Raw genomic sequence first — 57,262 nt, forward strand, 5'->3', positions numbered from 1 at the left:
CGCCTCGTCCAGGATCTGCTTCACGTCCTTGCCTTGCGGGCTGAAGGCATTGCCCGACACTTCGTCGGCCACGGTGATCAGCTTGCGCAGCACGCCCCGATCGCGCACGATTTCGGCATAACGGCGGATATTGGCCGCCGACGGCGTGTTCTGCGCCATGGCGTTCAGGTAGGCCATGCCGCCCACCTCTTCCGCCTTGCCCAGCATGCTCAAGGCTTCGAAGACGGTCACCACGTCGGCCGGCTTGCCCGAGTTGATCAGTCGGATCATCTGTTCGAAGATGATGCGGTGGTCGTAGCGGTAGAAGTCTTCCGCATTCATGAAGTCCGCAATACGGTCCCACGCCGCGTTGTCACGCAACAAACCACCGATGACAGATTGCTCTGCCTCGATCGAGTGCGGCGGGATGCGAAGGGAATCGACTTGTGGGTCGGACTGGGGTGCGGCGTTCATGGCGCGCATTATACCTGCTTCGGCAACGCCGTAAGAATCCCTGAAAATAAAAAAAGCCGGGCGAACCCGGCTTTTTTGCTGTATTTACGACGCTGATTAAGCAGCTTCGCCGACAACAGCCACGGTCACTTCTGCCACCACGTCGGTGTGCAGAGCAACTGCGACCGGGAACTCGCCGGTGGTCTTCAGAGGACCGGTTGGCAGGCGCACAGCGGATTTTTCCACTGCGAAGCCGGCTTTGGTCAGGGCTTCTGCGATGTCGAAGTTGGTCACGGAACCGAACAGACGGCCGTCGACGCCGGCTTTCTGCGATACGGTCACGGTCATGCCGTTCAGCTTTTCGCCTTGGGCTTGGGCAGCGGCCAGCTTGGCGGCAGCAGCTTTTTCCAGTTCGGCGCGCTTGGCTTCGAATTCAGCAACAGCAGCAGCGGTAGCGCGGCGTGCCAGTTTCTGAGGGATCAGGAAGTTACGGGCGTAGCCGTCTTTCACTTTCACCACGTCGCCCAGGTTGCCGACGTTGATAACTTTTTCCAGCAGGATGATTTGCATAGTGTTCTCCAGGTACTTAGATCTGAGCCGCTGATTAAGCGTGGTGCAGATCGGTGTATGGCAGCAGGGCCAGGTAGCGGGCGCGCTTGATCGCGGTGTCAACTTGACGCTGGTAGTGCGCCTTGGTGCCGGTCAGGCGTGCTGGCATGATCTTGCCGTTTTCCTGGATGAAATCTTTCAGGGTGTCTACGTCTTTGTAGTCCACTTGCTCAACGCCAGCGGCGGTGAAGCGGCAGAACTTCTTGCGCTTGAACAGAGGGTTTTGTTGCTTGCGCTTTTCTTTCAGCTTGAGCTTGTTTTTGTCGAACTTTTTACCGAATGCCATTTTAGGCTCCTGTATTTAAAAATTGCGCTGCTTAGACAGCACGAAAATCAATGATGTGAAACACCAGGGTTCTGCTATTGCGGTTCTTCTTGGCCAGGAAACCGGTGAACTCGTACAAGCCTCCAAGGGGCGCCTGACTGAATCGTTTTGACAACTCGCCCGCCGCAACGGCAGGGATCTCAAACTCGGTCAGTCGGGCAATGCCAGCCTCTGTCTGCTGCGAACTGTGCTGCAAGCTTGCATTCACAATCGGCAGGCCGGCCGGGGTGTAACGAATTTCATCCCGTTCGACAATCAGGGCGGTAACCCGGAGCTGGTTGTACAGACCGTCTCCTGTCAGGAATCAGGCCGCTGCAGGCGCTGCTGGGGCTTCGGCGCGATGGCTCTTGGCCGCGTCTTCACGCTGGACCGACTTCATCATCGGGGAAGGAGCGGTTTCCGCTTTCTTCATCTTGACGGTCAGGTGACGCAGCACGGCATCATTGAATTTGAATGCGGTTTCCAGCTCAACCAGGGTCTCGTTGTCGCATTCGATGTTCAGGCAGATGTAGTGTGCCTTGGCCAGTTTCTGGATCGAGTAAGCCATTTGACGGCGGCCCCAATCTTCAACACGGTGCACGTTACCGCCGCGCGAGGTCACGCTGGTCTTGTAACGTTCGATCATCGCGGGCACTTGCTCGCTTTGGTCCGGGTGGACGATAAATACGATTTCGTAGTGACGCATTAATAACTCCCTTAAGGACTGTGAATATAGCCCACCCCGGCGTCAAGACGGGTGTGGGAAGAGGTAAGCCCGCAAGCATAGCAGACTTTGCCGGCCGGCTCAAGCATTTCCCGGCTGCGGCGGCAGCGGATAACGTTTCCCATACAGCAACATCGCGGCTTATCCACCACACGCTCGTGCCTGCTGCACCAGCGGCCGGCGGCGCCAGCGCGCAAACAGCCCGGGGGAAAACATGTCCGCATAGGCCAGGCCGGCCGCGATGCGCAGCCCGACCGAGGTGCCCTCGCCCGCCGTCGACGCGATGGTCAACGCGGCGCCGACCGAACCGGCCCGCTCCCGCATCCCCGCCAGGCCATAATGCCCCACGCGCTCGCGGGCTCCGCCACAGCCATCATCGCTGATCGTGATGACGACGCTGTCGCGGCCATAGTCGAGCGTGAGTTCGACCCGGGTGGCGCCGGCATGCCGCGCGCAATTGAACAGCGCTTCACGCGCAATCGCATACAGCTCATCGCGTACCTGCGGCTTCAACTCACGCGGCCGCCCCTGCACCGCCACCGTCAAGCGCTCATGCAGCAGCACGCCGCCATAATCGCGCAGCGCCTGGCCCAACTCACGCGGCTCCGCCGCAGTTCTCAGGTCGAGGATACAGTCCCGCCCTTCGACCATTAACTGGTCGGCCAGCTTCAAGGTTTGCTCGATCTTTTCGCGCTCACGGTCTTGCGGGAGACTGCGCGCCTGCATGTCGAAAAACATGATCAGGCTCTGCACGCTCTGCAGCAAGGTATCGTGCAAGCCGCGTGCGATGCGCGCACGCTCCGCCAGGCGGGCGTGCATCAGGCCATTCATGCGCCGCGTGATCTGCCGCAGGCGCAAGCGGTACAGCAGGTACAGGGCCAGCGCGCCAAGCATCGCAAGCAATGCGGCGAACCAGCCGGTTTGCACAAAGCGCGGTGGAATCGTTATCGTTGCCTGCGCACCGTCCCGGTTCCACACGCCGTCCTCATTCGCCGCGATCACCTGGAAGCGGTAGGTTCCCGGCCCCAGATTGTTGAACACGGCATTGCGCCGGTTGCCGGCATCGTGCCATCTGGTGTCCAGGCCATGCAGCCTGTACTGGAAATGCATCCGTTCCGGCATGAGCAAGCCCAGGGCAGTGTAGTTAATCTCCAGCTCGCCTGTCCCGACCGGCAGCGCAATCTGTGCGCCGTCATAGCGCTTTCCCGCAGCGCGCAGCGAGACAATTTGCACCGGCGGTGCCAATGGATTGCGCGGAATGCGGCGCGGATCGATGCTGGAAACCTGGCTCGGGGTGGTAAACCATAGCCGCCCATCGGTTCCCTGGACCAGGCTGGGAAGCGGTCCCACCTGTTCTGCACCACCTCGGCTGCCGGGGCCGTCGAAACGCTCGAACGCGACCGGGCTGCCAGGTTCGGCCAGCAAGCGCTGCACTTCCTGCGCGCCGATGCGTGCCACCCCGTCGGCACCGTGCAGCCACAGTTCACCATCGGGCGTGCGCGCCATGCCCGACACGCCGCGCGCTGGCACCGCCACGTCGAGCCAGCGATTGCCGTCCAGATAGGCGAGGCCGAACTCGCCGCCGGCCCAGATCCGCGCCCCGTCTGTCAGCAGCGACTGGACATGCCCCAGCTTCAGGCCGTCGGCTTGGCCATACAGGCGCACGCGATCGCCATCCACGCAGGCAACGGCACCGCCGACATACCCGATCCAAATCCTGCCATCCGCATCGCGGGCAAGCGCCAGCGCCCGTGCCGTTGGCAATCCCGGCAGGCCGCCGCCGCGCTGCCACTGCTCACCATCAACCCTGAACAAGCCGTGCTTTTGCATGGAAACCCACATCCGCCCATCGCGCCCAGTCTGCATGGCCAGAACGCGCGATCCCTTCAGCAGTGGCGGAAGCGGTAAGCCAATCCACTTGCCGCCCGGGGTGCGGCGCCAGCGGTGGGTGTGGTCGCCGACCCAGAGCGTGCCGTCTGGCGCGCGATGTGAGGCCCCGAGCGGCATCGGCCCGGCCACTTCCCGCAAGCCATCCTTGTCGGCGCTACGCAATGGCCCCAGCTGGTCGCCGATGAACACGCGACCGCCTGTATCGGCGATCACACCAGGCCGACTCAACGCTACGCTGCTCACCAGGGGGCGCAGCTGGTTGCGCCGCAGGCGGTCAATACCGGTCGAGCTGCCGATCCAGATATTCCCTTCGCGGTCCTGGAACCACATCTGCGGCAGCCAGCCAGGCAGGCCATTTTGTCGGCCAAGCTGCTGCGCCGCCGGCGGCTGGTCCAACGCCGGCGCTGGCCAGGCGAGATAAGGCGCCACGCGCCGCTCGAGCGCGTGCAGCTTCAGCACCCACATGACCCCGTCGCGGTCGAAATGGATGCCGGTGCCGCCTGGCACAGGCTGGGGCCGCGCGCTTGCACTGGGTCGCGACATGTATAGCCTGTAGTGTTTATCGACGCCATCTGAGGCCCAGATGGTGCCATCCGGCGCCTCGTCCATCGCTGCCATTGGCATACTGGGCCAGGCCGGCTGGTAGCGCTGTGCGCCAGGCTTGCGATAGTAGGCGCCGCCCGCGGTGGCGACCCACTGGATGCCGCTGCGCGAAAACAGAACTTTATATATCAGCCCCTGCGGCAAGCCACTGCTGCTGACCGTAGTGAAGCGCTCAGCCCCGGGAGCCAAGTGTCCCAAGCCCTGCGAAGTCGACACCCAGATCGCGCCGTCCGGGCCGCGCGCAATGCTCATCACCGCGCCATTCGGCAAGCCGGCCCCAGGTTTGTGCAGCGTCACACGCTGGTTCTTGACATGGCTCACTCCGCCGAACCGGTGCCCGACCCACAGTCCACCGTCCGGCGTGCCCAGCAAGCCCAGTACGCTGGTCGATTGCAGGCGCTGGCCACGCACTTGGTCAACGCGCTCGAAACGCACGCCGTCAAAGCGGTACAAGCCGGAAGGCGACGCCAGCCACAGCCAGCCGTCCGCAGTCTGGGCGAACTGGACAACATCGTTTGGGGCACCGTCTTGCGCTCCCCATTGCGTATGGCTGTAGTCCGCCAGCAGCGGGGGCAAGGTTGGGCTGGCAAAAGCGGGAAAACACAGCAAGGCGGCGAAGCAAGAACCTGCAGCAGCACGGCATCGGCCGGCGAAAAAAGTGTTCAGGAACGCGGGCAAAAAAACTCCGGGAAAACAGGATGGCGGGATGGGGCAGCAGTTTAACGCAGCAGGCGCGCCGCCACGCCCGCTGCGCGCCTGCTCAAGCGACGGGCGCCTGCTCCCGGCCCGCAGTTGGCGCAGGCGGCTCGCTGCGATGCGGGGCAAGAATCCCGACCAGGAAGCCCAGGCCTGCCGCTAGCCAGATGAGCGAAGCAACGACGTCGAACGTCCAGGCTCGGTCGGGAAATCTGTACAGGAAAGGCAGCACCGGCACGCCACGCAGCAAACACAGCGCGGCGAGCGCCCCTTGCACCATCTGCGCGAACGGCAACCAGCGCAGCTTGCCGGCTCCGGCCAGGGCATACAAGGCGCACACCAGCATCAGCACGCCGATACCGGCGGCGCCTGCTGGCGCCAGCAGGCCCCCCGCCTGGGCTGAAGCCACGACTTTGGGCGGCGCCTGCAGCAAGGCATACCACTGCGCTCCCAGCAAAGGCGCCGCGAAATGGATCGCAGCACCGAACAAAGAAATCCCCGCCGCCAGCAAGAAAGCAAACCGTCCCATCCTGCCCTCCAAGTGCTTGTCGAATCGACATTAAGCCGAATATTTTCTGCCATTGCAACAAATTTGCTTGCAATTCCTTTCATACTGTACAAAAATACAGACTGTCTATATCCACAGTCCACAATAGTGACCATAGCGCCATGATCAAGCTCACAGCACGACAAGAACAGATCCTCAACCTGATCAAGGATGCGATCGACAGCACCGGCTTCCCGCCAACCCGCGCAGAAATCGCGGCGGAGCTTGGCTTCAAATCCGCCAACGCCGCGGAAGAACACCTGAAAGCCTTGCAACGCAAGGGCGCAATTGAAATCACCGCCGGCACCTCGCGCGGCATCCGCCTGACCGGCAACTTCGGCGGCGCCGCCACCGGCACGGCAGCGCCACGCCAGGCGTCGCGCGCCAGTGTCGAATTCGACGACATGCCTGCCGTACCTGCGGGCATGCTGGTCTCCCTGCCCCTGATCGGCCGCGTCGCCGCCGGCTCGCCTATCCTGGCACAGGAAAACCTGGAGACGACGTACAGCGTCGACCCCAAGCTGTTTTCGGCCAAGCCCGACTTCCTGCTGAAAGTGCGCGGCGAGTCGATGCGCGACATCGGCATCATGGATGGCGATCTGCTGGCCGTGAAAAAGACCGATAGCGCCCGCAACGGCCAGGTCGTCGTGGCCCGTATCGGCAACGACGTCACGGTCAAGACTTATCGCAAGACGGGCAGCAAGATCGAACTGCTGCCGGAAAATCCGGACTTCAAAATCATCACCGTCAGCCCGGAAGACGACTTCGCGCTGGAAGGACTGGCAGTAGGTCTGATGCGGACCTGGCACTGATGTTCAAGCTGTATGGCAGTGCCGAATCGGGCCACACCTTCAAGGTGCGGCTGATGCTCGAAGTAGCAGCGCTGCCATATGAATACGAAGAAGTCGACCTGCGCTTCGAACGCGCGGCGCGTCCCGAACCATTCCGCACACTGGCGCGCTACGGCGAGGTTCCGTTGCTGGTGCACGACAGCCAACCCTACGTACAATCCAACGCCATCCTGCTATTCCTGGCGCAACACAGCCAAGCCTTCGGCGGCGAAACGCCCGAACGCCTGGCACGCTGCCGCGAATGGCTGTTCTGGGAAGCCAACCGCATCGGCACCTCGCTGCCCCACTTGCGCTACGGCCAGCGCTTTGACCCGCTAGGCTACCCGCCCGGCGTGCTCGATTGGATGCGCGCGCGCTTTGACGCCGACATCGCGCGCCTGGACGAAGAGCTTTCCGACAGCCGCCAATTCCTGCTGGGCGCCGAGCCCACGATCGCCGACTTCTCCATCTGCGGCTATATGTTCTGGCCCGAGCAAGCCCACGTCGGCTACCCTGCCCACGTGGCGGGCTGGTTAGGACGCATCCGGGCCCTTCCCGGCTGGCGCCATCCTTATGACATGCCCGGCGCCGTGCCGTTTTAAGCCAGCCTGCTCCCCGATTCCTGCCGTCTGTCGCACCCAAGTGCTATCGCACGCCCCCCGGCTTATCCTTCCTGCATCGAAAAAAAGAAGAGGAGATAACATGCACGTCCGCCGTTTCAGCTCCATCCTGTGCGCCTTCGCACTATCGTTTTCCAGCGCGTACGCCGCCGCCCCGCAACAACAGTTCGCCAACATGGGCGACCTGCAGCTCGAAAACAAAGCCACCATCAGCGATTGCGCCATCGGCTATCGCACTTTTGGCACCCTGAATACCTGCAGGCGGCCGCTACGCAAAGAACCCGCCGCTGCCGATGTACAACCTGCTGTTCGCCATGAACTTCGACAGCCCGGCGCACCGCAGCGCGCGCACAGCGCCGAAGGATTTCGAAAAGTTCTTCCGCGAGAGCCAGTCCTCCGATCCTGACGGCATGGACGCCAACAACTCCCTGTGGCAGATCCGCGCAGTGCTGGGGCACGATATCGCCCAAGGCGGCAAGCTGGAAGAAACCGCGCCCCGCATCAAGGCGCGCGTGGCCGCTATCAACGCAGCACAGGACCACCTGGTCAATCCGGCACCGGCGATTGCCTTCGCCAAGCTGCGCAAGGAGGAAGCCACGGTGCTCGACACCGACTGCGGCCACGCCGCCCTGCGCTGCGCCATGCCCGCCATGAAGGCAGTTGTGGAAAAAGCGCTACGCTAAGCGTGCAGCCTGTACCGCCAATCCTGCAGTTCGTCGCAGCCACCGTCCCCGGGTGGCTGCGCTAACCTAAAGTCACACACAAAACACACACCACAACCGGGGAGATCTTGATGTTCAAGCCATTCTGCGTCGCAGCCGCGATGCTGGCAGCGCAATCCGCGTTCGCCTTCGATCAGCAGACCAACCACTACCGCCTCAGCATCGACAAGGAAGCCAGGCGCGCCCATATCGAAGCCGACGTCTGGGTCGAAGGCCGCGAGCTGGCACTATTCAACTGCATGCCGATACCGCAACTCAAAAATGGCCAGGCCGACCTGATCGAAAAGTTGCAGGTAAGCGATATGGCCGGCAATGCCGTCGTATTGAACGACAAGGGTGAAGGCGAATACGACGTCGACGGCGACCGCCGCCTGCGCCTGTCCTACGACATCCGCCTGGAGCACGACAAATATCAATGGCCGGGCGGGAATGAAGAAGTGTCCTACCACACCGATGAAGGCCTGATGTCGGTCGGCTATCCCCTGTTCATCGTCCCCGGCGTAAAAATGCTCGGGCAGACCGAAGTCACCTTCGACCTGCCGATGGGATGGAAAGCCAACACGCCGTGGCGCAGCACCGGCAAGCCTGGCGTCTTCGTTGTCGACACGCGGCGCGAGCTGGTAAACAACGCCCTCTTTTTCGGCACGGCACGTTCGGAAACGTTCAAGGCCGGCGGCGTCGAGATGACGCTGGTGATGGGCAAGCAATACTGGAAACGGCGCGACGCTTTCGTATCGATGATCGACAAGCAGATGAACAGCTACCAAAAACTATATGGCCGCGGCCCGGTAGCCGACCGCTTCCTGGTCGTGATCAACCAGGGCGACAGCGGCGACGGCGGAGCGTTTGCAGGCTCCTTCAGCCAATACCTGAAAGATGACGGCAGCGAAGTCTCGCGCCCGATCTGGGGCAAGGTGATGGCGCACGAGCTGGCCCATTTCTGGAATGGACACTCGCTTGTGCCCAGGAACGAAAGCGAAGAATGGTTCAAGGAAGGCGTGAACGACTACGTCACCGTGACCACCATGGCGCGCAACAAGCTGATGGACCGGACCATGCTGATCCAGCAATTGGAGAACCTCGCGCGCGGCCAGAATGTCGCACGCAAGGTACAGGGCCTGACCGTCACCGTGCGCGAAGCGGTAAAAGACAAGCACCGCAACTGGCTGCTGGTCTACGGCGGCGGCACGATAGCCGGCCTGGCGATGGACGTGGAACTGCGCAAGGCCAGCAAGGGCAAGGTGAGCCTCGACACGCTGCTCAACGAGATGTACAAGGAATTTGGCCACAAGGGCAAGACATACAGCCAGGCCGACATCGTCCGCATCGGAAAAGCGATCAGCGGCATCGACCTCGACCCGCTGCTGAACAACATCGTCGCCACCAGCAAAGCGCCCGACCTCGCCCCGCTGTTCAAGGACATCGGCCTGCGCCTCGAGCAGTTCGGCATGCTGGAAACCTACCTGCTGCGCGACCCTGCCGCGACAGCCGAACAGCAGGCCCGCTTCGCCGCCATCTTCGGCATCCCCCACTGATACGGCCGAGGCCGTGTCACACCATGGGGTCACACCCCATGGTGTGACACGGGCTGAACGGTATCAGTCGAGGGCGTTCCGGAAGTCGGCGATCAGGTCGGCAGTGTCTTCGATGCCGACGGAGACGCGGATCAGACTGTCGGCAATGCCCATCGAGGCGCGGCGCTCGGGACCCATTTCGTAGAAGATGGTGTGCGAGACGGGGATCACCAAGGTGCGCGTGTCGCCCAGGTTGGAAGTCGGGATCGCCAGCTTCAGCTTGTTCAGGTAGTCGAAGCAGTCTATGCCGTCCTTCAGCTCAAAGCTCAGCAACGAGCCGAAGTCCTTGAACAATTCGGCTGCGATGCCATGCTGGGGGTGCGATTTCAGCCCCGGGTAATACACCGCTGCCACGCGTTCGTCGGCTTCCAGCATCTCGGCCAGGGCGCGCGCATTGGCCGAAGTACGGTCCATGCGCAGCGCCAGCGTTTCGGCGCCAACGGCGATGTGGTGCGCGGCTTCCGGCGCCAGCGAAGCGCCGAAATCGCGCAGCGCCTTGGCACGGATCTGCACCAGGCCCCATTGCACCACCGGGTTCTTCTTGTAGTTCTCGAAGATATTCGGGAACCTGCTCCAGTCGTATGCGCCGGTATCGGTCAGCGCGCCGCCCAGCGCATTGCCATGGCCGCCAATCGACTTGGTCAGCGCGTTCACCACCAGGCCGGCGCCGACGTCCTTGGGACGGAACAGGTAAGGCGACGTCATGGTGTTGTCCACGATGTAGAGGATGCCGCGCTCGGCACACAGTTGGCCGATGCGTTTGAGGTCGGCGATCTGGGTGCGCGGGTTGGCGATCGTTTCGACGAACACCATGCGCGTTTCAGGCTTGAGCGCCGCGGCCACGTTGGCCACGTCGGTGGCGTCGACGAAGTCCACGCCCACGCCCTGCCCCGCCACCGTCTGCCACAGCGAGTTGGTATTCCCGAACAGGAACGACGACGACACGACATGGTCGCCGGCACGCAGCAGCGCCTGGAACACGGCGCCGATGGCGCCCATGCCCGTGGCGAAACAGATCGTGCCCACGCCCTGCTCCATCTTGCTGACCTTGTCCTCCAGTGCGGCAACCGTCGGGTTGCCCTGGCGGCCGTAGCGGAAACCCGGCTCCTTGCCCTGGAACACCGACGCCAGCTGGCGCGCGTCGGCATAGCCGAAAGTCACCGAGGTGTGAATCGGCTTGTGCAGCGAGCCGTGCTCGATGCCTTTCTGGCGGTCGTTGTGCAGGATGGTGGTCGTGAAGCCGTAGTTCTTCATCAGGACTCCGTCGTGGCAGTATTCAGGTTCAGTTGCGTGCGTGCCGCGTCTTCGGCAACCTTGGCCTTGGTCGGGTTGTGGCGCGCCTGCTCGATGCGGTCCAGGTACTCGGCCGAGACGTCGCCGGTGATGTACTTGCCGTCGAAGCAGGAAGCCTCGAATTCGGTCAGCGCAGGATTGACGTCGGCAATGGCTTTCTTCAGGTCTTCCAGGTCCTGGTAGACCAGCGCGTCGGCGGTGATTTCCTTGCAGATCTCGTCCAGCGTGCGGCCGTGGGCGATCAGTTCGTCGCGGGTCGGCATGTCGATGCCGTACACGTTCGGGTACAGCACCGGCGGCGCGGCGGAGGCGAAGATCACTTTCCTGGCGCCGGCTTCGCGGGCCATCTGCACGATCTCGCGCGAGGTGGTGCCACGTACGATGGAGTCGTCCACCAGCAGCACGACCTTGTCCTTGAATTCGTCGCCGATGGCGTTCAGCTTCTGGCGCACGGATTTCTTGCGCATCGCCTGCCCCGGCATGATGAAGGTGCGGCCGATGTAGCGGTTCTTGATGAAGCCTTCGCGGTAATCGACGCCCAGGCGCATGGCGAGCTGGATCGCGGCAGGACGCGAGGAATCGGGAATCGGCATCACGACGTCGACGTCGTCGGCCAGGCCTTCGCGCTTGATCTTGTCGGCCAGGTATTCGCCCATTTTCAGGCGGGTGTTGTACACGGAGGCGCCGTCGATCACCGAGTCGGGACGCGCCAGGTACACATATTCGAACACGCACGGATTCAGCTTCGGCGCATCGGCACAGATCTGCGCATGCAGCTTGTTGTCCATGTCGATGAAGATCGCTTCGCCCGGCAGCACGTCGCGCACGAAACGGAAGCCCATGCCTTCCAGCGCCACGGATTCGGAGGCGATCATGTATTCGGTGCCGTCGGCGGATTCGTTCACGCCCAGGCACAGCGGACGAATGCCGTTCGGGTCGCGGAAGGCCAACATGCCGGTGCCGGCAATCTGCGCCACGGCTGCGTAGCCGCCGCGCACGCGCTTGTTCAGCACCGTCACGGCCTGGAACAGGGTCGCCGGGGCCAGGGTGAAGCCGGTGGAAGCCTTCTGGATCTCGTGCGCCAGCACGTTCAACAGCACTTCCGAGTCGGAGTCGGTGTTGATGTGGCGGCGGTCGATCTTGAACATCTCGTCCTTGAGCTGTTCCCAGTTGGTCAGGTTGCCGTTATGCGCCAGGGTGATGCCGAACGGCGCGTTGACGTAGAACGGCTGCGCTTCTTCTTCGCTGGAAGAGCCGGCGGTCGGGTAGCGGCAGTGGCCGATACCGGAATTGCCGTTCAGCGAACGCATATTCCGGGTGCGGAACACGTCGCGCACCAGGCCATTGGCCTTGTGCATGGAGAACGTGTTGCTTTGGTTGGTTGCGATGCCTGCCGCATCCTGGCCGCGGTGCTGCAACAGCAGCAGCGCGTCATACAGCATCTGGTTGACTGGTTGGTGGGATACGACGCCGACGATGCCACACATGGTGTGCTCCTAAACTTGGTACTGCGGATTTAAAGAATTCTAAAAATGGACATGCTGCGCCATCGCGGCAGGCAGGAATGGTTTCACGGTACGCACGCCGGATTCCGCCATCGGACTCAACAGCGCGTTCTGCCAGAATTCCTGCTTGGGCATCGAAGTCATCCCGCACAATATGACGCCAACCAGCACAATCACAATGCCGCGGCCGAACCCGAACAGCGCTCCCAGGCTGCGGTCGGCAAACGACAGGCCGCCGGCTTCGATCAGCGCATTGATTGCCATGGTCAGCAAGGCCATGAGGATGAGCACTCCGATAAACAGTGCAATGAAGGCAACGATCAGGCGCACCACCGCGCCCGGCAGGGCTTCCGGCAGCATGGGTGCCAGCCAGGGACCATAAGCGTTGGCGACGACAAAGGCGACGATCCAGCCTGCCAGCGACAATACTTCTTTGACCAGGCCGCGCATGGTACTGATGACGATGGATGCGATCAGCACGAAAATAACCAGGTAATCGAAAATCGTCACGTCAGCGCAGCCTCGAATCGTACTCTCAGGCCGGGGTAAGGTTGCCGCTCAGGCCCAGTTTGCCCAGCTTGGCTTTGACCTTTTCGGCTTCTTCCTTGTTCGGGAATGGGCCGACTCGCACGCTGGTCAATTCGCCGTTGGCGGTGTTGACTTTCTGCGCATAGGACTTGATGCCGGCTTCGCCCAGCTTGCGCTGCAGCTCGTCCACTTTCTCTTTTGCGGCGAAGGCGCCAACCTTGATCACATACTTGGTCGAAGCGGCTGCTTCGGTAGGCTTGCCCTCCAGGATAGCCATGGCGCGCGCATCGTCGGTTTGAGCTGGCCTGGCTTCCGGTTTAGGCTCCGGTTTCTTCGCTTCGGGCTTCGGGTCGGGCTGCTTTACCTCGGCCCTGGCAACTTTCGGTTCGGCCGCTTTGGGCGGCTTGGCGGGTTCGGTCACGGCCGGCCTGGCCGGCACGTGGACAATTTCTTCACCTTTATCCAGCGCTGCGCCGGCTGCGGCAACCGGTGCCACGGTACGCGAGGATGGCGTAGCGGCCGGCTTGTTGCCGGCGGGAGCCGGCTGCTCCAGCGACGGCGTTGGGGCCACGGCAGGGCCGCCATTCAGCGGCTCGCCCGGCTTGTCCTTGGACGGCATGTTGATGGCGATATCGGACACCGTCGACTTCGGCTCCGAGTCGAGCAGCATCGGCAGGCCGATGGCAACGGCCAGCGCCAGTGCAATGGCGCCAACCAGGCGGCGGCGCGCACGCTTTTTCTCCGGCAATACCGGATCGGCTGCGTTTTTGCTGTTGTTGCGGCGCGGCGCCGCGTCGGCGCCAGCGCTGGATGCGCGCTTGGAGCGGGCCTTCTCGTCCAGTGCCCTGTCGTCCTGTGCGCGGTAGTAGCCGCTGTCTTCAGCAGCAGCATCTTGCTTGTTTTTGCCAAATTTCGATAACAAGCCCATGCGGAATGTTCTCAGTGGAGTGAGGATTTTTTCGCCGCCATGACGCCGGCGACAGTCAGGAATGATCCAAAGACCACAATTCTATCATTCTCGCCCGCCCTGCTCATCGCATTTGCGAATGCCTGGCCTGGGTCATCGAAAATATTGGCGGTTTTTTCACCCATTTTCGGTTCAATTACCTGCACCTTGGCCGCCAGTTCCGATGCAGTTGCCGCGCGCGGCGATGGCAGGTTGGCAAGGCACCAATGGTCGACACACGGCGCCATGGCCTTGATCACGCCGTCGATATCCTTGTCGTGCATGGAGCCGAATACCGCGAAGGTATAAGGGCTGAAGCCCATATTGCCGACGTTCTGCGCCAGCGCTGCCGCAGCGTGCGGGTTGTGCGCCACGTCGTAGATCACGGTCGGACGGCCGGGCAGCACCTGGAAGCGGCCCGGCAGCTCCACCATCACCAGGCCGGTACGCACTTCCTGCGCGCCGACCGGCAATTCCAACTTCAGCGCCTCCAGCGCTGCCAGCGCCGCGCAGGCGTTCAGCAACTGGTTGGCGCCGCGCAGGCCAGGGTAAGCCAGGGAGTTGCGGCGCTGCGAACGGCCGCCGTAATTCCACTGCTGCTTGTCGCCCGCATAATTGAAATCGCGCCCCATCAGCCACAGGTCGGCGCCGATCTCCATGGCGTGGTCGATCAGGGACTGCGGCGGGACCGGGTCGCTGCAAATGGCGGCTTTGCCGGTGCGGAAAATGCCTGCCTTCTCGAAGCCGATCTGCTCGCGCGTGCCGCCCAGGTAATCGACGTGGTCGATATCGACGCTGGTCACGATCGAGACGTCGGCGTCGATCACGTTGACCGCGTCCAGGCGGCCGCCCAGGCCCACCTCGAGGATGACCACGTCCAGCGTTGCTTGCGACATCAGGTGCATGATGGCCAGCGTGGTGAACTCGAAATAGGTCAGCGAAATATCGCCCCGCGCCCGCTCCACAAAGTTGAAGCTCTCGACCAGTTGCTCGTCGCTGGCCATGTCGCCGTTCAGGCGCGCACGCTCATTGAAATGCAGGAAGTGCGGCTTGATATACAAGCCGACACGATAGCCGCCCTGCAGCAGGATCGATTCCAGCATGGCGCAGGTCGAGCCCTTGCCATTGGTGCCGGCCACCATGATGACCGGGCATTTGAACTGCAATGCCATGCGTTCCTTGACCGCGCGCACGCGGTCCAGGCCCATGTTGATGACGGTTTCGGCATGGCGCGACTCGATCAGCGCAAGCCATTCAGGGAGGGAATTCGGGAGATTGGACATTATCGCCAGGAGGGATTCTTGGGCGCGCAGCGCAGGAGGCTGCGCGCGCCGGGTAAAACTTGAAACTTAGGCCAGCACTTCCGCGGCCTGGTTCTGCATCAGCGCCAGCAGGCGTGCGATTTCTTCGCGCATCTGGCGGCGGTCCACGATCATGTCGATCGCGCCCTTCTGCAGCAGGAACTCGGAACGCTGGAAGCCTTCCGGCAGCTTCTCACGCACGGTGTTTTCGATCACACGCGGGCCGGCGAAGCCGATCAGCGCTTTCGGCTCGGCCATCACCACGTCGCCCATGAAGGCGAACGATGCGGACACGCCGCCCATGGTCGGGTCGGTCAGCACGGAGATGAACGGCAGCTTCTTCTCGGACAGCTTGGTCAGCATGGCAGTGGTTTTCGCCATCTGCATCAGCGACAGCAGGCCTTCCTGCATCCGTGCGCCGCCGGTGGCGGTCACGCAGATGAACGGCACCTTCTGCTCCAGCGCCACCTGGGCCGCGCGGGCGAAGCGTTCGCCAACCACGGAGCCCATGGAGCCGCCCATGAATTCGAATTCGAAGCAAGCCACGACAACCGGCAGGCTCATGATCGAGCCGCCCATCGCGATCAGGGCATCGGTTTCGCCGGTGGCTTCCATCGCCTGCTTCAGGCGATCCGGGTATTTCTTGCTGTCTTTGAATTTCAGCGTGTCGACCGGCAGGGTCTCCTGGCCGATCTCATAACGGCCGCCGGCGTCCAGCAGTGCATCCAGGCGCTCGCGGGCGCGGATACGCATGTGGTGGTCGCACTTGGGGCAGACGTGCAGGTTCGACTCGAGGTCGGTACGGTACAGCACTGCCTCGCAGGATGGGCATTTCACCCACAGGCCTTCAGGCATTGTCTTGCGAGCGGCAGCTTCCGAGCGCTGGATGCGCGGTGGCAGCAATTTTTCCAACCAGCTCATAAATTTCTCCTCTTGCACTAACTTAGGCCGGAAGTGTAGCCGGTTCTGCCTGTCCTGTCGAACAAAACAGGCAGAACATTGCTCTCAAATCAACGCTTTTCGTCGAGTGCCTGGCGAATGCCGGAAACGAACGATCGTACTGATTTTGCAGCGTTTTCCGGGCCGGCCGCCTCGATTTCCTGGATGATGCGGCTGCCGATCACCACCGCGTCGGCCACACTCGCCACCGCGCGCGCGGTTGCCCCGTCGCGGATGCCGAAACCGACGCCCAGCGGCAGCTGGACGTGCTGGCGGATCATGTCCAGGCGGCGCGCCACGTCCTCGGTATCGATATGGCCGGCGCCCGTGACGCCTTTCAGCGACACATAATACGTGAAGCCGCTGCCGACGCGCGCCACCTGCTGCACGCGCTGCTCGGTCGAGGTGGGGGCCAGCAGGAAGATCAGGTCCTGCCCTGCCGCGCGCATCTTGGCGGCGAACTCCTCGCACTCTTCCGGCGGGTAGTCGACCACGATGGCGCCGTCGGCACCGGCCGCGCGGCTGGCGTCGATGTAGGCGTCGGCGCCGAGGCGCTCGATCGGGTTGGCATAGCCCATCAGCACTACCGGAGTAGCCGTGTTGGTTTTGCGGAATTCGCGCACCAAGTCGAAGCAGTCGCGGATGCCGACGCCGTTGGCGAGCGCACGCTCACAGGCGCGCTGGATCACGGGGCCTTCGGCCATCGGGTCGGAAAATGGGATGCCGAGTTCGAGGATGTCGGCGCCGCCCTCGACCAGGGCGTGCATCAGTTCCACGGTTTTGCCGGGGTGCGGGTCGCCTGCGGTGATGAAGGTGACCAGGGCTTTCTTGTTTTGCGCTTTCAGGGCGGCGAAGGTTTGTGCGATACGAGTCATGTTTTTTCCTTTCAAACCGGTAAACCGGTGTCTGACCCGCAGGGTCTGACACCGGGTACGCGGCAGCCGCCGGGTTGGGTCGTGTGCTGTTGTCCTTCGTCGAAAGTCAAAAGCCCAGACTCAAAACCCGCGGCGGATGATCTGACAGGGTCTGACCCTGCGGGTCAGACCCTGGTTTACCGGTTTTAGAACTGCAACCCAGCGCGCTGCGCAACGGTATGCATATCCTTGTCCCCGCGGCCCGACAGGTTCGCCAGGATGATCTTGTCCCGCGGCAGGGTCGCCGCCAGCTTGGCCGCATACGCCAGCGCATGCGAAGACTCCAGCGCCGGAATAATCCCCTCGATATGGCAGCAATCATGAAATGCCTGCAGCGCCTCGTCATCGGTAATCGACACATACTGCGCCCGCCCCGAATCCTTCAGGTAGGAATGCTCCGGCCCCACGCCCGGATAATCCAGGCCAGCCGACACAGAGTGCGTCTCGATGATCTGCCCGCCCTCATCCTGCAGCAGGTAGGTGCGGTTGCCATGCAGGACACCTGGATAGCCGGCCGTCAGCGAAGCGGCATGCTTGCCCGTATCCAGCCCTTCGCCTGCAGCCTCCACGCCAACCAGCGCCGTCGCGGCCTGGTCGATGTATGGATAGAAAATGCCCATCGCATTCGAGCCGCCGCCGATACAGGCCACCACATAATCCGGCTGGCGGCCAGTCATCTCAGGCATCTGCTGCAGGCATTCCTCGCCGATCACGGACTGGAAGTCGCGCACCATCATCGGGTACGGATGCGGGCCGGCCACCGTACCGATGATGTAGAAAGTGTTCTCGATATTGGTCACCCAGTCGCGCATCGCTTCATTCAGCGCATCCTTCAGCGTCTTGGAGCCGGATTCCACCGGCACCACGGTCGCGCCCAAGAGCTTCATGCGGTACACGTTCTGCGCCTGGCGCTTCACGTCCTCGCTGCCCATGTACACCACGCATTCGAGGCCGAAGCGCGCGCAGATGGTGGCGGTGGCAACGCCGTGCTGGCCCGCGCCGGTTTCGGCGATGATGCGCGGCTTGCCCATGCGCTTGGCCAGCAAGGCCTGGCCGATCACGTTATTGATCTTGTGCGCACCGGTGTGGTTCAGGTCTTCGCGCTTGAAGTAGACCTGGGCGCCGCCCAGCTGGTCGGACCAGCGCTTGGCGTGGTACACGGGCGAAGGACGGCCGACGAAGTGCTTCAGCTCGTAGCGGAACTCTTCGAGGAACAGTTCATCCTTGCTGTAGCGGTCGTAGGCTTCGCGCAGCTCGGCCAGCGCATAGCTCAGGGTTTCGGCAACGAAGGAGCCGCCGTAAGGGCCGAAATGGCCGGTGGCATCAGGCAGGTGGTAAGACGAGGCGTGGAACAGGTGCGCTGGTGGCGCATCAAGCGGGGTTTTCATGGTGCGGGTCTTTCTCAAAAGTGGCATCTGCTGCCCGCACGCCGCGAACAAAGTCCGCGATCAGGCGAGCATCTTTGATACCCTTGGCGCGCTCGACGCCACTTGAGACGTCAACCGCGTAAGGGCGAACGCTGGCCACTGCGCCAGTCACATTTTGCACGCTCAAGCCACCACTCAAAACGGCCCGATGCGCGAGATCTTTTGGGATTAGGGACCAATCGAAAACCTTTCCTGCGCCGCCATATGCATCCACGAAGGTATCGAGCAGGAGGCCCGAGAACAAGCTACTGGATGCGCGGCAAAGTCGCTCATATTCTAGCAGCTCAGCGCCGCTTGTGTCGGGTTTGACGCGGAAGACGCGCACAAATGCCCTTCCCGCCGCGCGCGCGGCCTGTGCGCAATCGTCGGCCGACTCGTCGCCGTGGAATTGCAACAGCGACACCGGCGCCACCGCCACGGTGGCCGCCACCTGCTGCGGAGTATGGTTGACGAACAAGCCAACCGGCGTCACGAACGGCGGCAGCAGCGCAATCAGCTCAGCGGCGCGCGCCGGCGCCACATAGCGCGGGCTTTTTTCGTAAAACACAAAGCCGACCGCATCGGCGCCCGCCGCCACCGCGGCCTGGACGTCTTCTTCGCGGGTCAGGCCGCAGATCTTGATGCGGGTGCGTGGCATGCGTGGTCTTCCTTAAAAAGCAGGCAGGATGCTGGGCTCTTCATGCGGCAAGCCCCATTTTGCATCGTATTCGATTCTGGACAGGTACAGGCCATCGGGCATGAAGGTCGGCGCCGCCCGGGTGCGGTCCTTCCCTGCCAGCAGCTCGCCCATCCAGGCGGTATTCTCTCGGCCCTGGCCGACATAGACCAGGGAGCCCACCAGGTTGCGCACCATGTGATGCAGGAAGGCGTTGGCGCGCAGGGTGAACAGGATCATGTCGCCGTGGCGTTCGATCTCGATCATCTGCATTTCCTTGACCGGAGTCTTGGCTTGGCACATGGAGGCGCGGAAGGCGGTGAAATCGTGGGTGCCGATCAGCGGCTTGACGGCTTCGCGCATGCGCTCCACGTCCAGTTGCCAGTGCGTAAAGCCGGCGCGGCCGGCCAGCAGCGGCGAGCGTACCTGGTGGTTGTACAGCAGGTAATGGTAAGTGCGGGAACGGGCGCTGAAACGGGCATGGAATTCCTGCTCCGGGGTCGGCGCCTCGGGCAGGTAGCGTGCCCAGCGCACACCGATCGATTCGGGCAGGAAGGCATTGATGCCGCGCACCCAGGCATGTTCGGCGCGCTCCAGGTCGGTGTCGAAGTGCACCACCTGGTTCAGCGCGTGCACGCCGGCGTCGGTGCGGCCGGCGCAGGTGGTGCCCAGCTTGACGCAGGCGAAGCGTTCGATGGCTTCCTCCAGCTTGTTCTGCACGGTCTGGCCATGCGGCTGGATCTGGTAGCCAAGCCAGTCGGCGCCGTTGTACTGAACCCCTAATGCAATGCGTTTCAAAATAAAAAATGCCCGGTCAGATTGATCTGTGACCGGGCATTATACGGTGAAACCGCGGTTAGCCGAGCTGGGCGCGCATTGCGCTGGCGCGCGAGACCTGGTCGTCGCTGCCGCCGCGGATCACTTCATCGAGCAGCTCGCGGGCGCCTTCCTTGTCGCCGATTTCCTGGTAAGCCACAGCCAGGTCCAGCTTGGTGTCCATCTCCATGTGGAGGGCGGACATCTCTTCCTCGTTCTTCGGTGCTTCAGCCACCTGGGCTGCGCCACCGAGGTCAAGGTCGATGCCGGACAGGTCGAAGTCGGCTGCTGCCGGTGCTGGCGCAGCGGCAGGTGCGGCTTCCACCGGCAGGTCCAGCGCGAAGTCGGCAGCCGACAGCGGCGCTTCTTCCACCGGCGCAGCGGCAGGTGCACTTGCCGCCGGCAGCGAGAAGTCCATGCTGCTCAGGTCTGCCAGCGGATCGGCGGCCGGCGCCGCCGGCTTGGATTCGCTTTGCAGGTCCAAGTTGAAGTCCATGCCGATATCGGCCATGGCGTCAGGTACCGGGGCCGCTTCCACCGCTTCCACCTTGGCTGGCGTATCCAGGCCGAGGTCGAAAGACAGGTCATGCACTTCTTCCGCCGCCGGAACTGGCGCCGGCGCCGCTTCGGCAACGACTGGCGCGGCAGGAGCCGGTTCGTCGAAGCTCAGGCCACCAAGGTCGAAGTCCAGGGTGTTGCTATCGGCAGCTTTCGGGCTTGGCTTGGATTCTTCGGCCAGGGACGGCAGCGCGCCTGCGTCGCGGTCCAGGTCAAAGTCCATCACGCTGGCAGCGGCAGCTGGCGCGGCGTCCTGGCTCAGGTCCAGGTCCAGGCCATCGGCAGCAGCTTTGGCTGGTGCAGCGGGCTCAGCAAACATCGCAGCGAAGTCGTTGAGCTCATTCGACTCGCTGGCTACGAAAGGGGCTGCACCAGCAGCAGCGGCTGCGCCACCCATGCCGGCAGCGGCCTTGGCTTGCGCCGCATTGACGTACAGCGGATTATCCGGATCGATGCCCACGCCCAGCGCCGCAGCTTGCGCCCACTCGTCGCCCTGGCCCTTGGTCATCGAATACAGTTCGCTGGCCTGGGTTTCGAAGGAACGTGCGTCCTTGCGGCCGGCGTAGATTTCCAGCAGCTTCAGGCGCACCGGGTGGCGCTCAGGATGAACGCGCAGCGCTTCCTTCAGGATTTCCTCCGCCTGGGCATCGCGGCCGTAAGCGATGTACACATCGGCTTCCGCCACCGGATCGACTTCATTGGTGTCGAGCTGGCTGGCCGAAGGAGCGAAGTTGGAGTTGAACACGCTGTTGCTGGTATCCACGCTCTGGCCGCCGGTTTCGGCGAACAGCGAGTGCGCGGTCGTACCCGGGTCGCCCAGCACGCTGGCAGCTTCCGTATTGGCCAGCGACATCTCTTCGGCTGCCTTGCGGCGGCGCACCACCAGCAGTGCAGCAAGGCCGAGCAGCGCCGCAACGCCAGCGCCAATCAGCTTGATGTTTTCCATGAGCATGTCGACCAGGCCTGGCTCGACCTTCGCAGGCGGCGTCACGACGGTGCGCTTAGGCTTGGCTGGCGCAGCTTCTACCGGTGCGGCAGCATCCGGGGCCACAGGCGCCGGCGCGGCTGCAGCCGGTTCGCCAGTGGCAGGCGTTGCAGCCGGTGCTGGTGCCGGTGCCGGTGCCGGCGCTGGCGCCGGCTCGGACAGCTTGACGGCCGGGCTGGCAGCAGGGGCCGCGGCAGCCGGTGCCGGGGCGGCAGCCTTCTCTTGCGCGCCGGCGGCCGACTTGCTCTTCACCTCCATCAATTTCTCGAGGTTATTGACGTTCTTTTCCAGCTCCTTCACGCGGGCGCTGGCGTCGGCCATCTGGCGATCCTTGGCGATCTTGTCTTCCACCGTGCCGGTCTTGCCCGGTTTGCTGGAAGTCTCGCCGGCCTTGGACAGCTTCAGCTGGTCCTTGGACTCGGTAACAGCAGTCGGGCGTTCCTTGACCTGGGCGGTAATCTTGCCGGTCTGGCTTTGCTGGGACTCGGCTTCCTTGGAAGGCGTGGCAGCGGCTACCTGGCCTGCCAGCTTGGAGCGGTAGGCGTTGAAGTCGGCGGCATGGGCCACTACGACGCCATGGGCTTCGCCCTGGCTGGTGCCCTTGACGGTGCCGGCATCGGGCACGGTCAGGATGGTGCCGGACTTCAGGCGGTTCATATTGGAGCCGTTGAACGCATCCGGATTGGCGCGATACAGGGCCACCAGCATCATGTCCAGGGAGACGTCGGCCGGCTTCAGGCGGCCGGCGATGCGGCCCAGCGTATCACCCTTCTTGACCTGATAGCTGTCGGCGCCTTCCTGTGCAGCGGCAGCACGCGGTGCAGCCTGCGTTGGCGCAGGCGCCGGCGCGCGCGACGATGCGGCTGGAGCCGACGGTGCAGCGCTTGGCGCGGCAGCCGAGGCCGGTGCCGTGGCGGCAGGAGCGGCAGCAGGAGTCGACGTTGCAGCCGGACGCCCGTTGCGCGCAGCTGCCACCTGCGCGGAGTTGGTGGTACGCAGGTCGGCCGGGTCCAGCAGGAAGGTGTACTCGCGTACCAGGCGTCCATTGGTCCAGGTCAATTCCAGCAGCATGTCAACGAAAGGCTCGTTGATCGGCTGGGACGAAGTAATGCGGATAAATTGGCGCGAGCCACGGGCTTCGACCTCGAAGCGCAGGCTGAGCAAGGCCGAATTGAAGTCGATATTGGCGGCACGGAAGGCGTCCGGCGAGGCCAGCTTGGCCACCAGTTCGGATGCTTCTTCAGGGGTAACGGCGGTCAATTCGATTTCGGCGCGCAGCGGCTGCCCCAGCGAGGAGAGCACAGTGAGCTTGCCAAGGCCTGCTGCGTTGACGGAAATAGGTGCGAGCACTGCACCGCTGAACATGGCAGCAGTCAGTGTTTTCAACGCGAACGAAGCGACCTTGGAAGGTTTTTGAACAGGCATAGTGAGCGGCGAAAAATGGTTAACGTGGAAAGAAAGTTACTTTTCCAGAGGTCTCAACATAACATCATGCTTAGAAGCATGCAAGCATTCTCCCACTAATCCCCCTCTTCGCGCCAGTATTCTGTTTCGTTCATGCCGAAAATATTCTTTGATTCAAAGAAAAAAGCCGAATTCCCTTTGAAATCCGGCTTTTAGAAAATACTTCTTAACTTGTTTATTATTCAGCAGTCATTATCTGATCAATAACAGTTTATTTATCCAATACGATGCGCAGCATGCGGCGCAGCGGCTCGGCCGCGCCCCACAGCAGCTGGTCGCCCACCGTGAAGGCCGACAGGTAGTCGCCGCCCATCGACATCTTGCGCACGCGGCCAACCGGAATGGCCAGGCTGCCGGTGACGGCGGCCGGGGTCAGTTCCTTCACCGACGCTTCGCGGGTGTTCGGTACGAACTTCACCCACTGGTTATCCTTGGCGATGATGTCGTTGATCTCGTCCAGCGGCACGTCCTTGCGCAGCTTGATGGTCAGCGCCTGGCTGTGGCAGCGCATGGCGCCGATGCGCACGCACAGGCCATCGACCGGGATGGCGGACGAGGCGAAGCCTTCGCCGCGGCCCAGGATCTTGTTGGTCTCGGCGCCGCCCTTCCACTCTTCCTTCGACTGGCCGTTGCCCAGGTCCTTGTCGATCCACGGGATCAGGTTGCCGCCCAGCGGCACGCCGAACTGCTTGGTTTCTTCCGGCGACAGGCCGTGCTGGGTGGCCAGCACTTGCTTGTCGATTTCCAGGATGGCGGAGGCCGGGTTGTCCAGCAGGTGCTTGACGGAGGCGTTGATGGTGCCGTACTGGGTCAGCAGCTCGCGCATGTGCTGGGCGCCGCCGCCCGATGCCGCCTGGTAGGTCATGGAAGTCATCCACTCCACCAGGTCTTGCTTGAACAGGCCACCCAGGCCCATCAGCATGCAGGACACGGTGCAGTTACCGCCGATGAAGTTTTTCACGCCCTTGGACATGGCGTCCTTGATCACGTTCAGGTTGACCGGGTCGAGCACGATCACGGCATCCTTGTCCATGCGCAGGGTCGACGCGGCGTCGATCCAGTAGCCGTTCCAGCCGGCCGCGCGCAGCTTCGGGAATACCTCGGTGGTGTAGTCGCCGCCCTGGCAGGAGATGATGATCTCGCAGCGTTTCAGTTCGTCGATGTTGGTGGCGTCTTTCAGGGTAGTCTCGTTCTTCGCCATCTTCGGCGCAGCGCCGCCGGTGTTCGAAGTGGAGAAGAATACCGGCTCGATATGGGCAAAGTCGCCCTCTTCCTGCATGCGCTGCATCAGGACCGAACCGACCATGCCGCGCCAACCAACAAGACCTACGAGTTTCATTTTGCTTTCCTTTGGAAGTAAATTCTATTCAATTCTAAACCTTGGCCCGCGACCGCCGCAGGTCGGTGTCGGACCCTTGGGTCTGACACCGGGATACCGGTTTTCAGAGCGCCGCGACCACGGCATCGCCCATCTGCGAAGTACCGACTTTGGTGGTGCCTTCTTCGTAGATATCAGGCGTACGCAGGCCCTGGGCCAGCACCTTCTTGACTGCGTTCTCGATGCGGTCGGCCTGCTGCGCGCGATTCAGGGAATAGCGCAGCATCATGGCTGCCGACAGGATCGTGGCCAGCGGGTTGGCAATGCCCTTGCCCGCGATATCGGGAGCCGAGCCGTGCGACGGTTCGTACAGGCCCTTGTTGTTGGCATCCAGCGAAGCCGACGGCAGCATGCCGATCGAGCCGGTCAGCATGGCCGCCGCATCGGACAGGATGTCGCCGAACATATTGCCGGTCACGATGACGTCGAACTTCTTCGGCGCGCGCACCAGCTGCATGGCGGCGTTGTCGACGTACATATGGTCGAGCGCCACGTCCGGGTATTGCTTGTGCACGTCGCTGACGATGTCCTTCCAGAACTGGAAGGTTTCCAGCACATTGGCCTTGTCGACGGAAGTCAGCCGCTTGCCGCGCTTTTGCGCCGCCTGGAACGCCACGTGGGCGATGCGGCGGATCTCGCCTTCCGCATAGCGCATGGTGTCGAACCCTTCGCGCTGGCCCTTGAACGGGCCGTCCGGGCATTCGCGCACGCCGCGCGGCTGGCCGAAGTAGATGTCGCCGGTCAGCTCGCGCACGATCAGGATGTCCAGGCCCGACACCACTTCCGGCTTCAGCGTCGAGGCGCCGGCCAGTTCAGGGTACAGGATGGCAGGACGCAGGTTGCCGAACAGGCCCAGGTTCTTGCGCAGGCCGAGGATGGCCTGCTCCGGGCGCAGGGGACGCTCCAGCGTGTCGTACTTCCAGTCGCCCACCGCGCCAAACAGCACGGCGTCGGCCGCCTTGGCCAGCGCCAGGGTTTCTTCCGGCAACGGGTGGCCCTTGGCCTCGTAGCCGGCGCCGCCGACCGGCGCAGTTTCCATCTCAAATTTTTCGTCCAGCGCATTCAGGACCTTGACGGCCTGGCTGACGATTTCCGGGCCGATGCCATCGCCCGGCAGGATTGCAATTTTCATTATTCGATCTATCTGTTAAATGACGTTGGCCAGCCAGGGCTGGCTCGCAAGACGGCGCTCTTCGAACGCGCGGATCTCGTCGGCATGGCGCAGGGTCAGGCCGATATCGTCGAGACCATTCATCAGGCAGTACTTGCGGAAGGCGTCGATCTCGAAAGGATAGGAGACGGCGCCATTGCTGGTGCCCACACGCTGCTGCTCAAGGTCCACCACCAGGCGGTAACCCGGGAAGGCCTTGACTTCATTGAACAGATGATCGATCTGCGCTTCAGTGAGAACGACCGGCAGCAGGCCGTTCTTGAAGCAGTTGTTGAAGAAGATGTCCGCAAAGCTCGGCGCGAGGATGGCGCGGAAGCCGTGCTGGTCGAGCGCCCACGGCGCATGTTCGCGCGAGGAGCCGCAGCCGAAATTCTTGCGGGTCAAGAGAATCGAAGCGCCCTGGTAGCGCGGCTGGTTCAGCACGAACTCCGGGTTGAGCGGACGCTTGCTGTTGTCCATGCCCGGCTCGCCGTGGTCCAGGTAGCGCCACTCGTCGAACAGGTTCGGGCCAAAGCCGGTACGGTGGATCGACTTCAGGAATTGTTTCGGGATGATCGCGTCGGTATCGACATTGGCGCGGTCAAGGGGTGCGACTAAACCTTCGTAGACGGTAAATTTTTCCATGATTCTCAACGAGGTGGCGACGGCGGGCCGGCATGCTCGGCTCAGCCCGCGGTGCTGCGGTTATTTACTGCCCGCGCCTTCCATTTTCTGGCCGACTTTCTGGACATCCTTGCCAAAGCCCGCGACGGTATTGCAACCGGTCAGGGCAAAAGCGGTGATAGCGATGGCGATGGCGAATAGTTTTTTCATGATATGTCTCTGGCTGGTTATGGTTAGCGGATGGATCGGACATCCACAAAATGGCCGGCGATACCGGCAGCCGCCGCCATGGCGGGAGACACCAGGTGGGTGCGTCCGCCCTGGCCTTGACGGCCTTCGAAATTACGGTTGGAAGTCGAAGCGCAGCGCTCACCCGGATCGAGGCGGTCGGCGTTCATAGCCAGGCACATCGAGCAGCCCGGCTCGCGCCATTCAAAGCCGGCGGCCTTGAAGATCGCGTCCAGGCCTTCGCGCTCGGCCTGCTCTTTCACCAGGCCGGAGCCCGGCACGACCATAGCGAGCTTGACGTTCGAGGCGCGCTGCTTGCCGCGCACCACGGCAGCGGCGGCGCGCAAGTCCTCGATGCGCGAGTTGGTGCAGGAGCCGATGAATACCTTGTCGATGCGGATGTCTTCAATCCGGGTATTCGGCGTCAGGTTCATGTATACCAGGGCTTTTTCCATGGCGTCGCGCTTGACCGGGTCTTTTTCCTGGTCTGGATCGGGAACCCGGCCATCGATCGAAGTCACCTGCTCGGGAGAGGTGCCCCAGGTGACTTGCGGCAGGATCTGCGCCGCGTCGAGCGTGACGACGAAGTCGAACTTCGCGCCAGGGTCGGAATGCAGGGTGCGCCAGTACGCAACCGCCTGCTCCCACTGCGGACCCACCGGCGAATACGGGCGGCCTTTGACGTAGTTGATGGTGGTGTCGTCCACCGCGATCATGCCGGCACGGGCGCCAGCTTCGATCGCCATATTACAGACCGTCATGCGGCCTTCCATCGACAGCGAGCGAATGGCCGAGCCGGCGAATTCGATCGCGTAGCCGGTGCCGCCCGCGGTGCCGATCTGGCCGATCACGGCCAGCACGATGTCCTTGGCTGTCACGCCGGCCGGCAGCACGCCGTCGACCTGCACCAGCATGGACCTGGATTTCTTGGCCAGCAGGGTCTGGGTCGCCAGCACGTGCTCCACTTCCGAGGTGCCGATGCCGTGCGCCAGAGCGCCGAACGCGCCGTGGGTCGAAGTATGGGAGTCGCCGCACACCACGGTCATGCCCGGCAGCGTCGCGCCCTGCTCCGGGCCGATCACGTGCACGATGCCCTGGCGCTTGTCGTTCATATTGAAGTAGGTCATGCCGACCGACTTGGTGTTCTTGTCCAGGGTTTCCACCTGCAGGCGCGAGACGGGGTCCTCGATGCCGTGCGAACGGTCCGTGGTTGGAACGTTATGGTCGGCCACGGCCAAGTTGGCCGACAGGCGCCATGGCTGGCGGCCGGCGCTACGCAGGCCGTCGAATGCCTGCGGGCTGGTGACCTCGTGTACCAGGTGGCGGTCGATGTACAGGAGGGCCGTGCCGTCTTCCTCAGTGCGTACTACGTGGGATTCCCAGAGTTTGTCGTAAAGCGTTTTCATGATGCTGCCGTAATAGGTGATCCGTTTGATTATGCCATATTTTGTGCAATGCAAAACCTAGCCGTTTTCCGCCTTGTGAGCAATCTCGCGTAGTTTTTGAGCGATGGCGCCATCCCCAACGACCAGAACAGAAAAGGTCATTTTTCGTCGTCGGGGCGTAAAAAAGCCTGCAGCCCCTTTGTGGGAGGCTGCAGGCTGGTGTATTCCGTATTTTGTGGAAGGGGCTTTAGGCCGCCATCCTTACACTTCCCCTGCAACCGTCCATCAGGAACGATAGGCCAACAACTAGGACCAGGTCGCCCTCGGCGGAACGCGCGGTGCCGGTAATGCCGTCCACCGACAGCGCAGTCATCGGTTTGATGACCAGGTCGGCAGTGCCATCGACGGCGGCAACGGCCAGGATGTAGGGTTGCGGCGAGTTGATGACGATGCCCACGCGCTCCGAGCATGGCTCGTAGCCCAGCGCATCAGCCAGCGAACGCACCGGCAGCGGACGCCCCTGGTCCTTGAGGACCGGCGCGCCGCCCACTTCCATGAACACTTCCGGCAGTTCGACCACGCGCTCGACCACCGCCATCGGCAGCGCCAGCAGCGCGCCGGAGGTGGACACCAGCATGGTCGGCACGATCGACAGCTCGATCGGCAGGCGGATGGCGAACTTGGTGCCCTTGCCCAGTTGCGATTCGATGTGGATCGCGCCGCGGTTCTTTTCCACGGCGGTCTTCACCACGTCCATGCCGACGCCGCGGCCGGAGACGGACGATGCCACTTCCTTGGTCGAGAAGCCAGGCAGGAATACCAGCTGGTAGGACTCGTCGTCCGACAGGTTGGCGCTGGGCGAGATCAGGCCCTTCTCCGCCGCCTTGCGGCGCAGTGCGACCGGGTCCATGCCCTTGCCGTCGTCCTGCAGCACGATCATGACGGAGTTGGCCTCCTGCCATGCCTTCAGGGAGATGTAGGCCTTGGGCGGCTTGCCGATAGCCATGCGGGCATCGGGCGCTTCCACCCCGTGGTCCAGCGCATTGCGCAGCATGTGCACCAGCGGGTCGTACAGGCTGTCCACCACCACGCGGTCGACTTCGGTTTCCGCGCCCTCGATGGTCAGCTCGACTTCCTTGCCCAGGTCTTTCGCCAGTTCGCGCACCAGGCGCGGGAATTTCTGGAACAGGCGGCCGACCGGCTGCATGCGGGTGGCCAGGGTGGCGCGCTGCAGTTCGGTGGAGTAGCGCGAGGCGCGTTCCAGGGTTTCGGTCAGGGCCGACATCAGGGTCGCCGCCTGGCCCTCGAACTTGAACTGCTGCAGGCGTTCCAGCAGTACGGCGGCCTGGTTGGCGGCCTGCACGGATTCGCCGGCCACCTCCAGCAGCGCATCGAGCTTGACGGCATCGATACGGATCGATTCTTCCTTGGCCGGCGCGGAGGTCGGCTTGGCTTCGGCGGCCGGGCGCTCTTTGGGCTCCGGAGCCGGGGCGTGCACGGCCGCCTGCGTGCCTTCTGCGGCAGCATGGGCAGCAGCCACGCCTTCGGCGCGCGCGTCCACTGCAGGACGCACATAAGTGCCAGGCGGCACCACGGCTTCGTACATGCCCTCCCAGTCCAGGCCATCGGCGGACGGCGCCGCGGCAGGCACGGCGCCTGCTGCGGCGGGCGCCGGTGCGGGCGCCGCAGCGGCCGGCGCGGCGGCTGGCTTGGCCTTGCCGGCAGCGGAGCTGGCCTTGCCTTCGATCGCATCCTTCAGGATCGCTTCCAGGTCGGCCGGCATGGGCGCCAACTGGTCCGGCGCGGTGCCGTTATTCAGGTCGGTCAGCTGGTCGGCCACGAAGCCGGAAGCCTGCAGCGCCGCCTCGATCGACAGCGGCGTGACCGGCGCGGCGCCGGTGCGCAGCGCGTCGAACAGGTTCTCGGTCAGATGGCAGGCCGACACCAGCGCGCCGAGGTTCATGAAGCCGGCGCCACCCTTGATGGTGTGGAACGAACGGAAAACTGCGTTCAGCGTTTCCTTGTTGTCAGGGTCACGTTCGAGGCGCAGCAAGTGCTCTTCGACGTTGACGGCCAGGTCCATGGCCTCGACAACGAACTCCTTGAGCATATCGTCCATTAGAACCCCAGGTCGGCAAGCAGGTCATCGACGCTGTCCTGATTCAGGGCTTCCGACGGAACGGACGGACCTGACATCAGCGACACCTCTTTCTGCGCAATCTTCTCGCGCACATCGGCCGGCGCATTGTCCTTCAGCAGTTGCGCCAGCTCGGATTCGACCTTCTTGGTGATGGCAACGACCTTCTTGATCAACTGGCCAGTGATGTCCTGGAAGTCCTGGGCCATCATGATTTCCAGCAGGCGGGCCTTTTCCGCCTCCGTTGCTTGCGCTACCTTGCTGGCAAAGGTGCGCGAGTCGCCCGCCAGCGCCTTGAATTCCTCAATGCTCAGCTTGCCGGCGAACAGGTCCGCCCAGCGATCTTCCATGTCCTTGGCTTGCTTGGACAGCACTTCCTGCGCCGGCATACCGTCGTCCAGGGTGTTCAGAACCTTATTGGCGGCCTGCTCGGTCAGCGAGGCGACGTATTCCAAGCGGTCCTGGGCATCCACGATCTGGGTGGACGCTTCGGTCAGGGCCTTGTCGTAGCCCAGTTCGCGCAGCGAGTCGTGCAGCAGGCGCACGATGCCGCCCAGGCGCTCGAACATGCCGTCCGCATGCTCGCCGCCTTCGGCCGGCGCATCGCCAGGCGAAGCCGGCGCCGGCGCCGCTGCGGGCGCGGCAGGGGCGGCCGTTTTGTTGGACGCGGCTACGGAATCAAACAGGCTTTCCAGGTCATCGGAATCGCCCGACTCGGGTGCCGCAGCGGCCGGAGCCGGCGCTGGAGCAGGTGCAGGCGCATTCGCCCGTTGCGCGGATACTTCCTCAAATAATGCATCGAAATCATCAGCGGCGTCGGTCATAATTCCTGCTTCTCCATAATTTTCAAAAGTTCCTGCTGCCGAAAAAATGTGTCAAATTTGACGCTCGGCAATACATAAGGCACTCACGCGAGTGTAACAGGGGCGCCCCCCCGAGTTCAATCTCTTAGATGAAGCCAAATCGCCCTCCAAGTGTACTGTTGTATTTGCGGATCGTGTGAAATACACGCTGCAAGCCCCTGAAATGACGGGAATTTGCGCGATCTGCCATGTCCTCGTGACAGTTTCTTGATAATTATCAACTCTTTACAGCAGAACAATACTGCCAAACGGGGCTACAATGAAGGCAGGAACTGGCTCTTTTAATAGTTAAAGGAGGCTGAGATATGTATCGGAAAATCCTGATAACGACGGACGGCTCGGCCGTTTCCAGCAAGACCGCCTGCGCCGGGGTCGAGTTCGCCCAGCAGCTCGGTGCGGAAGTGCTGGCCCTGTTCGTGGCGCCGGAATACCAGTACCCGATTTACGTGGAAATCATTCCGCCCAGCTACCCGAGCGAAGAAGAGTACCGGGCGGCAATGCAGCGCGCCGGCAACGAGCATGTTCAGTCTATCCTTGAGTCTTGCGCGAAAAAAGGCGTGCGGGCGGAAGGGATGACGGCGTTTGCCGAAAGCGCAGCGCTGAAGATCGTCGACGTGGCTGGACAGTGCGGCTGCGACCTGATCTTCATCGGCTCGCATGGCCGCAGCGGCTGGGGGCAACTCCTGCTGGGCAGCGTGACCAACAAGGTGCTGTCGCACGCCAAGATCCCGGTGCTGGTGCACCGCCTGATCAAGGATCCGCGCCCGGCCTGAACGGCCTGGCGTTACCACGCGCTCCGGCCCGCCGGGCCGGAGTGTGAAGACGAGTATTGTTAAATTTTTGAGGAACTATGATTCGAATTGTCATTGCCGACGACCACACCATCATGCGCGAAGGGCTCAAGCGCATTCTTGACGGGGCTCCCGACATCGACATCGTAGGCGAAGCCATCGACGGCTTTGAAGTCCTCAACCATATCCGCCAGGGCGGCTTCGACCTGTTGCTGCTCGACCTGTCCATGCCCGGACGCAGCGGTGTCGACCTGATCCGCCAGATCCGCAGCGAATCGCCCAAGCTGGCCATCCTGATCCTCACCATGCACGAGGAAGAGCAATACGCGGTGCGCGCCATCCGCGCCGGCGCCCAGGGCTATCTGACCAAGGAAAGCGCCGGCACCCAGCTGGTGGGCGCCATCCGCAAGGTCGCTTCCGGCCGCCCCTACATCTCCACCGAAGTGGCCGAGCAACTGGCGCTGAACATCATGCAGCCGGCCGAAACGCTGTTGCATAAACAGCTGTCGGACCGCGAATTCGAAGTGTTTTCACTGCTGGTGTCGGGAAAATCCATCACCGAAATCGCCAACGGCCTGCATTTGAGCGTGAAAACCGTGAGCACCCACAAGACCCGCATCATGCAGAAGATGGGGATGGCCTCGCTCTCGGAAATGGTCCAGTACGCAGTGGCGCACAAGCTGCTGACCCCGTTCAAGGCATGATTGACAAGGTTGATTTTAGGATAATTCCTACAGTGGCCCTCTACCCTCCTACGGGCATATTCAGCAACGACTGATATTTTTCCCACATTCACGTTGGCATACTGAAACCATTCCGTTTGGGAACCAGGAGATCAGCATGCTCTCAACGCAACCCGTGTCCCATGAGGCCGGCCGCCAGCGGCAAGGCCGTTTGTGGTCCAACCTGAAAGAAGTGTGCGAACTGCTGCACCTGCCGCCGGTGTCGCTCAGTTCTGAAGAGCTGCTGTTCCAGCATGTGCAGTTCAAGACCGGCCAGCGCGTGCACACGATTGGCCAGCCGTTCGACATGCTGTATGTCGTGAACTCGGGGTTCATGAAAACGGTGCTGATTGACGAGTTCGGCAACGAGCAGGTGCTAGCCTTCCCGATGAAGGGCGACCTGATGGGCGTGGACGGTATCCACAGCAAGGCCTACGCCTCGGAGGCGGTGGCGCTGTCGGACTGCGACCTGATCCTGCTGCCGTTCAAGAAGCTGACCACGCTGGGCCGCACCCACGTGGAGCTGGAGAACATGATGTACGGCGTGATGAGCCGCGAGCTGGTGCGCGAGCAAGCCATGATCGGCATGCTGGGCGCCCTGAGCGCGGAGGCGCGGGTGGCGCGCTTCCTGGTCACGCTCTCGGAAAAGTTTTCGCAGATGGGTTATTCGAGCAAGCTGTTCAACCTGCGCATGACGCGCCACGAGATCGGCAGCTACCTCGGATTGACGCTGGAAACGGTCAGCCGCACCTTGTCAGCCTTCAATGAGATCGGGCTGATCAGCGTGGACCAGCGCACCATCGGCATCAAGGACGTCGACGCCCTGAAATCCCTGCGTCGTCTGCCGCCATCGCGCACGCGCAGCAAGCTGCCGTCGCGCGCCAAAGCTGCCGCCAGCGAAGCTGCCGTGCCGCTGCTGGCGACATTGTAAAGAGTACTACTCACCCAGCTTTGGCCCGCTTCGGCGGGCCTCTTTTTTTCTTCAATAATTTATTTGACAAGCATTGGCGAGCTGCGCATAATGCAAATGCGAATCATTCTTATCTGAGGAAAAACAACAATGCAAACTTCCGCCGCGATCGATACCCCCAAACCCAAGGCTGCTGTCGCCCCGGCCGCGCAGCAGCCAGCCCAGCCCCTGCGCCGCTATACCACCGCCGGCCTGATGGAAGACCAGCGCGAAATCGAAATTGAGCATGCCGGCCGCATTTACCGTCTTCGCATCACGCAGTTGAACAAGCTGATCCTGACTGCCTGAGGCTTACCCTCCCCAATCGCCAGCCAGCCGTCACACGCGGCAGCCAGCCACCCCTGAACTCCTGGAGTGAATCATGGCTATCGACCGCAACGACCCGATCTTCACGCATAGCGCCGCTGCCCGCCAGCCGGAACTGATGCTGTCCGCCGTGCTGCACCTGATGTCCCACTACACCGCCAATGCCGCCGACAACGGCGGCTGCGTCAAACTGGCTTCGGTCATCGAACGCCATCTCAAAGCGCTGTCGGCACAGCCGGACCTGGCGCCCGTCCTGCGCGCCACCTGCCAGCAGCTGTGCGAACAATGGGCCGCCGTGGTTGAACAAGCCCGTCCTCCGCAGGAACGCGCCAGCTTCCTGGCGCGCCTGATCGGCCGCCCCCGCCCTGCCCCGCTACCTGCCTGAGGCCGAACATGTGCGACAAGCACGACACCCCTGCCGCCAAGCCCGCGGCCGCTGAACCGGCGCGCCGCCGCCGCATCTGGGACCTGCCCCACACCTGCCACTGCCCGCTGGTTGGCGTCGGCCTGCCGCTTGGCGTGCTGCGCAAGATCGTCACCAAGGCGGTCGGCGGCAAGGTGCTGGCCGACGACTATGAGGTGCACGTCGGCGCCGTCAGCGAATGCGGCAGCCGCAACCGCCTGTCGGAAGCCGTGCAGAAGGAACTGGAACGCCGCTATGCCGTAGTGATCCAGCGCTTCCGCCCCGCCCGCGACGCCAAGGCGCTGGAAGCCCTGTGGGAAGCTGCCGTGGCCAGCGGCGACGTGCCCGGCCCGTTTTGGGCCGGTCTGAGCCACCAGCACTGCAGCCTCGAACTGCAGGAGCGCATGTGCCGGGACCTGCACATGATCCAGCACCAGGCCGGCGCCGCCACGCGCGCCGACATCAGCCGCCTGCAAGCGCTCGAGCAATCCAACGCCACGCTGGAGCGCGAACTGGCGCGCCAGCAGCAGCGCAGCGCCGCCTGGCAAGCCGAACGCCACGCCGAGCAGGAAGCCCACGCCGCCGCCCTGATGCAATTGCGCGCGCAACTGGTCGGCCGCGACAGCGTGCTGGCCTCGCTGCGCCAGCAACTGGAGGAGCTGCACGCCACCATCCCCGGCCTCGCCAGCCGCGAACGCCTGGCGCGCCAGCTGGCCGACACCGAACAGCGCGTGCACGACTTGCGCAGCGAAGCCGCCGCCGCCCGCGCCGAAGCCAGCGCGCTGGAGCGACTGCTGAGCGAAGCGCGCGCCGCCCTGGCCGCGGCCACAGCGCAACCATCGCCCGCCATGCCGGCAGCCGTCACCGCCGCAGCGGGCGGGCCGGCTGCCAGGGCGGGCACCACGGCGCAACGCGTCACGCTGCACGGCCTGCTGGCCGAACGCGTGCTATGCGTCGGCGGCCGCGCCGGCAACGTCGCCGGCTACCGCAGCGTGATCGAAGATGCCGGCGCCGAGTTCCTGCACCACGACGGCGGCCTGGAAGACAATGTCGCCCGCCTGGAAACCAGCATGGCCGCCGCCGACCTGGTGATCTGCCAGACCGCCTGCATCAGCCACAGCGCCTACTGGCGCGTCAAAGACTTCTGCAAGCGCCACCAGAAACGCTGCATCTTCGTCGACAATCCCAGCGTCACCACCCTCCAGCGCGCGTTGGAACCACAATAAAAGTCGGGGTCAGCTCCGGCAATCGGACATTTCGCGAAGCGAAATGTCCGATTGCCGGAGCTGACCCCGACTTTCAAAAAGAAACGCCCCGGCGCTTGCGCGCGCGGGGCGTTTTACCTTTTACGGTGCTAGCTTAGAAAGCGTAGGCGCCGGTCAGGTAGAACGAACGGCCGATTGGGTCGGCGTAACGCGGATCGTAGCCAACCTGGTGGCCGGACGAGTTACGCAGCGACAGCGGTGGGGTGCGGTCGAACAGGTTCTTGATGCCAGCGCGCACGGTGACCTGCTTGCTTGCATTCCACTTGCCTTGCCAGTCGAAGGTCATGAACGATGGAACTTGCAGGCGGATCTTTTCGTTCATGCCGGTGCCGGTGTTGCGCACGGTCGCTTCGGCGTCGGTGTAGCCGTTACGGTAGTTCACGATGATCGAGTTCGAGAACGGGCCGGTGTCCAGCGTAGTGGTCCAGCGAACAACATGACGGAAGGTCACCGCGTTGCTGGTGCCGAAGAAGTTCATGTTGGTGGTCCACTTGTTGTCGTAGCCAGGCTCGGTGTAGTCGGCCTTGATCATGTAAGTACCTGCCAGGGTCGAGCTCAGGCTGCCGAAGTCAAACTTCTTACGGCCGGTCACGTCCCAATCGATACCCTGGTTGTGGGTCTTGCCGATGTTGAGCGTACGCGACTTGAATGCCCAGTAGGTCTTGCCGGTTGCCGGCACAGTGTAGGTAGTGAACAGGTGGCGGAAGGTGACCGGATCTTCAAACGCCTGCAGTTCCGAAATGGCCGATACCTTGTCGCGCATCTTCACGTCCCACAGGTCAGCACCAAACGAGAAGGCCGGAGTCGGCTCCATGCGGAAACCGATAGTGAATTGCTTGGACTTCTCTGGCTTGAGATCAGGATTACCTTCAGCGACCTGGTTGTACTGCGCCGCGCCTGGACGGCAGTATTCGGCATGGGCGATCGGGCAAGTGAAGCTGCCGGCCGTGAAGCCGTTATTCACCAGCGGCTGGCCCAAGTCCAGCATCGAAGGCGCTTTGAAGCCGGTGCCGTAGGAGCCGCGTACCAGCATGGTCTGAGTCGGCTGCCAGCGTGCGGACACCTTGTAGGTGGTAGCCGATTCGCGCTTGCCGATCTTGCTGCCGGTCAGGCCGTTGTCGATGGCAGAGAAGCCGTCGTAGCGCACCGCGCCGGTCACTTCCAGGCCTTTGGCTACTGGCGCCAGCAGCTCCGCGAACACGCCGTAGGTATCACGGTCCATGTCGTAGGTCGCCGGGGCGTTCAGGTTGTACACCACGCCGGTGGCGGCAGCGGTGGATGGGGTCTGCTCGTAGGCGTAGTTGCGGAAGTCGCCGCCCACTGCCAGCGCAGCCTTGCCGCCTGCCAGGTCGAACAACTCGCGCGAGCCGCGCAGGTCAACGCCCTTCAGGGTGGTCGATGCCTTGCGGACCGAGCCGTGGAAGAGCGAGTTTGCGATCAGTTGCTTGGTGGCGTCCGATTGCTGGCCGATCGGAGCGAACGGGTCAAACGAACGCTGGGCCAGCATGTCGCGGAACTCTTTGTTCAGCGCATAGCCGCCAACGTAACGCTCGTTGACTTCGTTTTTGGAGAAGGTCAGGCCGGTGTTGAAGTTCCATGCGCCCAGTTCGCCTTCAGCGCCCACCACCAGGTGGGTGGAGTCGGTGATGGTCTGCGAATCACGGGTGCCCCAATCGTAGGTACGGTAGTTGCCTGAGACCGATTTGACCGAAGCGGCTTGCGCTGGAGTCAGGTAAGGCAGGACATTGTCAGTGTAGTACTGGGACGAAGTGGTGATCGTGAACGGCGCGGTATTCGGGGCGATACGCGCGGTCAGGTCCAGGCGCGACAGGGCAGCTTCGGCGAACAGGTTGACGCTGTCGGTCAGCTTGAAAGTAGCTTTGCCGAACAGGGAGTCACGCTTGTTTTCCGGCACCACTTCGATGGTCGACACGAAGTCGAACGCGCAGTTCTGGGTGGTGGCCGAGTTGGTGATGGACTCGAAGTTCATCGCCGGGCAGCGGCCGTTCTTCTTCAGGTAAGGCGAGAAGCCGATCGCCGGCTGGGTCGGATCGCTGAAGGTCACATCAACGTTGGCCGGCACGGTGGACGTCGACGTACGGTCGTAGATGTAGTTCTTGCCGTTGGCCGAGAATGGGATGAACGCAGTCTTGGAGAACTCGCGGTCGGTTGCCTTCAGCTGTTTGCGCTCGTCGTGGCGGTAGGTACCGACCAGGGTCAGGCGATCATCCAGGCCGGTCCAGCCGGAGGTGATATTGAAGTTGGACGAGCGGCCGGCCGAGCTTTCGAACGGCTGGCTCATGGTCGCTTCCAGGGTAGTGGTCTTGACGCTGCTCTTCAGGATGAAGTTGATCACGCCGGCGATGGCATCGGAGCCGTACAGGGCGGAGGCGCCGTCGGTCAGGATTTCGACGCGCTCAACCGCGCTCATCGGGATCGCGTTCAGGTTGACCGCGGAACCGGAGCCCTGTGGCGCCACGCGGCGGCCGTTCAGCAGCACCAGGGTGTATTCCTCGCCCAGGTCGTGGATCGACGCGGAAACGCGGCCACCGGAATTGGAGCCGGCCGCAACGGCGTCGACGGTGAAGCCTTGCATGGATGGCAGTGCCTGGATCAGGTCAGCCACGGTGGTGGCGCCGGTCTTGGCGATGGTTTCGGCGGACAGGCGCTGCACTGGCAGTGCGCCTTCGACGGCGATCCGCTTGATCGCGGAACCGGTGATTTCAACGCGCTGCATTGGCGCTTCTTGTGCGGCGGCGTGGCCGGCAGCGATCAGGGCCAGGGCGGAAACCGCCAGGCGCACGGAACGCGCACCGATCTTTTCTTGGAATACCATTTCTTTACTCCTTCGGGTTTCTAAAAACGTTCGAATGAGCAAAGTTTCTTTTTTGCCTTTTGCTCACCGACCGCGGATTATGGGGGGAGCAAACAGGCAATTTGATGCCTCGGTATTACATTTCTGAAAGTTACATGGAAAATTCGCAATAAACTGACGCTATCGAAATTAAATTTGCCAAAAAAATGTGCAAACGTGGTTTAAGCGCAACATCAAATAGAAAATATTCAATACACGCCACTTACTAGCGACTAGAACTTGTCATGTGGCGCAAAAATGTGCTTGTCGCGAATTGTAATCAATTGTTGTCTCTTTGTATTTTTGATTGACTTTAAGAAAAATCGCCCCGTGCGCTTTCACGCACGGGGCGATCGATTCCAAACCGGTTGACTTAGAAAGTGTAGTTACCGGTCAGGTAGAAGGTGCGGCCCATCGGATCAGCATAACGCGGGTCAAAGCCAACCTGGTGGCCGGACGAAGCGCGCAGCGAGAACGGCGGCTTGCGGTCGGCGATGTTCTTGATGCCGGCGCGCAACAGCAGCGACTTGTTGACGCTCCACTTGCCTTGCCAATCGAAGGTCAGGTGCGATGGAACTTCGATACGGAAGGTCTCCAGCAAGCCGGTTCCCACATTGCGGCTGGTCGCTTCGGCGTCCGTATAGCCGTTGCGGTATTGCGCGACCAGCGAGTTCGAGAACGCGCCGGTGTCCAGCGTGGTCGACAGGCGGACGATGTGACGGAAGGCCACGTCGCCGTCGGCAGGGAAGAAGTTCACGCTATCGAGCCACTTGTCGGTACCGGCCTCGGTCGCCTCGGACTTCAGCACGTAAGTGCCGTTCAGGGTGGTGGTCAGCTTACCGAAGGAGAAGTTGTGACGGTAAGTGGTCTCCCAGTCGATACCCTGGTTGCGAGTCTGGCCGATATTGATCGACAGGGTCTTCTTCGCCCAGTAGGTCTGGCCATTACCCGGATCCACGAAGGTGGTGAACAGGTCGCGGTAACGGACCGGGTCAGCGAAGATCTGTTCTTCGGAAACGCTGTCAACTGCGTCGCGCATCTTCACGTCCCACAGGTCCGCCTGTACTGCGAACGACGACGTCGGTTCGAAGCGGAAGCCGATGGTGTACTGTTTCGATTTCTCTGGCTTCAGGTTCTCATTGCCGCCGGAAACCACGTTGTACTGACGAGTGCCTACTTGGCAGTAATCCGCGTTTTCAGCACGCAGATTGGCTGGGCATGGCCAGGACTTCGAAGTGAAGCCGGCCGTTACCAGCGGCTGGCCGATATCGAGCATGGATGGCGCTTTGAAGCCAGTGCCATAGGATCCGCGCATCAGGAACGATGGCGTAGGCTGCCAGCGTGCCGACACCTTGTAGGTGTTGGACGATTCCTTGCTGCCCATCTCGCGGTTAACCAAAGCATTCTTGACCGCTTCGAAGGTATCGCGACGCGCCGCTACGCTCAGTTCCACGGATTTGACGACTGGAGCAACCATTTCGGCAAAGAGGCCGTAGTTGTTGCGCTCCAGATCATAGGCTGGCGATGCGCTGAAGCCGAAGATGTCGCTTGCCGTGGCGCGCGGGGTCTGCTTGTAGTGGTAGTTGCGGTAGTCGCCGCCCAGCGCGATGCTGGCAGCGCCGCCCGGCAGCTGGAACAGTTCACGCGATGCATGGGCATCGATGCCTTTCAGCGTGGTCGATGCATCGCGAATCGAACCTTTGAAGACCGAGCTGGCGATCAGTTGCTTGGTCGCGTCCGACTGGCCGCCGATCGGCAGGAACGGGTCGAACAAGTTGCGCGCCAGCATGTCGCGGAACTCGGTGTTCTTGACGTAGCCACCCACGTAGCGCTCATCGATGGCGTTCTTGGACCAGGTCAGGCCGCTGCCAAAGCTCCACGCGCCGATTTCGCCTTCCGCACCCACCACCAGGTTCTTGGAGGTCGTGATGGTATTGCTGTCGCGGGTGCCCCAGTCGTAAGTGCGGTAGCTGGCGGACACGGTGCGCACATCGGCGTCCTGGGCGGTGGTCAGGTAAGGACGCACATAGGTGTTGTACAGCGGGGAACCTTTGGCGATCGATACCGACGCCGTATTCGGTGCGATACGCGCGGTCAGATCCAGGCGAGAGAAGGCGCCTTCGACAAACATGTTGATCTTGTCGCTGACTTTCACGGTCGCTTTACCGAAGAGGCTGTCGCGGCTGTTTTCCGGCACGATTTCAATGGTCTGCACGAAATCGAAGCCGCAGTTCTGCACCAGCGCGGTGTTGCTCAGGGCAACTTGGTTCATGGGCGCGCAGCTGCCATTCTGCTTCAGGTATGGGTTGAAGCCGATTGGCTGGGCACCGGCGGTACGGAAAGTCGCCGAGACGTTGGCCGGAATCGCTGCCGGGCTCGTGCGGTCATAGATGTAGCGATTGCCGTTCCAGTTAAACGGAATATAGGCGGTCGAAGCGAAATCGCGGTCAATCGCCTTCAACTGCTTCTGTTCATCCTTGCGGTAGGACAGCAGCACGTTGAAGCGGTTTTCGTCCAAGTCGCCAAAGCCGTAGGTCAAGCTGAAGTTGTTGTTGCGGCCGGCGCTCGATTCGCCTGGCTGGCTGTGGGTCGCTTCGATATTGAAGCCCTGGTAGTTCTTCTTCAGGATGAAGTTGATCACACCAGCGATAGCATCGGAACCGTACAAGGCGGAGGCGCCGTCAGTCAGGATTTCAACCGATTCCACCGCGCTCATCGGGATGGCGTTCAGGTTGATGGTCGAGCCGGAACCCTGCGGGGCGATGCGGCGACCGTTCAGCAGCACCAGCGTGTAATCTTCGCCGATATCGTGAATCGAAGCGGATACGCGGCCACCGGAGTTGGTGCCAGCCGCGATGGCGGCAATGGTGAAACCCTGCATCGCCGGCATTGCCTGGATCAGGTCGGCGACCGTGGTCGCGCCGGACTTGGCGATTTGCTCGGTGGTCAGGCGCTGCACTGGCAGCGCGCCTTCCGCATTGATACGCTTGATGGCAGAACCGGTGATTTCAACGCGCTGGATTGGTGCTTCTTGTGCAAAGGCCGCGCCAGCAGCAAATACGGTCAGCGCCGACAAGGCCAGGCGTACCGAGCGTACGCCAATTTTCTCCTGGAAAAACATTCCCTACTCCCCTTTTGTATTTACAATGAACCAGCTTCGGTGACGCTAGTCAGTTGGGGATTATGCAAGTTCCAATGTTTTCCGTGACGGGAGAATCTGGAAATTTGATGTCAGAGTTGTTACAAACTCGAAATATTCGTAGATAATTCGAAACAATAGGCTACGATCCGAATTTAGTTCGACAAAACTTCAGTGGCTGCGTTGTCTTAACGCGACAGTAACCTAGTTGTTATTCAATACACATCACGCCGGTAGCGTCCGGAGCTGGACAGTTCTGCCAGCTTTTCGCCAGTAAATATTTCTCGTAAAGCATTATCCACTCCGGTAGCCATGCCTTCCAGGCTGCCACAAACGTAGATGGCAGCGCCCTCCTCTACCCATGCCCGCACAGCTTGGGCGTGGCGCAGCAACAGGTCCTGCACATAGTGTTTGCCATCCGGACCGCGCGACCAGGCCAGGTCCAGGCGCGGCAGCATGCCCTGGCGCTGCCAGGCTTCCAGTTCATCGCGGTAGAAAGCGTCATGCGCCGGATCGCGCTCGCCGAACAGCAGCCAGTTGCGGGCTTGGCCGGCGGCGACACGCGCCTTCAGGTGGCCGCGCAAGCCGGCGATCCCGCTGCCGTTGCCAATCAGGATCAGCGGCCGCGCGGCGTTCGCCTCGAGCCGGAAGCGGCGGTGTTCACGCAGGCGCAGGCGCACCACGGCGCCCTCCTCTGCCTGCTGTGTGAGCCAACCGGAAGCCAGGCCGTGGCTGCCGTCGCCGTGGCGATGCAGGCGCACCAGCAGGTGCACGCGGCCATCGGCCGGGACCGAGGCGATCGAATATTCGCGTGGCCGATCGGGATCGTCCGGCGCCGCGACCTGCACCAGGTCGCCCGATTGCCAGGACGGCAGTGCAGCGCCCGGCATCGGTTCCAGCTCAAGGTGGTAGATCGGCGCACCGGCGCTGCCGGGATTGAGCTGGCGCCGCCCGGCCAGGCGCCATTCCGCAAAGGCCGGCGCGTCCCAGTCCGGCGCATCGCTGGTGCCGGCCAGGTGGCTCAGTTGCTGGCGCCAGGTGGCAATGGCCGGAGCAGCGCTGCGGTCGACTTCAATGCGCGGGAACAGCGCCTGCGCGCCGCGTGCTGCCAGCCAGGCATCAAGGGCACGGCCGAAACCGCAATAGCTGCTGTAGGCGCTGTCGCCCAGCGCCAGCACGGCGTAGTGCAACTGGCCCAGTGCGAGGTCGCTGCGCGCCATCAGGCGCTGTGCAAAGCGCGCCGCCGCATCGGGGGGATCGCCTTCGCCATAAGTCGAAACCAGGAACAGGACACGCTCCGTCGACTGCAGCGTGGCCGCATCGAGCTCGTCAAAATCGCACAGGCGGTTGGCAATGCCTGCCACGCGCAGGGTTTCGCCGGTCTGGCGCGCCAGAAGTTCGGCATTGCCGGTCTGGCTGGCGTAGGCCACCAGCCATGGCGAGTCTCCCGCCGCGGCGCGCGCCGCCCGCGCCGCTGCAAGGGCGCGCCGTGCGCGCAGCCAGGGCAGCAGGCATACGATGCCGTAGCCGGCAATCATGGCGGCGGTCAGGCCGAGGCGGAGCGGGTCATTCGTCAGGATCATTCTTCTTCAAGCATTTTCTGGAACCGGCTGCTGAGCACTTCGCGCAGCCCATTCTCTTCGCGCAGCAGGAAGCGTGCAGCCAGGCGCTTGCGCTCAGCCAGCGCCATCCCTTGCTCAGGACCCAGCACCGTCAGTGCGGTAGACCAGGCGTCGGCCGCCATCGCGCGTTCGTGCACGACTGTGACCGAGGCCAGCGCATTGGTAATCGGCATGCCGGTGCGCGGGTCGATGGTATGCGGCCGCCGCGTGGCGTCCTGCATGAAATATTTGCGGTAATCGCCCGAAGTGGCGACGGCCAGGCCATGCAGCGCGACGGCGATCTCGCCCGCGCCGCCGGCGCCCGGCGCCTGCGGTTCTTCCAGCGCCACCCACCAGGGCTGGCCATCGGGCTTGAAACCGGCGCCGCGCAGTTCGCCGCCTACTTCGACCAGGTAATGCCGGCAACCCTGCCCTTCCAGGTAGTGCGCCAGCTTGTCCACGCTGAAGCCCTTGGCCACCGCGGACAGGTCGAGCTGCACGCCGCCGGGCTGGAAGGCGCGCCGGCGCGGGACATCCAGCTCCACCACGCGGCCGGCCATCCGGGCGCGCACGGTGGCCACGTCGCGCGCACTGGGCGGCACGAAGCCGGCTTCATCATGGCGCCCGGTCGGGCCGAAGCCCCACAGGTTGACCAGCAGGCCGGCGCAGGGATCGCAGGCGCCGCCGGTTTCGCGCGCCACTTCCCGCGCATAGTGCAGGACTTCAAAAAAATCGGCTGGCAGCGTGTGCCAGGTACAGGCGCCGGCACGGTTGAAACGGCCCAGGTCTGAGCCCGGCTCCCAGTGGCTCATCTCGCGTACCACCTGGTCCAGCTGTTCTTGCAGGCCGGCTTGAATGCTGGATGCTCGCAGCGGCGCGCCGGCAGCGACCGCGCCAGGCGCCAGTGCCACGCGCGCCGACCAGGTGGTGCCCATGCTGGCGCCACCGAAATCGACGATGCCCGCCCCCGCCGGCGCTGGCTCGGCGGAAATGGTGGGCGGCAACAGTACCCGGCGCACCTGCTTACTGCGGCAGTACTTCCACCGTTGCAGCGTAGGTTACGCGGCGCGGCGGCATCTGGCGCGGGCCCGGCTGCTGGCCGGCTTGCGGCGCTGCGGCAGCAGGCCAACTGCTGGAGACCAGGTACATACCGGCTTCGGGAATCTTGAATGTGATTTCGCCCTTGGCATCGGTCGCCATGCGGATCTCGCCCAGCGTGCCGCGATAGCGTACGCCACCCGGGATCAGGCTGAAGGCCTGGTTGGCGGCTGGCTTGCCGTCCAGCAGGAACTTCCATTTGGCTTCTTCGCCCGCACGCATATCGTTCGGATGGGTCACCGGCACCAGCTCCAGGCCAACGCCAGTCGGCTTGAACACCGCCTCGTCGGTCTTGTTGGCGCTGACGAAGGTCTCCAGGCGGCTGGCGGTACGCGACACATTCAGTTCATCCGCATTGGCCGGCACGTTGGCAGCCATGTCGGCCTCGGCACCGCGCCAGCGCTTCGTTTCACCATTGACCTTCCAGCTTGCCATCACCGACTGGCTAACCAGCGCGATCTTGTAGGTGCCCGGCTTGGCCATCTTCACGTCGAAAGTCGAACGCAGGCGGCCAGTCAGGGCGTTCTGCATGTCGACCTTGGCGCCGTCCGGGCCGGTGATGGCAATGCCGTCCAGCTTCAACGGCACGTGATCGATATCGAACAGGCCTTCCGAAATGGCGGCATCCACGGTCACCCAGGGTTCCTTGGCATCGACCAGGGAAGACGATGGCAGCAGCCATGGCTTGTGCGCATGGGCGCTGAAGGCGGCGCCGGCCAGTGCCAGCGCGATCAGGGTTTTGCTCAGCTTCATGGCGGCTCCTTATGGTTTGACTTGTACGGTTACGTCGCCCAGTTCTTCCTTGCCCTTGGCGGAGAAGGACTGCGCCGATTTCGGCGGCCATGCCACCGGCACTTTGACCAGTTCGCGGCCGCCTGCTTCGCGCGCCGCCTCCACCACCAGCTGGTAATTGCCGGCAGGGAGCTTGTTCAGCGCATCCTTCGCCACCGGGAAGCTCAGGGAAACTTCGCCTGGTGCGCGGGTGGCGCCGCTCACGCCGTCCATTGGCATTGCCACGTCGCGGCCGGACTTGCGCCACCACTGGCGCATGTCCCTCAGCCACTTGGTGCCGGCGTTGTCCTTCTTCTTCAAGTCGTACAGCACGGCCAGGTTGGCCACGACTTTCTGGTCCGCGTTCTCCAGCCAGGCCGCCACGTATGGACGGTGGTATTCCGCCACGTTCAGTTGCGGAATATCGAATTTGAGCGTCAGGTCGGCCGCCATCGCGGACGCGCTCACCAGCGGCAAGCCGACGGCGATGGAATAACGAAGTTTCATACAGAAGTCCTTAATGAATGTAGAGCAAAGCGATAACACAGGGAATGACGACACCCAGGCCCACCATCGGCCAGGTGAACGGCCGCTTGGCCGCGTGAAATTTCAGGATCAGCAAACCGGTAATGCAGAACACCAGGCAGGCCGCCGCAAAGATATCGATGAACCAGTTCCAGGCCGCGCCGGTATTGCGGCCCTTGTGCACGTCGTTGAGCCAGGAGATCCAGCCGCGGTCCGTGTTTTCGAATTCGGCAGCGCCGTCTTCCAGGCCGATGCGCACCCAGGCATCGCCGCCCGCCTTCGGCATCGGCAGGTAGACCTCGTCGACCGACCACTCGGCTTCGCGGCCGCCGGCCTTGACCGACCAGGTGTCGCGCAGCCAGCGCTCGCCGGCTTCCGGCAGCGGCGCCTTTTCGCCGTCGTGCTTCTCGGCAAAGGCCTGCAGTTCTCCCACCAGGGCGGCCGGCGCGGTGGCTTGCTGGCGCACCACCGACGGTTTGGCCTCGATCTGGCTGGCGTGGTTGAGGGTGATCCCGGTAACTGCAAACAGGATCATGCCGAGCAGGCACATGGCCGAACTGACCCAATGCCATTCGTGCAGGAGTTTGAGCCAGACGGCACGTTTCGCCGCCTGCGCTTGCTGGTTGTCTGGATTGCCCAATGCTCTGGCTTTCGTTGTTTTTGGATGAGTGGGTTTCAAGATAATAATCGACAGCGCTTGCTAATGCAATTGAGAATCGTTATCATTTACATTCTTATACATTCCCGCATCTGCTTGCAAGCATCGAACTCAAACGATGCAGGCAGCGATACAACATTAAAAACGCATCATTCTGGAGAGTATTTTGACCATCCGTAGCCGTAAGCACTCGCTCACCGCCCAGCCACTGCTGAACCAATCGCTGCTCGCCATGGCCGCCATCGGCCTGCCGCTGTCCGCCCACGCCCAAGCGCAAGAAAAAACCATGGCTGAAGTCAAGGTAGAAGCTGCCGCCGAGTCTTACAAGGCCGACCGCGCGTCGTCGCCGAAACTGACCGCCCCGCTGGTCGATACACCGCAGACCATCACCGTCATCAAGAAAGAGTTGCTGCAAGAGCAAGGTGCGACCTCTGTCATGGAAGCGCTGCAGAACACCCCGGGCATCACCCTGCAACTGGGCGAGAACGGCAACACCAGCGCCGGCGACACCTTCCAGATGCGCGGCTTCGCGGCCCAGACTTCGGTCTTCGTCGACGGCATCCGCGACCTGGGCGCCGTGACCCGCGACGCGTTCAACCTGGAGCAAGTGGAAGTGGTGAAGGGCCCGGCGGGCGCCGACATCGGCCGCGGCGCAGCTGCCGGCTACATCAACCTGGTCACCAAGCTGCCAACCCGTGAAAACGCCACCGGCGGCTCCCTCGCCCTCACCCAGGGCGGCGTCAAGCGCCTGACCGCCGACGTGCAACGCGCCTTCGGCAGCAGCGGCGCCTTCCGCCTGAATGCACTGGCTTCGGATGGTTCCATCAAAGGCAGCCGCGCGCTGGACCGCGAAAGCCGCGGCATCGCCCCGTCCGTCGCCTGGGGCCTGGGCACGCCTACCCGCCTCTACCTGTTCTCGCAGCATATCCGCCAGCAAAACGTGCCGGACGGCGCCATCCCAAGTGTGGGCGAGTCCGGCTTCTACAACGCGACCTACCCGCACCTGGCATCTGCCCCGCGCGTCGACCGCAATAACTGGTACGGCCTGACCGGCGACTACGAAGACGTCGACGCCGACATGGTCACCGCCAAGATCGAACACGAACTGGCGCCGAAGACCACCCTGACCAACACCACCCGCTACGGCAAGTCGAAGATGGACCGCATCCTGACCGGCGTGAACGCCGTGACTGCCGCCAACGCCGCCAATCCGGCCAGCTGGACCGTTGCGCGCACGCGCCAAAGCGTGCTGCAGGAAAACACCATCCTGGCCAACACCACCAATATCGTGTCCGAGTTCGAAGCCTTCGGCGTGCAGCACACCATTTCGACCGGCCTGGAACTGCTGAACGAAGAACAGTTCACCCCAATCCGTACCGGCCTCGGTACCGTCGCGGCGGCCAACCTGTACAACCCGAACCCGAACGATGCGCTGACCGGCTTCAACCCGGTGCGTAACGGCGCCTTCACCAAGGGCCAGACCACCACCGTCGGCGCCTACCTGTTCGACACCATCAAGCTGAACGACCAGTGGCAGGTGAACGGCGGCCTGCGCTACGAGCGCTACAACACCGACACCGACAGCGCCACCCTGAACACGACCACCAACGTGCTGGCAGGCAGCCATGTCGAGAAGTCCGGCAACCTGGCCAGCTTCAAGACCGGCGTGGTGTACAAGCCGACCGCTGACGGCAGCATTTACCTGGCGTACGCCAACTCCAAAACCCCGCCGGGCAGCGCCAACCATTCGCTGGCAGCGCAGACCGCGAACAACGCCAACAATCCGTCGCTCAAGCCGCAAAAGACCACCAACGTCGAGTTCGGCACCAAGTGGGATGTGATCCAGAAGCAGCTGGCCCTGACAGCCGCCCTGTACCGCACCACCAACAAGGATGAAATCCCGCAACTGATCGATTCCGTGACCAATACCTGGTCGCAGCTGGGCGAGCGCCAGGTGCAAGGCGTGGAGCTGGGCGCAGTGGGCCAGATTACCAAGGCCTGGAGCGTGACCGCCGGCGTCGCAACGATGGATACCGAGATCAAGGAAGGCACCAGCGGCAACAACGCCGCGGGCGCCGCCACCCGCTGGTCGCCGAAAGTGACGGCTACCCTGTGGACCAACTACAAGCTGAACGACAAGTTCAGCTTCGGTGGCGGCGCCCGCTACGTCGGCACGCAGAAGCGCCTGGTCGATCCGGCCGGCAATGCAGCAACCACCAATATGCCGTCGATGCCATCCTACACCGTGGTCGACGCCATGGCGGCCTACCAGCTGTCGAAGAATGTGGCGTTGCAGCTGAACGTGTACAACCTGTTCGACAAGTACTACCTGAGCACCCTGAATAATGGCGGCTCGCGCCTGGTACTGGGCGCACCACGTTATGCCAAGGTGACCGCAAACTTCCAGTTCTAAACCAAGGTGCAATGAACATGGCGGGCTGCAAGGCCCGCCATTTTTTTCGGACCGCCCATGCCGAAAGAAAAATGCCGTCCAGCACTCGCTGGACGGCATTAACGATCGAGCAAACTTTTCGCTCTACACGCCGGAACTTGCATCCGGCCCTGGTGCACCGCCTTCGGTGCCCAAGCCACTACCGCCCTGCCGCGAACCGCTCTCCGTGGCGCTTTGCCGGTTGCCCGGCAAAGGTCGGTCGGCGCGGCGGACCTGGCCTTCCGGAACATCGGTATTCGCGATCTCCGGATGCTCAGTATCGACCAGCACAAAGTTTTGCTGGTTCTCCGTGTCCTTACTGGGTTTGTCAGGCCTTCCCATGCTGGCCTCCTTACTTCAATGAAACTTAATACTTGTCACCACCCTGCTTGTTGCCCTGGTAGTCCTGCTGGTAGTCCTTGCCGACTTCCTGCTGTCCCTGGCCCGGTTGCTGCTCGGTACGGCTGGCATTGCCACGCGAACCGCTCTGGCGGTTGCCATCGTTCTTGTGGCTCATGCTGCCGGCGCGGCGTGCTTCCTCGGAAGTGAACTCGTGTGCGGTACCCTTCTGGTGGGCAGCGCGGCCGCCTTCGGAAGCGATTTCCCGCTGGCGCTGTGGGTCCATGGAGGCAAAGCCACGTGCACTTTGCTTGCTGCCGGTCGGACTGTCCTGCCGGTTGCCGCGTTTGTCGCCTGGATTATTCGAAGCCATGATTCGTCCCCCTGCTCGGTTCGGTGGAAAAGACCCCCGCCCCTGTGCGTAGGCGCGGGAGAACTCATGTTAGTGCAAGCACTGTACAGGTAATATAGGACGTTCAGCGCGACAAATGTAGGATATCGCCTACCTTTTTTCAATCAGGAAAATCAAATCGTCAGCAACGACATAGACCGAGTCACTGGCGTGCGGAATTAAAGAGTGCCCGCCAGTAAAGGCGCCAAAGGCTGGCAAGATGGCGCGCCTAGTGCCAAGCAGAAAGCAAGGCAGGCGCAGCGACTCGCGCGCGGTACGTAGGTGGAATACCGGATGCACATGTCCGGCGATGACATAGCCTTCGCAAGCCACGTCGGGATGGTGGCACAGGGCAAAAGGACCGTTGGCAAAAGGTTCTTCGGCCATCGTCACGCGCAGCAATTCCGATGGATCGCCCGCGTGCCAGTCATGGTTTCCGCGCACCAGCACCAGCTCCAGTTCCCGGTGCCGGCTGCGCCAATCCAGCATGGCTTGCAAGGTTGCTGCGGCCTGCGCCGCGCGCGAATGCAGGAAGTCGCCGAGGAAAACGATGCGCTGCACTTCATACGTCGTTAACAACGTTTCGAGCGCTGCAAGATTTTCACTGGTGGTGCCGCGCGGGACCGGCACGCCCAGCGCCCGGAAGCTGGCTGCTTTGCCAAAATGGATGTCGGCCACCATCAAGCTTTTTTCTGCAGGCCAGTACAAGGCCTTTTGCGGCAACAGCAGCACGCGCTCGCCCGCCAGTTCCGTTGCGACGGCATTCATGGCCCGGCCGCCTTTTCAAGCTCGCGCAGCATGCGGGCCACCCGGTCGGACAGTCGTTCTGTCGTCAGCTTCTCGCGGAAGCGTTCGACCATCAGCGCGAATCCGAACGGTGTGGCGCGGCGCACTTCGTGGAAACTCATCCGCCGCCGCTGCAAGTCCTGCAGCGTGGCGCGCAATCGCCGCAGTTCAAGCTCTTGCTCAAGCACTTCACGCTGGGCTTGGGACAACAGCAAGTTGCCCGCATCGTGCTTGCGGAAGACTTCAAAAAACAAGGACGAGGAGGCCTGCAACTGCCGATTGCTTTTCGGCTGCCCCGGATAACCCTGGAAGATCAGTCCCGCGATGCGCGCAATTTCTCGAAAACGCCGCTGCGACAGCTCGCCGGCATTCAGGCTGGCCAGCACATCCTCCAGCAAGCCCTCGGTATTGAACGCGCCGCCATCGTCCAGCGCTTCGTGCCAAGGCAGCGCCTCGGGTGCCAGTAATTCGAAGCCGTAATCGTTGACGGCAATTGAAAACGTCGCGGGCCTGGCGCGCGCGATGCGGTAGGCCAGCAGGGAAGCGAGGCCGATATGCACCGAACGTCCTGCAAAGGGATAGATGAAGAGATGGTGCCCTTCCCTGCTCTCCATGGCTTCGATGACGGTGGTATCCGCAGTGGGAAGCCCTGACCAGCGCTGCTGGATCTCCAGCAGCGGGCGAATAGCCTGCATTTCAAGGCTGTCGTAGTTGCCGCCGGCAGCGCGCCGCAACTGCTCCAGCGCCGCGTGTGCCAGCTCGGACGACAAAGGCATCTTGCCGCCCTGCCAGCGCGGCACGGCACCCTTGGCCCCTGTCGCGCGGCGCACGAAGGCCGTCATTTCATGCATGCGCACGAACTCGAGGATGCGGCCGCCGAACAGGAAATGGTCGCCCTTGGCCAGGCGCGCAATAAAACCCTCTTCCACGCTGCCCAGCGCGCAACCATTCATGTATTTCACCTGCACAGCCGCTTCCGAAACAATGGTGCCAATGCCCATGCGGTGGCGGCGGGCGATGCCGGCATCTGGCACGCGGTAGATGCCTTCCTCGTCCGGCAGCACTCGGCGGTACTCCGGATATGCCGACAGGCTTTGCCCGCCACGCGCCACGAAGTCCAGCGCCCATTGCCATTCTTCCGTGCTTAGCGAGCGGTACGACCACGCGGCGCGCACCTCCGCCAGCAGCTCTTCGCTGCGAAAACCGCCGCCCAGGGCGACCGTGACCAGGTGCTGAACCAGCACATCCAGCGGCTTCTCCGGCGGCAGCCTCGGTTCGATCTGGCGTTCGCGCACGGCTTCGATGGCGCCAGCGGCCTCCAGCAACTCCAGGCTATGGGTCGGCACCAGCGTGATGCGCGAAATGCGGCCGGGGGCATGCCCTGAGCGGCCGGCCCGCTGCAACAGGCGCGCGATGCCCTTGGCGCTGCCGATCTGCAGCACGCGCTCGACCGGCAGGAAGTCGACGCCCAGGTCCAGGCTCGATGTGCACACCACCGCCTTCAGTTTGCCCTGCTTGAGGCCTTGCTCGACCCATTCGCGCACTTCCTTGTCGAGCGATCCGTGGTGCAGGGCGATCAGGCCAGCCCATTCCGGGCGCGCGCCAAGCAGGTGCTGGTACCACAGTTCGGCCTGGGACCGCGTGTTGCAGAACACCAGGGTGCTGGCGTGTTGCGCGATCTCGTTCGCGACCGGCTCCAGCATCTGGATGCCGAGATGGCCCGCCCATGGAAAGCGCGATGGATGATCGGGAATCAAGGTGTCCACTTGCAGTTCCTTGCGCAAGTGGCCTTCTACGATCGTGCCCTGCGCTGCCAGCACCTCGCGCGCCTGCCACAGGTTGCCCAGGGTGGCAGACAGGCCCCACACCACCAGGCCAGGTTGCCAGTTGCGCAAGCGCGCCAGCGCGAGCTGGGTTTGCACGCCGCGCTTGTTGCCCATCAGCTCGTGCCACTCGTCAACCACCAGCATGTCGAGCCGCGCGAACAGGTCCTTTGCATCCGGTCGGCTAAGCAGCACGGTCAGGCTTTCCGGCGTGGTCACCAGCGCATGCGGCAGGAGGCGGGCTTGCCTGGCCCGCGTGCCGCTGTCCGTGTCGCCCGTGCGGGACTCCACTTGCCAGCCAGGGAGCAACTCGCAGGCCGACGACTGCAAGGCGCGCAAGGTGTCGGCAGCAAGGGCGCGCATGGGCGTGATCCAGAGGACGCGCAAGCCCGCCTTGCGGCCGGCAGCTGCGCGCTGCAAGGCGGCGAACCACACTGCCAGCGTCTTGCCAGAGCCGGTAGTGGCATGCAGCAGGCCGGATTCGCCGCGCAGCGCCGCATCCCAGACCTCGCGCTGGAAGGGGAAGACCGACCAGCCGCGCGCCGCGAACCAGGCTTCCACCGCGGCACGGGAAGGGCCCGCAGGCGAGCCGGCGGCAAATACCTTTCCATCCCCGGGCGCGGCTTCGCCAGCCGCTGCTTTGCCGTCCGCCGTGTCGCCGGGTGCCGGCGGCAGCCGTCGAGGCGGCAAGGGGCGCGGGCGGGGAAAGGCCGGACTCATGGCGCCGCCTGCGCCAGCAAGCCGCGCAAGGTTTCCAGCGTATCGGCATCCTCGACGGCTTTGTCGTCGCGCCGCCGCAGGATGCGCGGAAAGCGCACGGCAATTCCCGATTTATGCCGCGGCGACAGCGCAATACCCTCGAATCCGATCTCGAACACCATGGTCGGCTTCACGCTGCGGACCGGTCCGAAACGCTCGATCGTGGTGCGGCGAACGGCATTGTCCACTTGCGCGATCTCCGCATCCGTCAGGCCGGAGTATGCTTTGGCAAAGGGCACAAGTTTGCGCTCGCCGGCCGCCTCGCTGTCCCAGACCGCAAACGTGTAATCGGTGTACAGCGAAGCGCGCCGGCCGTGACCCGCTTGCGCATATACCAGCACCGCGTCGACGCTGAAGGGATCGATCTTCCACTTCCACCAGGTTCCCACATCCTTGGTGCGTCCCACGCCATACCCTGCGCCGCGCGCCTTGAGCATCAGTCCTTCCACGCCGCGCCCGCGCGACTCCTGGCGTACCTGCGCAAGCTGCTCCCAGTTCTCTGCCACTACCAGCGGCGAAATGCGCAGTCGCGGCTGCGCCGCCTGCGCGACCAGCTGCTCCAGCAAGGTTCGCCGCTCGTGTTGCGGCAACTGGCGCACGTCGACGCCATCGAGCTCCAGCAGATCGTACGCCAGCAGCACCGCCGGAAGCTCCGCCAGCAGCTTCGCGCCAAGCAGCTTGCGGCCGATCCGCTTTTGCAATGCCGCGAACGGGGCCGGTGCATCGCCCGGGGGCCATACCAGGATTTCGCCATCGATCACGGTTCCCTGCGGCAGGCGGACGGAGGCGAGCTCCGGAAATCGCTCGGTGATCAATTCCTCACCGCGCGACCAAAGGAAATTCAGTCCCTCGCGCGACACAAGCTGCGCGCGCATGCCATCGTATTTCCACTCGACCTGCCAATCCGCCAGGTCTCCCAGCGCAGCGGGATCGGCCTGCAAGGCATGGGCGAGAAAAAATGGATACGGCTGCCCGCCCCGCTCCGCATGTTCGCTCGCCGAGGGCGCCGCAATCAACTGCAGGAAGCCTTGTGCCGTGGGTGCCACGCTGCCATCGGTCCAGCCCATCAGACGCTGCGCGACCAGCTTGCTGTCAACTGCGGCGATGGCGCTCAGCGCCCGCGTCACCAGCAAGCGTGACACGCCCACGCGGAACCCGCCCCCGATCAGCTTCACCAGCAGGAAGCGTTCGCGGGTTTCCAGTTCGTCCCAGTAGCGGAACAAGGCGGCACGCACCTCGTCCGGTGCTGCGCCACGCCAGGGGGCGATGCGCTGCTCGATCCACTGCGCCAGGCCAACATCGCTCTCCTGTTTGGGCGCCGGCAGGATGTGGGCAATCGTTTCGGCCAGGTCGCCCACCGCGTGGTAGCACTCGTCGAACAGCCATTCGTCCAAACCCGCGTATTCGGTCGCGTACTGGCGCAGCAGTTTCACCGGGACAGCCTGGCGCGGCTTGCCGCCCGCCAGGAAATACACGGCCCACGCCGCATTTTCCGGCGCGGCCCTGCCGAAATAGGCTTGCAACGCTTCCAGCTTGCGCCTGGTGGACGTGGTTTCATCCAGTTCGGAATATAGCCGGGCAAACTCACGCATCGGCCGCCTCCCCCGTTTCTTCGTCACCGAACTCGGTATCGAAGGCTTTGGCGTCGTAACCGTTCTGGCAAAGCCAGCGCACCATGACGGGAATCGAACCATGCGTCACGATCACACGCTGCGCGCCTGTGGCGCGGATCGCCTGCATCAGCCCGGGCCAGTCGGCATGGTCGGACAGGACAAAGCCGCGATCGACCGCGCGCCGCCGGCGTGCGCCGCGCAACTGCATCCAGCCGCTGGCAAAGGCATCGCTGAAATCGCCGAAGCGCTTTATCCAGGGCGAGCCTGCTGCGGACGGCGGCGCCAGCACAAGCGCCTGGCGCAGCGCGGCCTTGTCGACGTCGCCCACCATGACTGTCGGCGGCAAAGCCACGCCGCCGTCGCGGTAAATCCGGTTCAGCGGCTCGACCGCGCCATGGCAGACGATCGGCCCGATGGACGGATCGAGCCCTCTGAGGATGCGCTGCGCCTTGCCGAAGGCGTAGCACAGCATGATGCTGCAGCGCCCCTCCAGGGCATTGCGCCGCCACCAGGCGTTCATGTCATCGAAGATTGCCTGCTGCGGCTGCCAGCGGTAGATTGGCAGGCCGAACGTGGATTCCGTGATAAAGCAGTGGCAGCGCACCGGTTCGAATGGTGTGCAGGTGGCGTCCGGCTCCACTTTGTAATCACCTGAGGCAACCCACACTTCGCCCCGGTATTCCATGCGCACCTGCGCCGAGCCCAGGACATGGCCGGCCGGGTGCAGCGAGATGCGCACGCCATTGTGTTCGAGTGCCTCGCCGTATGCCAGGCCCTGGACGGTGATATCGCCCAGCCGGGTGCGCAATATGCCGATGCCTGGCGCGGCGCACAGGTAGTGCGCGTGGCCAGGACGCGCATGGTCGCCATGGCCGTGCGTAATCACCGCGCGCTGCACCGGCTGCCAGGGGTCGATGTAAAAGCCGCCCGGTACGCAGTACAGCCCTTCCTTGCGCACCACTACCATGTCCGCCATGCTCACTCCCCTGCGCCGATTGTCGGTGGCGAGCGGCAGTTGTCGCAGGTACCGCAGCGCTCAATGCCGGCCGATGCGTCGCCGAAATAGTCGAGCAACAGTTTCCAGCGGCAGTATCCGCTCTGCGCGTACGATACCATCAGCGCCAGCGCCTCGCGGTCGTGCTCCTGCTTCTCGCGATAGCGTTCCGCCAGCCGTTCCAGGTCGATGGGCCGCGGCGCATCGCCGGCCAGGCGGTATTGCAGCTTGCGGTCCTGTTTCAGCCAGCCGCCTTCTTTCAACAGTTTGAGCGCCACCTGGCTGCGCTTGTCGCGCGGGCGCTCGCCGCCCTCTGCTGCCGCCGCGTAGGCTGCGCGCAGCAGGGCCGCATCGGGATAGCTGCGCGCCAGGAAGAATTGCTGCACACGCTTGTCTTCATGGAAGTACAGCAGCGTACAGCCGGCCGCCTCGCTGTCGCGCCCGGCACGCCCCGCCTCCTGGTAATAGGCTTCCAGGCTGGCCGGCACCTGCAGGTGGATCACGAAACGGATGTCGGGCTTGTCGATGCCCATGCCGAAAGCGTTGGTCGCCACCATGACCCGGCGCGCGCCGGACATGAACATTTCCTGGTTCTGGTGCCGCTCGCCGGCATGCAGCTTGCCGTGGTAGAGCGCCACGCTCTCCCCCGCCTCTTCCAGTGCGGCCAGCATATCTTCCGCTGCCTTGACGGTGGCAGCGTAGATGATGCCGCTGCCCGCCGTTTCCCGCACCAGGCGCAGGGCTTCGGCCGCGCGCTCGTCGGCATTGGTGACCTGGCGCACGGCCAAGTGAAGGTTGGGACGATAGATGCCGGTATTCACCACGCGCATTTCCGGCGCGCCAAGCTGGCGGCGGATATCGTCCACCACTTCATCGGTGGCGGTGGCGGTCAGCGCCAGCACTGGCGGGCGGCCCAGCGCATCGAGCGCAGCGCCGATATCGAGGTAAGCCGGACGGAAGTCGTGGCCCCAGCGCGAAATGCAGTGGGCTTCGTCCACCACGACCAGGCCGATGTCGGCCTTGTGCAGCAGGGACATGAACTCCGGCGTGGCCAGCCGCTCCGGCGTGCAGAACACGATGCGGTCTTCATTCTTTCGCAAGCCTTGCAATGCCTCATGCTGTTCTTCAGCCGGCACCTTGCTGTTAAGCTGCCCGGCTTCGATGCCGATATCGTCGAGCTTTTCGGCCTGGTCCTTCATCAGCGAGATCAGGGGCGAGACGACGACCGTGCTGCCCTTCAGGATCGATGCCGGAATCTGGTAGCACAGCGACTTGCCGCTGCCGGTAGGCATAATGGCAAGCGTGTCGTGCCCCGCAAGAACGCTGTCGATCACTTGCCGCTGCCCGGCCCGCAGGCGTTCGACCCCGAACACGTCGCGCAGCAGGCGATGGATTTGATGATGAGTAGTCATGACCGCAAGTTAGCGCGATTACTGGTAAGATGTCGGCGACCTAAGTAACATACCGAGCGGCAAAATGTCTTTCTCCCTCAGCGAAACCACCTACAGCACCGACACTCCGGAAGCCAAACGCGCCATGTACGAAGACTTGCGCGCACAACTGGGCGGGCTGGTGCACGGCGAACATGACTGGATCGCCAACACCGCCAATGCCAGTGCGCTGGTGTTCAACTCCATGCCAGGCCTGAACTGGGCCGGCTTCTATTTCATGCAAGGCCCGGATGAACTGGTGCTCGGCCCCTTCCAGGGCAAGCCGGCCTGCATCCGCATCAGGAAGGGGCGCGGCGTGTGCGGCAGCACCGTTGAGAAGCGCGCCACCAGCGTGGTGGAAGACGTGCATGCCTTCCCCGGCCACATCGCTTGCGATGCCGCCTCACGCTCGGAATTGGTGGTGCCGATCTTCGGCAAGGACGGCGAGGTGATCGGCGTGTTCGACCTCGACAGCCCACTGCCGGGACGCTTCGATGCCGTCGACGCCGAAGGCGTCGAATCGCTGGTCCGCATCCTCGAGCAATCCCGTCCCTGATTTGCCTCGGATCGTTGGCGGCTGCGCGCTTCCCAGCGGCGCTGCCGTTCACTGCCGATGAACTGCTTGATTTCGATTTCGAGCCTTAGGCAAGCTTGCGCTGGCCTTCATGGCGATACTGATCAGGACTCCGAGCGTTCCGATTGTCTCCAACAAGGCGTTAAGCATGATTCCCTCCGAAGTAAGTCTTCCAGAAAAACACCAGGGTGATGCCTGACGTCGCCAAAAGCGTGGCGGCGCGAATGACGCCAGGCGGCGCACGGCGGCCGACCCTCGCGCCGCAGTAGCCGCCGACGACGGCGCCGGCCAGCATGGCCAGCGTTACCGGCCAATGCACGGCACCTGCCAGGGTGAAGGCGACCACCGCCACCACGTTGGCAGCACTGACCA

52 protein-coding genes (2 of these 52 cut by a window edge) are annotated in these 57,262 nt (G+C 63.0%); 12 read left to right on the forward strand and 40 right to left on the reverse strand.

Translation table 11 applies throughout. The features are described 5' to 3' along the window. The 7 genes from ACWBU6_RS22620 to ACWBU6_RS22650 form a co-directional block, all read right to left on the reverse strand. Positions 1-453, reverse strand: partial view of a replicative DNA helicase gene (locus ACWBU6_RS22620; protein WP_130312785.1) — the beginning only. 939 nt of this gene lie to the left of the window's left edge; 453 of the gene's 1,392 nt are visible here — the first part of the coding sequence; the start codon lies at positions 451-453; its stop codon lies beyond the left edge, outside the window. Between the two features lie 96 nt (positions 454-549). Beyond that, complete coding sequence (gene rplI / locus ACWBU6_RS22625; RefSeq protein WP_090438992.1) at positions 550-1,002, reverse strand: 50S ribosomal protein L9; 453 nt, start codon at positions 1,000-1,002, stop codon at positions 550-552. A gap of 34 nt (positions 1,003-1,036) precedes the next feature. After that, the gene (gene rpsR / locus ACWBU6_RS22630) at positions 1,037-1,327 is read right to left on the reverse strand and encodes a 30S ribosomal protein S18 (RefSeq protein WP_057259638.1); all 291 of its coding nucleotides are present in this window, start codon (positions 1,325-1,327) and stop codon (positions 1,037-1,039) included. A gap of 31 nt (positions 1,328-1,358) precedes the next feature. Next, on the reverse strand, positions 1,359-1,652 hold the full coding sequence (priB, locus tag ACWBU6_RS22635) for a primosomal replication protein N (protein ID WP_452649607.1): 294 nt from the start codon (positions 1,650-1,652) through the stop codon (positions 1,359-1,361). 18 nt (positions 1,653-1,670) lie between these two features. Beyond that, entirely contained in the window at positions 1,671-2,051 is a 381-nt protein-coding gene (gene rpsF, locus ACWBU6_RS22640; protein ID WP_090438998.1) for a 30S ribosomal protein S6, read from the reverse strand. Positions 2,052-2,210: 159 nt separating this feature from the next. Further along, entirely contained in the window at positions 2,211-5,138 is a 2,928-nt protein-coding gene (locus tag ACWBU6_RS22645; RefSeq protein WP_452645599.1) for a sensor histidine kinase, read from the reverse strand. Between the two features lie 184 nt (positions 5,139-5,322). After that, positions 5,323-5,787: a hypothetical protein gene (locus ACWBU6_RS22650; RefSeq protein WP_452645600.1), complete on the reverse strand. Its 465-nt coding sequence runs from the start codon at positions 5,785-5,787 to the stop codon at positions 5,323-5,325. A gap of 140 nt (positions 5,788-5,927) precedes the next feature. On the opposite strand from ACWBU6_RS22650, the gene lexA reads away from it, so the two are divergent. From lexA to ACWBU6_RS22670, 4 genes are all read left to right on the forward strand, one after another. Next, positions 5,928-6,617, forward strand: a complete 690-nt coding sequence (lexA, locus tag ACWBU6_RS22655; RefSeq protein ID WP_452645601.1) for a transcriptional repressor LexA — start codon at positions 5,928-5,930, stop codon at positions 6,615-6,617. After that, positions 6,617-7,237, forward strand: a complete 621-nt coding sequence (locus ACWBU6_RS22660; RefSeq protein WP_452645602.1) for a glutathione S-transferase family protein — start codon at positions 6,617-6,619, stop codon at positions 7,235-7,237. The genes lexA and ACWBU6_RS22660 overlap by 1 nt, the downstream gene beginning before the upstream one ends. Positions 7,238-7,548: 311 nt before the next feature. Then, on the forward strand, positions 7,549-7,938 hold the full coding sequence (locus ACWBU6_RS22665) for a hypothetical protein (RefSeq protein WP_452645603.1): 390 nt from the start codon (positions 7,549-7,551) through the stop codon (positions 7,936-7,938). A 110-nt stretch (positions 7,939-8,048) separates the two neighbouring features. Further along, a complete protein-coding gene (locus ACWBU6_RS22670; protein WP_452645604.1) occupies positions 8,049-9,512 on the forward strand; it encodes a M61 family metallopeptidase in 1,464 nt (487 codons plus the stop codon). 63 nt (positions 9,513-9,575) lie between these two features. On the opposite strand, the gene ACWBU6_RS22675 is transcribed toward ACWBU6_RS22670, so the two are convergent. The 18 genes from ACWBU6_RS22675 to ACWBU6_RS22760 form a co-directional block, all read right to left on the reverse strand. Further along, positions 9,576-10,805, reverse strand: a complete 1,230-nt coding sequence (locus ACWBU6_RS22675) for a cystathionine gamma-synthase family protein (RefSeq protein WP_452645605.1) — start codon at positions 10,803-10,805, stop codon at positions 9,576-9,578. After that, on the reverse strand, positions 10,805-12,331 hold the full coding sequence (gene purF, locus ACWBU6_RS22680) for an amidophosphoribosyltransferase (protein WP_452645606.1): 1,527 nt from the start codon (positions 12,329-12,331) through the stop codon (positions 10,805-10,807). The genes ACWBU6_RS22675 and purF overlap by 1 nt, the downstream gene beginning before the upstream one ends. 39 nt (positions 12,332-12,370) lie before the next feature. Continuing rightward, entirely contained in the window at positions 12,371-12,859 is a 489-nt protein-coding gene (locus ACWBU6_RS22685) for a CvpA family protein (RefSeq protein ID WP_452645607.1), read from the reverse strand. A 25-nt stretch (positions 12,860-12,884) separates the two neighbouring features. Further along, on the reverse strand, positions 12,885-13,805 hold the full coding sequence (locus tag ACWBU6_RS22690) for an SPOR domain-containing protein (RefSeq protein ID WP_452645608.1): 921 nt from the start codon (positions 13,803-13,805) through the stop codon (positions 12,885-12,887). Between the two features lie 11 nt (positions 13,806-13,816). After that, positions 13,817-15,106, reverse strand: a complete 1,290-nt coding sequence (gene folC / locus ACWBU6_RS22695) for a bifunctional tetrahydrofolate synthase/dihydrofolate synthase (protein ID WP_452645609.1) — start codon at positions 15,104-15,106, stop codon at positions 13,817-13,819. A gap of 66 nt (positions 15,107-15,172) precedes the next feature. Then, a complete protein-coding gene (gene accD / locus ACWBU6_RS22700) occupies positions 15,173-16,045 on the reverse strand; it encodes an acetyl-CoA carboxylase, carboxyltransferase subunit beta (RefSeq protein WP_452645610.1) in 873 nt (290 codons plus the stop codon). Positions 16,046-16,134: 89 nt separating this feature from the next. Next, entirely contained in the window at positions 16,135-16,938 is an 804-nt protein-coding gene (trpA, locus tag ACWBU6_RS22705) for a tryptophan synthase subunit alpha (RefSeq protein WP_452645611.1), read from the reverse strand. A 185-nt stretch (positions 16,939-17,123) separates the two neighbouring features. Further along, on the reverse strand, positions 17,124-18,365 hold the full coding sequence (gene trpB, locus ACWBU6_RS22710) for a tryptophan synthase subunit beta (RefSeq protein WP_452645612.1): 1,242 nt from the start codon (positions 18,363-18,365) through the stop codon (positions 17,124-17,126). Next, positions 18,349-19,041 (reverse strand): phosphoribosylanthranilate isomerase, encoded by a 693-nt coding sequence (locus ACWBU6_RS22715; RefSeq protein ID WP_452645613.1) that lies wholly within the window; start codon positions 19,039-19,041, stop codon positions 18,349-18,351. The genes trpB and ACWBU6_RS22715 overlap by 17 nt, the downstream gene beginning before the upstream one ends. A gap of 12 nt (positions 19,042-19,053) precedes the next feature. After that, a complete protein-coding gene (gene truA, locus ACWBU6_RS22720; RefSeq protein ID WP_452645614.1) occupies positions 19,054-19,857 on the reverse strand; it encodes a tRNA pseudouridine(38-40) synthase TruA in 804 nt (267 codons plus the stop codon). Positions 19,858-19,915: 58 nt separating this feature from the next. Further along, positions 19,916-22,843, reverse strand: coding sequence for a FimV/HubP family polar landmark protein (locus tag ACWBU6_RS22725; RefSeq protein ID WP_452645615.1), 2,928 nt, complete (start codon positions 22,841-22,843; stop codon positions 19,916-19,918). Between the two features lie 250 nt (positions 22,844-23,093). Beyond that, positions 23,094-24,221, reverse strand: a complete 1,128-nt coding sequence (asd, locus tag ACWBU6_RS22730) for an aspartate-semialdehyde dehydrogenase (RefSeq protein WP_452645616.1) — start codon at positions 24,219-24,221, stop codon at positions 23,094-23,096. Positions 24,222-24,324: 103 nt separating this feature from the next. Beyond that, positions 24,325-25,392, reverse strand: coding sequence for a 3-isopropylmalate dehydrogenase (leuB, locus tag ACWBU6_RS22735; protein WP_452645617.1), 1,068 nt, complete (start codon positions 25,390-25,392; stop codon positions 24,325-24,327). Positions 25,393-25,407: 15 nt separating this feature from the next. After that, a complete protein-coding gene (leuD, locus tag ACWBU6_RS22740) occupies positions 25,408-26,055 on the reverse strand; it encodes a 3-isopropylmalate dehydratase small subunit (protein WP_452645618.1) in 648 nt (215 codons plus the stop codon). A 60-nt stretch (positions 26,056-26,115) separates the two neighbouring features. Beyond that, a complete protein-coding gene (locus tag ACWBU6_RS22745; RefSeq protein ID WP_057259662.1) occupies positions 26,116-26,244 on the reverse strand; it encodes an entericidin A/B family lipoprotein in 129 nt (42 codons plus the stop codon). 23 nt (positions 26,245-26,267) lie between these two features. Further along, the gene (leuC, locus tag ACWBU6_RS22750; protein ID WP_452649608.1) at positions 26,268-27,671 is read right to left on the reverse strand and encodes a 3-isopropylmalate dehydratase large subunit; all 1,404 of its coding nucleotides are present in this window, start codon (positions 27,669-27,671) and stop codon (positions 26,268-26,270) included. A gap of 223 nt (positions 27,672-27,894) precedes the next feature. Then, positions 27,895-29,766 carry a chemotaxis protein CheA gene (locus ACWBU6_RS22755; RefSeq protein WP_452645619.1) on the reverse strand — a complete coding sequence of 624 codons (1,872 nt, stop codon included), beginning with the start codon at positions 29,764-29,766 and terminating at the stop codon, positions 27,895-27,897. After that, a complete protein-coding gene (locus ACWBU6_RS22760; RefSeq protein ID WP_452645620.1) occupies positions 29,766-30,608 on the reverse strand; it encodes a protein phosphatase CheZ in 843 nt (280 codons plus the stop codon). The genes ACWBU6_RS22755 and ACWBU6_RS22760 overlap by 1 nt, the downstream gene beginning before the upstream one ends. Before the next feature lie 344 nt (positions 30,609-30,952). On the opposite strand from ACWBU6_RS22760, the gene ACWBU6_RS22765 reads away from it, so the two are divergent. The 6 genes from ACWBU6_RS22765 to ACWBU6_RS22790 all read left to right on the forward strand — a co-directional run bounded on the left by ACWBU6_RS22765 (position 30,953) and on the right by ACWBU6_RS22790 (position 35,065). Continuing rightward, on the forward strand, positions 30,953-31,420 hold the full coding sequence (locus ACWBU6_RS22765) for a universal stress protein (RefSeq protein ID WP_130310987.1): 468 nt from the start codon (positions 30,953-30,955) through the stop codon (positions 31,418-31,420). 77 nt (positions 31,421-31,497) lie between these two features. Then, positions 31,498-32,142: a response regulator gene (locus ACWBU6_RS22770; RefSeq protein ID WP_057259666.1), complete on the forward strand. Its 645-nt coding sequence runs from the start codon at positions 31,498-31,500 to the stop codon at positions 32,140-32,142. Positions 32,143-32,278: 136 nt separating this feature from the next. Continuing rightward, the gene (locus ACWBU6_RS22775) at positions 32,279-33,091 is read left to right on the forward strand and encodes a Crp/Fnr family transcriptional regulator (RefSeq protein WP_452645621.1); all 813 of its coding nucleotides are present in this window, start codon (positions 32,279-32,281) and stop codon (positions 33,089-33,091) included. 129 nt (positions 33,092-33,220) lie between these two features. After that, on the forward strand, positions 33,221-33,418 hold the full coding sequence (hemP, locus tag ACWBU6_RS22780) for a hemin uptake protein HemP (RefSeq protein ID WP_452645622.1): 198 nt from the start codon (positions 33,221-33,223) through the stop codon (positions 33,416-33,418). Positions 33,419-33,491: 73 nt separating this feature from the next. After that, a complete protein-coding gene (locus tag ACWBU6_RS22785) occupies positions 33,492-33,821 on the forward strand; it encodes a hypothetical protein (RefSeq protein WP_452645623.1) in 330 nt (109 codons plus the stop codon). An 8-nt stretch (positions 33,822-33,829) separates the two neighbouring features. Next, positions 33,830-35,065 (forward strand): DUF2325 domain-containing protein, encoded by a 1,236-nt coding sequence (locus ACWBU6_RS22790; protein WP_452645624.1) that lies wholly within the window; start codon positions 33,830-33,832, stop codon positions 35,063-35,065. 133 nt (positions 35,066-35,198) lie between these two features. On the opposite strand, the gene ACWBU6_RS22795 is transcribed toward ACWBU6_RS22790, so the two are convergent. From ACWBU6_RS22795 to ACWBU6_RS22825, 7 genes are all read right to left on the reverse strand, one after another. Then, on the reverse strand, positions 35,199-37,940 hold the full coding sequence (locus tag ACWBU6_RS22795; protein ID WP_452645625.1) for a TonB-dependent receptor: 2,742 nt from the start codon (positions 37,938-37,940) through the stop codon (positions 35,199-35,201). Between the two features lie 391 nt (positions 37,941-38,331). After that, positions 38,332-41,079, reverse strand: coding sequence for a TonB-dependent receptor domain-containing protein (locus ACWBU6_RS22800; protein ID WP_452645626.1), 2,748 nt, complete (start codon positions 41,077-41,079; stop codon positions 38,332-38,334). 233 nt (positions 41,080-41,312) lie between these two features. After that, the gene (locus ACWBU6_RS22805) at positions 41,313-42,680 is read right to left on the reverse strand and encodes a sulfite reductase subunit alpha (protein ID WP_452645627.1); all 1,368 of its coding nucleotides are present in this window, start codon (positions 42,678-42,680) and stop codon (positions 41,313-41,315) included. Then, positions 42,677-43,717: an FAD:protein FMN transferase gene (locus ACWBU6_RS22810; protein WP_452645628.1), complete on the reverse strand. Its 1,041-nt coding sequence runs from the start codon at positions 43,715-43,717 to the stop codon at positions 42,677-42,679. Before ACWBU6_RS22810 ends, ACWBU6_RS22805 begins: the two co-directional genes overlap by 4 nt. Positions 43,718-43,721: 4 nt before the next feature. Beyond that, entirely contained in the window at positions 43,722-44,549 is an 828-nt protein-coding gene (locus ACWBU6_RS22815) for a DUF4198 domain-containing protein (protein ID WP_452645629.1), read from the reverse strand. Between the two features lie 9 nt (positions 44,550-44,558). Continuing rightward, positions 44,559-45,074, reverse strand: a complete 516-nt coding sequence (locus tag ACWBU6_RS22820) for a DUF2271 domain-containing protein (RefSeq protein ID WP_452645630.1) — start codon at positions 45,072-45,074, stop codon at positions 44,559-44,561. 10 nt (positions 45,075-45,084) lie between these two features. Then, positions 45,085-45,732: a PepSY-associated TM helix domain-containing protein gene (locus ACWBU6_RS22825; protein WP_452645631.1), complete on the reverse strand. Its 648-nt coding sequence runs from the start codon at positions 45,730-45,732 to the stop codon at positions 45,085-45,087. 184 nt (positions 45,733-45,916) lie between these two features. On the opposite strand from ACWBU6_RS22825, the gene ACWBU6_RS22830 reads away from it, so the two are divergent. Further along, the gene (locus ACWBU6_RS22830) at positions 45,917-48,163 is read left to right on the forward strand and encodes a catecholate siderophore receptor Fiu (RefSeq protein WP_452645632.1); all 2,247 of its coding nucleotides are present in this window, start codon (positions 45,917-45,919) and stop codon (positions 48,161-48,163) included. Between the two features lie 123 nt (positions 48,164-48,286). On the opposite strand, the gene ACWBU6_RS22835 is transcribed toward ACWBU6_RS22830, so the two are convergent. The 7 genes from ACWBU6_RS22835 to ACWBU6_RS22865 form a co-directional block, all read right to left on the reverse strand. Continuing rightward, complete coding sequence (locus ACWBU6_RS22835) at positions 48,287-48,523, reverse strand: hypothetical protein (protein ID WP_452645633.1); 237 nt, start codon at positions 48,521-48,523, stop codon at positions 48,287-48,289. A gap of 25 nt (positions 48,524-48,548) precedes the next feature. Beyond that, positions 48,549-48,893, reverse strand: a complete 345-nt coding sequence (locus tag ACWBU6_RS22840; RefSeq protein WP_452645634.1) for a KGG domain-containing protein — start codon at positions 48,891-48,893, stop codon at positions 48,549-48,551. A 129-nt stretch (positions 48,894-49,022) separates the two neighbouring features. Further along, positions 49,023-49,643 carry a ligase-associated DNA damage response endonuclease PdeM gene (pdeM, locus tag ACWBU6_RS22845; RefSeq protein WP_452645635.1) on the reverse strand — a complete coding sequence of 207 codons (621 nt, stop codon included), beginning with the start codon at positions 49,641-49,643 and terminating at the stop codon, positions 49,023-49,025. Positions 49,644-49,675: 32 nt separating this feature from the next. Then, positions 49,676-52,240, reverse strand: coding sequence for a ligase-associated DNA damage response DEXH box helicase (locus tag ACWBU6_RS22850; protein ID WP_452645636.1), 2,565 nt, complete (start codon positions 52,238-52,240; stop codon positions 49,676-49,678). Then, positions 52,237-53,871, reverse strand: a complete 1,635-nt coding sequence (locus ACWBU6_RS22855; protein WP_452645637.1) for an ATP-dependent DNA ligase — start codon at positions 53,869-53,871, stop codon at positions 52,237-52,239. The genes ACWBU6_RS22850 and ACWBU6_RS22855 overlap by 4 nt, the downstream gene beginning before the upstream one ends. After that, entirely contained in the window at positions 53,864-54,868 is a 1,005-nt protein-coding gene (locus tag ACWBU6_RS22860; protein ID WP_452645638.1) for a ligase-associated DNA damage response exonuclease, read from the reverse strand. The genes ACWBU6_RS22855 and ACWBU6_RS22860 overlap by 8 nt, the downstream gene beginning before the upstream one ends. A gap of 2 nt (positions 54,869-54,870) precedes the next feature. Beyond that, positions 54,871-56,298 carry a RecQ family ATP-dependent DNA helicase gene (locus ACWBU6_RS22865; RefSeq protein ID WP_452645639.1) on the reverse strand — a complete coding sequence of 476 codons (1,428 nt, stop codon included), beginning with the start codon at positions 56,296-56,298 and terminating at the stop codon, positions 54,871-54,873. Between the two features lie 64 nt (positions 56,299-56,362). Between ACWBU6_RS22865 and ACWBU6_RS22870 the strand changes: the two genes are divergently transcribed. Continuing rightward, positions 56,363-56,872 carry a GAF domain-containing protein gene (locus tag ACWBU6_RS22870; protein ID WP_452645640.1) on the forward strand — a complete coding sequence of 170 codons (510 nt, stop codon included), beginning with the start codon at positions 56,363-56,365 and terminating at the stop codon, positions 56,870-56,872. Between the two features lie 160 nt (positions 56,873-57,032). Here the strand turns inward: ACWBU6_RS22870 and ACWBU6_RS22875 are convergent, their stop codons facing one another. Then, positions 57,033-57,262, reverse strand: partial view of a sulfite exporter TauE/SafE family protein gene (locus ACWBU6_RS22875; protein WP_452645641.1) — the 3' end only. Its footprint extends 535 nt past the window's final position; the window shows 230 of its 765 coding nt (coding positions 536-765); its start codon lies off the right edge, out of view — the gene reads right to left on this strand; it ends in the stop codon at positions 57,033-57,035.

It is taken from the genome of Pseudoduganella sp. HUAS MS19, from assembly GCF_053615455.1.

What these genes read in the sequence shown, in the direction of transcription:
- rplI (WP_090438992.1), bottom strand. Translation starts at nt 1,002, where the DNA reads ATGCAAATCATCCTGCTGGAAAAAGTTATCAACGTCGGCAACCTGGGC.
- rpsR (WP_057259638.1), bottom strand. Translation starts at nt 1,327, where the DNA reads ATGGCATTCGGTAAAAAGTTCGACAAAAACAAGCTCAAGCTGAAAGAA.
- rpsF (WP_090438998.1), bottom strand. Translation starts at nt 2,051, where the DNA reads ATGCGTCACTACGAAATCGTATTTATCGTCCACCCGGACCAAAGCGAG.
- ACWBU6_RS22650 (WP_452645600.1), bottom strand. Translation starts at nt 5,787, where the DNA reads ATGGGACGGTTTGCTTTCTTGCTGGCGGCGGGGATTTCTTTGTTCGGT.
- lexA (WP_452645601.1), top strand. Translation starts at nt 5,928, where the DNA reads ATGATCAAGCTCACAGCACGACAAGAACAGATCCTCAACCTGATCAAG.
- ACWBU6_RS22660 (WP_452645602.1), top strand. Translation starts at nt 6,617, where the DNA reads ATGTTCAAGCTGTATGGCAGTGCCGAATCGGGCCACACCTTCAAGGTG.
- ACWBU6_RS22665 (WP_452645603.1), top strand. Translation starts at nt 7,549, where the DNA reads ATGTACAACCTGCTGTTCGCCATGAACTTCGACAGCCCGGCGCACCGC.
- ACWBU6_RS22670 (WP_452645604.1), top strand. Translation starts at nt 8,049, where the DNA reads ATGTTCAAGCCATTCTGCGTCGCAGCCGCGATGCTGGCAGCGCAATCC.
- ACWBU6_RS22675 (WP_452645605.1), bottom strand. Translation starts at nt 10,805, where the DNA reads ATGAAGAACTACGGCTTCACGACCACCATCCTGCACAACGACCGCCAG.
- purF (WP_452645606.1), bottom strand. Translation starts at nt 12,331, where the DNA reads ATGTGTGGCATCGTCGGCGTCGTATCCCACCAACCAGTCAACCAGATG.
- ACWBU6_RS22690 (WP_452645608.1), bottom strand. Translation starts at nt 13,805, where the DNA reads ATGGGCTTGTTATCGAAATTTGGCAAAAACAAGCAAGATGCTGCTGCT.
- folC (WP_452645609.1), bottom strand. Translation starts at nt 15,106, where the DNA reads ATGTCCAATCTCCCGAATTCCCTCCCTGAATGGCTTGCGCTGATCGAG.
- accD (WP_452645610.1), bottom strand. Translation starts at nt 16,045, where the DNA reads ATGAGCTGGTTGGAAAAATTGCTGCCACCGCGCATCCAGCGCTCGGAA.
- trpA (WP_452645611.1), bottom strand. Translation starts at nt 16,938, where the DNA reads ATGACTCGTATCGCACAAACCTTCGCCGCCCTGAAAGCGCAAAACAAG.
- trpB (WP_452645612.1), bottom strand. Translation starts at nt 18,365, where the DNA reads ATGAAAACCCCGCTTGATGCGCCACCAGCGCACCTGTTCCACGCCTCG.
- ACWBU6_RS22715 (WP_452645613.1), bottom strand. Translation starts at nt 19,041, where the DNA reads ATGCCACGCACCCGCATCAAGATCTGCGGCCTGACCCGCGAAGAAGAC.
- ACWBU6_RS22725 (WP_452645615.1), bottom strand. Translation starts at nt 22,843, where the DNA reads ATGCCTGTTCAAAAACCTTCCAAGGTCGCTTCGTTCGCGTTGAAAACA.
- asd (WP_452645616.1), bottom strand. Translation starts at nt 24,221, where the DNA reads ATGAAACTCGTAGGTCTTGTTGGTTGGCGCGGCATGGTCGGTTCGGTC.
- leuB (WP_452645617.1), bottom strand. Translation starts at nt 25,392, where the DNA reads ATGAAAATTGCAATCCTGCCGGGCGATGGCATCGGCCCGGAAATCGTC.
- leuD (WP_452645618.1), bottom strand. Translation starts at nt 26,055, where the DNA reads ATGGAAAAATTTACCGTCTACGAAGGTTTAGTCGCACCCCTTGACCGC.
- ACWBU6_RS22745 (WP_057259662.1), bottom strand. Translation starts at nt 26,244, where the DNA reads ATGAAAAAACTATTCGCCATCGCCATCGCTATCACCGCTTTTGCCCTG.
- ACWBU6_RS22755 (WP_452645619.1), bottom strand. Translation starts at nt 29,766, where the DNA reads ATGGACGATATGCTCAAGGAGTTCGTTGTCGAGGCCATGGACCTGGCC.
- ACWBU6_RS22760 (WP_452645620.1), bottom strand. Translation starts at nt 30,608, where the DNA reads ATGACCGACGCCGCTGATGATTTCGATGCATTATTTGAGGAAGTATCC.
- ACWBU6_RS22765 (WP_130310987.1), top strand. Translation starts at nt 30,953, where the DNA reads ATGTATCGGAAAATCCTGATAACGACGGACGGCTCGGCCGTTTCCAGC.
- ACWBU6_RS22770 (WP_057259666.1), top strand. Translation starts at nt 31,498, where the DNA reads ATGATTCGAATTGTCATTGCCGACGACCACACCATCATGCGCGAAGGG.
- ACWBU6_RS22775 (WP_452645621.1), top strand. Translation starts at nt 32,279, where the DNA reads ATGCTCTCAACGCAACCCGTGTCCCATGAGGCCGGCCGCCAGCGGCAA.
- hemP (WP_452645622.1), top strand. Translation starts at nt 33,221, where the DNA reads ATGCAAACTTCCGCCGCGATCGATACCCCCAAACCCAAGGCTGCTGTC.
- ACWBU6_RS22785 (WP_452645623.1), top strand. Translation starts at nt 33,492, where the DNA reads ATGGCTATCGACCGCAACGACCCGATCTTCACGCATAGCGCCGCTGCC.
- ACWBU6_RS22790 (WP_452645624.1), top strand. Translation starts at nt 33,830, where the DNA reads ATGTGCGACAAGCACGACACCCCTGCCGCCAAGCCCGCGGCCGCTGAA.
- ACWBU6_RS22795 (WP_452645625.1), bottom strand. Translation starts at nt 37,940, where the DNA reads ATGGTATTCCAAGAAAAGATCGGTGCGCGTTCCGTGCGCCTGGCGGTT.
- ACWBU6_RS22800 (WP_452645626.1), bottom strand. Translation starts at nt 41,079, where the DNA reads ATGTTTTTCCAGGAGAAAATTGGCGTACGCTCGGTACGCCTGGCCTTG.
- ACWBU6_RS22805 (WP_452645627.1), bottom strand. Translation starts at nt 42,680, where the DNA reads ATGATCCTGACGAATGACCCGCTCCGCCTCGGCCTGACCGCCGCCATG.
- ACWBU6_RS22815 (WP_452645629.1), bottom strand. Translation starts at nt 44,549, where the DNA reads ATGAAGCTGAGCAAAACCCTGATCGCGCTGGCACTGGCCGGCGCCGCC.
- ACWBU6_RS22820 (WP_452645630.1), bottom strand. Translation starts at nt 45,074, where the DNA reads ATGAAACTTCGTTATTCCATCGCCGTCGGCTTGCCGCTGGTGAGCGCG.
- ACWBU6_RS22835 (WP_452645633.1), bottom strand. Translation starts at nt 48,523, where the DNA reads ATGGGAAGGCCTGACAAACCCAGTAAGGACACGGAGAACCAGCAAAAC.
- ACWBU6_RS22840 (WP_452645634.1), bottom strand. Translation starts at nt 48,893, where the DNA reads ATGGCTTCGAATAATCCAGGCGACAAACGCGGCAACCGGCAGGACAGT.
- ACWBU6_RS22850 (WP_452645636.1), bottom strand. Translation starts at nt 52,240, where the DNA reads ATGAGTCCGGCCTTTCCCCGCCCGCGCCCCTTGCCGCCTCGACGGCTG.
- ACWBU6_RS22855 (WP_452645637.1), bottom strand. Translation starts at nt 53,871, where the DNA reads ATGCGTGAGTTTGCCCGGCTATATTCCGAACTGGATGAAACCACGTCC.
- ACWBU6_RS22860 (WP_452645638.1), bottom strand. Translation starts at nt 54,868, where the DNA reads ATGGCGGACATGGTAGTGGTGCGCAAGGAAGGGCTGTACTGCGTACCG.
- ACWBU6_RS22865 (WP_452645639.1), bottom strand. Translation starts at nt 56,298, where the DNA reads ATGACTACTCATCATCAAATCCATCGCCTGCTGCGCGACGTGTTCGGG.
- ACWBU6_RS22870 (WP_452645640.1), top strand. Translation starts at nt 56,363, where the DNA reads ATGTCTTTCTCCCTCAGCGAAACCACCTACAGCACCGACACTCCGGAA.